Here is a 57,671-nt window from a genome sequence, read left to right as displayed (position 1 = left end):
ACCGGCCAGTCCCGCCACAACGAGAACACCTCCACCCCCGTCTCCAACACCCGGCCGAGTTGCGCGGGCTCGTCCGCGCGGGCGAGCGGGGCGGTGGGCGTGACGACGGGAACGAGGGTCAGGACGATCAGCGATACCGCGCCGAGGACGAGACGACGGAGGCCGAGGCGGCATGGTCTACCCACGTGAGGTCCGTCGGCAGCCGGGCAGGACCTCCTGAGGCCGTTCACCCGTGCAGGTCACGTCCGGCTCCCTCCAGGGTCCGGGGGCCGGCCGGCAGAGGACCAGCCCTCGCACCCGGCCGCTCACCGGTGCGGATGACTAGGGTCTGATCACGTTGACGCCGCGGGAACTGCGGGTAGGGCCGTCGCCGACGACGGAGGGTCACGGGTCGAGGGAGACCAGGGACACGGCCGATCCGCTGCCCCGCACCCGACGTCGTCCGCCCGGGAGCACCGGACCACCGCTCCCCGGACGGCCCCACGCACGGCCGACCTCGAGGAGTTCCGCCCGACATGACCCAGGCTGACGACACGAAGAGCACGGAGTCCGAGGCCCCCGCCGAGGCCGCGACCGACTCCCCCACCGGTTCGCCCCGGCAGCCGCACCCCACGCTGCCCGAGGACTTCGGCGACCTCGACCGCCGCGCCATCGACACCGCCCGCGTGCTGGCCATGGACGCCGTCCAGAAGGTGGGCAACGGCCACCCCGGCACCGCGATGAGCATGGCGCCCACGGCCTACCTGCTGTTCCACAAGTGGCTGCGGCACGACCCCACGGACCCGAACTGGGTGGCCCGCGACCGCTTCGTCCTCTCGATGGGCCACTCGAGCCTGACGCTGTACGTCCAGCTCTACCTGTCCGGCTACGGGCTGGAGCTCGAGGACCTGCAGGCCCTGCGCACCTTCGGCTCGAGGACCCCCGGCCACCCCGAGGTCAACCACACGCCCGGCGTGGAGACGACGACCGGCCCGCTCGGCCAGGGCGTCGGCAACGCCGTCGGCATGGCCATGGCCGCCCGCCGCGAGCGCGGCCTGCTCGACCCCGACGCCCCCGAGGGCGAGAGCCCGTTCGACCACACCATCTGGTGCTTCGCCTCCGACGGCGACCTGGAGGAGGGCGTCAGCGGCGAGGCGTCGTCGCTGGCCGGCACCCAGCAGCTGGGCAACCTGGTGCTGGTCTACGACGACAACCGGATCTCCATCGAGGACGACACCAACGTCGCCTTCACCGAGGACGTCGGCAAGCGCTACGAGGCCTACGGCTGGCACGTGCAGCACGTCGACGACGGCGAGGACCTGGCCGCGGTCGACGCCGCCTTCGCCGCCGCCAAGGCCGAGACCCGCCGCCCGTCGATCGTCGTGCTGCGGACGATCATCGCCTGGCCCGCGCCGAACAAGCAGAACACCGGTGCGGCGCACGGCTCGGCCCTCGGCGACGACGAGGTCCGCGCCACCAAGGAGGTCCTGGGCTTCGACCCGGACACGACCTTCGAGGTCGACGACGAGGTGCTCGCGCACGCCCGCTCGGTGGTCGACGCCGGCCAGAAGTCCCACGCCGAGTGGCAGGAGCGCTTCGACGCCTGGGCGCGGGAGAACGGCGAGCGCGCCGCCCTGCTCGAGCGGATGCGGGAGCGCCGGCTGCCCGAGGGCTTCGCCGACGGCCTGCCGACCTTCGACGCCGACCCCAAGGGCGTGGCCACCCGCAAGGCGTCGGGCAAGGTCCTCGCCGCCCTCTACCCGGCGCTGCCCGAGCTGTGGGGCGGGTCGGCCGACCTCGCGGAGAGCAACAACACCGCGGTCGAGGGCGAACCGTCCTTCCTGCCGGCCGACCGCCAGACGAAGATGTGGAGCGGTGGCCCCTACGGCCGCACGCTGCACTTCGGCGTCCGCGAGCACGGCATGGGCGCGGTCATGAACGGCATCGCGCTGCACGGCGGCACCCGCGTCTACGGCGGCACGTTCCTCACGTTCTCCGACTACATGCGCGGGGCGGTCCGGCTGGCCGCGCTCATGCAGCTGCCGGTGACCTACGTGTGGACGCACGACTCGATCGGCCTGGGCGAGGACGGCCCCACGCACCAGCCGATCGAGCACTTCGCCGCGCTGCGGGCCATCCCCGGTCTCGACGTCGTCCGCCCGGCCGACGCCAACGAGGTCACCGTCGCCTGGCGCACGATCCTCGAGCACAACGACCGCCCGGCCGGCCTGCTGCTGTCCCGGCAGAACCTGCCGGTGTTCGACCGCTCGGAGTTCGGCTCCGCCGAGGGCGTCGCGCGCGGCGCCTACGTGCTGGCCGACGCCTCGAACGGGCAACCCGAGGTGATCCTGCTGGGCACCGGCTCGGAGGTGCAGATCGCCGTCGCCGCCCGCGAGCGGCTGGAGGCCGACGGCGTCCCGACCCGCGTGGTGTCGGTGCCCTGCGTCGAGTGGTTCGCCGACCAGGACCAGGCCTACAAGGACGAGGTGCTGCCGCCCTCGGTCCGCGCGCGGGTGAGCGTCGAGGCCGGCGTGCCCATGGGCTGGCGCGAGTTCGTCGGCGACGCCGGCCGGATCGTGGGGCTCACCCACTACGGCGCGAGCGCCGCCTACTCGGTGCTCTACGAGGAGTTCGGGCTGACCGACGAGGCCGTCGTCGCCGCCGCCCGCGAGTCGATCGAGGCGGCCGCCGCGGGGAACGCCGTCCCGGCCGGCCCGGTTGCAGCCACCGGGGGCCTCCCCCACCCCACCGGCGACCGCTGAGCCGTCGGACCCACCGGAAGGGACCTGACCATGGCACAGAACGAGAAGCTGGCGGAGCTGTCGCAGGCGGGCGTCGCCGTCTGGCTCGACGACCTGTCGCGGGACCGCATCCGCAGCGGCAACCTGCAGTCGCTGGTCGACGAGCGCTCCGTCGTCGGCGTCACCACCAACCCGACCATCTTCGCCGCGGCGATCAGCGGGTCGGAGTCCTACGACGACCAGCTGCACGCCCTCGCGGTGCGGAAGGTGAGCGTCGAGGAGGCGCTGCGCACCATCACCGCCTCCGACGTGCGCGACGCCTGCGACCTGCTGGCCCCGGTGGCCGAGCGGCAGCCCGGCGACGGCCGGGTGTCGCTGGAGGTCGCGCCGGGCCTGGCGCACGACACCGACGCCACGGCCGCCGAGGCCGCGCACCTGTGGTGGCTGGTGGACCGGCCGAACCTCTACATCAAGATCCCGGCGACCGTGGAGGGCCTGCCGGCCATCACGACGTCGATCGCCCGCGGGATCAGCGTCAACGTCACCCTGATCTTCAGCCTCGAGCGGTACCGCGCCGTCATGGACGCCTACCTGTCCGGGCTGGAGCAGCGCCTCGAGCAGGACCCCGACGCCGACCTCAGCGGGATCGCCTCCGTCGCCTCGTTCTTCGTGTCCCGCGTGGACACCGAGATCGACAAGCGGCTGGAGAAGGCCGGCGCCGACCAGCTCAAGGGCAAGGCGGCGCTGGCCAACGCGCAGCTGGCCTACCAGGCCTACGAGGAGGTCTTCTCCTCCGACCGCTGGAAGGCGCTGGAGGCCAAGGGCGCCAGGCCGCAGCGGCCGCTGTGGGCCTCGACCGGGGTGAAGAACCCCGAGTACTCCGACACCCTCTACGTCAGCGAGCTCATCGCCCCCGGCACCGTGAACACGATGCCGGAGAAGACGCTGCAGGCCTACGCCGACCACGGCGCGGCGGGCACCCCGGTGCAGAAGACCTACGACGACGCCGCGGCGACCATGCAGGCCATCACCGACGCCGGCGTCGACCTCGACGACGTGTTCCGCGTCCTCGAGGAGGAGGGCGTGCAGAAGTTCGTCGACTCGTGGGACGAGCTCACCGACTCCGTGCGCGGCCAGCTCGAGGACAAGGCATGACCCTGGAGTTCTCCTGCTCTGGCCTCGACGTCCCGGAGGTGGTCCGCACCCAGCTCGCCGACGACGACGTCGCCGCGCGGCTGGTGGCCAAGGACGCCACCCTCTGGGGCCCCGAGGCCGAGAGCGAGGCCTCGATCCGGCTCGGCTGGCTGGACCTGCCCGCGTCCTCGCGCGAGCTGGTGTCCCGGCTGGCCGAGCTGCGGGCCGAGCTCGCCGGCGAGGGGATCGACCGCGTCGTCCTGTGCGGCATGGGCGGCTCCTCGCTGGCGCCGGAGGTCATCTGCCGCACCGCGGGCGCGCCGCTGGTGGTCCTCGACACCACCGACCCCGGCCAGGTCCTCGCGGCGATGACCGACCTCGACCGCACCGTGGTCGTGGTCAGCTCCAAGTCCGGCGGCACGATCGAGACCGACAGCCACCGGCGGGCCTTCGTCGCCGCGTTCGCCGAGGCCGGGCTGGACGAGAAGGAGGTCGGCCGGCGGTTCGTCGTCGTCACCGACCCCGGCTCGCCGCTGGCCGACACCGCCGCCGCGATGGGCGCCCGCGCGGTGTTCCTCGCCGACCCCAACGTCGGCGGCCGCTACAGCGCCCTGTCGGCGTTCGGGCTGGTGCCCGCGGCGCTGGCCGGGGTGGACGTCGGTGCGCTGCTGGACGAGGCCACCGACCTCGCCGAGCACCTGGCCGAGCCGGGCAACCCCGCGCTGGAGCTCGGGGTCGCCATGGGCGCGGGCTTCCGCACCGGCCGGGACAAGGTCGCCCTCGCCGAGGGCACCGGCGGCAGCGGCCCGCGCATCGAGGGCTTCGGCGACTGGGCCGAGCAGCTCATCGCCGAGTCCACCGGCAAGGAGGGCCGCGGGCTGCTGCCCGTGGTCCTGGAGTCGGTGGACGCGCCCGGCTCCCAGGCGCCGGACGCGCTGCTGGCCGTCGTCGACGGCGACCCGGTCGACGGCCGGCCCTCGGTCGGCGTCACCGGCCCGCTGGGCGCGCAGTTCCTCGGCTGGGAGTACGCGACCGCGGTGGCCGGGCGGGTGCTGGGGATCAACCCCTTCGACCAGCCCAACGTCACCGAGTCCAAGCAGAACACCTCGCGGATCCTCGAGTCCGGCCTGCCCGACGAGCGGCCGGTGGCCACGATCGGCGCGGTGGAGGTGTACGCCTCCGGCGGCGTGCTCGACGGCGTCGACCTCGCGCAGTCCGACGGGCTGCGGCTGGCGCTGGACGCGCTGCTGGGCGCCGTCCCGCCGCGCGGCTACCTCGCCGTCATGGCCTACCTCGACCGCGAGGCCGACGCCCGGGCGGGTGAGCTGCGCGCGGCGCTGGCCGGCCGCACGGAGCACGCGGTGACCTTCGGGTGGGGCCCGCGCTTCCTGCACTCGACCGGCCAGTACCACAAGGGCGGTCCGCAGGTCGGGGCGTATCTGCAGCTCACCGGCGCGGTGGCGCAGGACCTCCCGGTGCCCGACCGGCCGTACTCCTTCGGCGCGCTGCAGGCCGCCCAGGCCGCCGGTGACCGGCAGGCGCTGGCCGACCGGCAGCGGCCGCTGCTGCACCTGCACCTGACCGACCGGTCCGCCGGCATCGGTCAGGTCCTCGCTGCCCTCGACTGACCCCGCACCCCTCGAGGAGGGCACGTGATCCCCAACCCGCTGCGCGACCCGCGGGACCGGCGGCTGCCGCGGGTCCCCGAGCCCTGCGCCCTGGTCGTCTTCGGCATCACCGGCGACCTGGCCCGCAAGAAGCTGCTGCCGGCCGTGTACGACCTGGCCAACCGCGGGCTGCTGCCGACCAACTTCGCGCTGCTGGGCTTCGCCCGGCGGGACTGGGGGGACCAGGACTTCGCCGAGCTGGCCCGGGACGCGGCCCGCAACGCCGCCCGCACGCCGTGGCGGGAGGAGGTGTGGGAGCGGCTGGCCAACAGCGTCCGGTTCGTCCAGGGCTCCTTCGACGACGACAACGCCTTCGACGAGCTCGCCCACGCCCTCGCCGACCTGGAGAGCAGCCACGGCATCGGCGGCAACGCCGCGTTCTACCTGTCGATCCCGCCGGCGATGTTCCCCGTCGTGCTCAAGCAGATGCAGCGCACCGGCATGGCCGAGAGCACGCCGGACCGGTGGCGGCGGGTCGTCGTCGAGAAGCCCTTCGGCACCGACCTCGCCTCCAGCCGGGAGCTCAACGAGCTGGTCGACTCGGTGTTCAGCGCCGAGGACGTCTTCCGCATCGACCACTACCTGGGCAAGGAGACCGTCCAGAACCTCATGGCGCTGCGGTTCGCCAACGAGCTGTTCGAGCCGGTCTGGAACGGCCACCACGTGGACTCGGTGCAGATCACCATGGCCGAGGACGTCGGCATCGGCGGCCGGGCGGGCTTCTACGAGAAGACCGGCGCGGCCCGCGACGTGCTGCAGAACCACCTGCTGCAGCTGCTCGCGCTCACCGCGATGGAGGAGCCGGTCGAGTTCTCGGCCGACGAGATCCGCACCGAGAAGCTCAAGGTGCTGCGCGCGGTCTCGCTGCCCGAGGACCTGCCCACCTTCGCCGTCCGGGGCCAGTACGAGCAGGGCTGGCTGGCCGGCCAGCGGGCCAAGGGCTACCGGCAGGAGGAGGGCGTCGACGCGCACTCGACGACCGAGACCTTCGCCGCCGTCCGGCTCGGGGTGGAGACCCGCCGCTGGGCCGGCGTGCCGTTCTACCTGCGCACCGGCAAGCGGCTGCCCCGGCGGGTCACCGAGATCGCGCTGGTGTTCAAGCGGGCGCCGCACCTGCCCTTCGCCGACACCGACACCGAGGAGCTGGGCAACAACCAGCTGGTGGTGCGCGTGCAGCCCGACGAGGGGGTCACCCTCAAGTTCGGGTCGAAGGTGCCCGGCAGCGTCATGGAGGTCCGGGACGTGTCCATGGACTTCCTGTACGGCGAGCAGTTCACCGAGGCCAGCCCCGAGGCCTACGAGCGGCTGCTGCTGGACGTGCTGCTCGGCGACGCCACGCTGTTCCCGCGCAACGCCGAGGTCGAGGCCTCCTGGGCGGTCATCGACCCGCTCGAGGAGTTCTGGGCGGGCAGCACGCCGCACCCCTACCGGGCCGGCGAGTGGGGGCCGCGCGCGGCCGACGAGATGCTGGCCGCCGAGGGCCGCCGGTGGCGGCGTCCGTGAGGCGCCCCCGCGGAGAGGAGACGCGATGACGACGCTCTGGGACACCACCGGCTCGGCCGTGGTCAAGGAGCTCGCCGCCCAGCGGCGGACCGGCGGCGCCGTGCTGTCGGGGGTGGCGCTGACCCTGGTGGTCGTCGCCGACGAGGGCCGGGTCGCCGAGGCCGAGGAGGCCGCGACGACGGCCGCCGAGCAGCACCCCTGCCGGATCCTCGTCGTCGTCCGCCGGCAGATCGAGGCCCCGGTGCCGCGGCTGGACGCCGAGGTGTCCATCGGCGGGCGGCTGGGCCCCGGCGAGGCGGTCGTCATGCGCATGTACGGACGGCTGGCGCTGCACGCGGAGTCGGTCGTGCTGCCGCTGCTGGCCGCCGACGCGCCCGTGGTCACCTGGTGGCACACCGAGCCGCCGCGGCAGCTGAGCACCGACGCCCTCGCGGTCATCGCCGACCGGCGGATCACCGACAGCACGTCGGCGTCGGACCAGCTGGCCTCGCTGCGGACCCGGGCGCACGACTACTCCCCCGGCGACACCGACCTGGCCTGGACCCGCGCCACCGGCTGGCGCGCGACGCTCACCTCCGCGCTGGACTCGGTGTCCGGCCGCCGCGGCGACGCGGTGAAGGTGCTCGGCGCCCGCGTCGAGGGCGACCCCGGGGCGGCCACCGCCCAGCTGCTGCGCGGCTGGCTCGCGTCCCGCACCGGCAGCGCGGTCGAGGTCGTGCAGGCCACCCGGCACCCCGGGCCCAGCGGCATCGACTCGGTGCACCTGGTCCTGGACCAGGACGAGGAGGTGCGGGTGCACGCCGACCGCCGCGGCGGCGCGGTGATCAGCCAGCCGTACCGGCCCGACGCCACGATGGCGCTGCCCGACCGGTCGCTCGGTGACCTGCTCGGCGAGGAGCTGCGCCGGCTGGACCCCGACGAGCCCTACGCGGAGGCGCTGGAGGTCACCACCGGGGTCAGCGGCCTGGCCGGCCGGGCACCGGTGCGCGCGCACGTGTGGGTCGACCCGGCCGAGCAGGCCGGCGCGCCGTTCGCGAAGGACGACGTCGGCGCGGGCAGCCCGCACGGCGAGGCGCCGACGGTGCCGCCGGACTCCGAGGGCGCCGACGAGGTGGCCGAGCACGGCGAGCACGACACCCCGGACCCGACGGCGCCCGAGGCCGTCCGGTGACGCTGCCGCCCGGGGACCGGATCGCCGAGGCGCTGGCGGAGCGGATCGAGGGCCCGACGCCCGAGATCGTGGTCGAGCCCGACGCCGAGCTGCTGGCGCGGGCGGTGGCGGCCGCGCTGGTCGCGCGGCTGGCCGCCGCCCAGGCGGTGCACGGGACGGCGTCTGTGGTGCTCACCGGCGGCGGGATCGGGACGGCGGTGCTGCGGCACGTCGCGGAGCTGGCCGGGGAGCCGGCCCCCGGTCAGGCGGTCGACTGGACTGCGGTCGACGTCTGGTGGGGCGACGAGCGCTTCGTCCCCGCCGACGACGACGAGCGCAACGAGAAGGGCGCCCGCGAGGCGCTGCTGGACCGGGTCGGGGCGCCGCCGGAGCGGGTGCACCCGGTGCCGGCGTCCGACGCCGGCTTCGACACCCCGGAGGAGGCCGCGGACTGGTACGCCGGGGCCCTCGCCGACGCCGCCGGTGACGGCCCGCTCCCCCGCTTCGACGTCCTGCTGCTCGGGATGGGGCCCGAGGGGCACGTGGCGTCGATCTTCCCGGACTCCCCCGCGGTCTCCGACGAGCGGACCGTGGTGCCGGTGCGGGACTGCCCGAAGCCGCCGCCGACGCGGGTGAGCCTGGGCTTCCCCGCGATCACCGCCGCCGAGGAGGTCTGGCTGCTGGTGTCCGGGGAGGGCAAGGCCGAGGCCGTGGCGCGGGCGCTGGGCGGCGCCGACCGCACCGAGGTCCCGGCCGCCGGGGCCCGCGGCCGGCGCGCGACCCGCTGGCTGCTCGACGCCGCCGCCGCGAGCCGGCTGCCCGGGGCGGAGTGACCGCCGTCGACGGCTGCATGCTGTGCGCCGTCGCGGAGGCCGACTCGTTCTTCTCCCGCACGCGGGTGTGGGAGGACGACCTGTGGCGGCTGTCGGTCGTGCTCCGCGGGGCGCTGCCGGGGTTCTGCCACCTGGAGACCCGGCGGCACGTCCCCGCCGTGACCGACCTCGACGGCGAGGAGGCGGCGACGTTCGGTCCCGTGCTGGCGCGCAGCACGCGCGCGGTGCGGGACGCGACGGGCGCGGACCGGGTGTACGCCTACGTCTTCGGCGACCGCGTCCCGCACTTCCACGTCAACCTGGCGCCGCACCGCGAGGGCGGGCCGCTGGTCGGGGGCCGCGGCCTGCTGGCGCCCGGCACGCCGGACGCCCCGGCGGAGGCCCACGAGGCCGCCGCCGGGGCGATCAGGGAGTCGTTCTAGGCGCCGCGGCGGGCCCGGAGCTTGGCGAGGGCCTCTTCGAGGAGGGCGTCGCCGTCGGCGTCGCTGCGCCGCTCGCGGACGTAGGCGAGGTGGGTCTTGTACGGCTCGGTCCGCGGCGCCGGCGGGGGGGCCTGCGGGTCCTGGCCGGCCGGCAGGCCGCAGCGCGGGCAGTCCCAGGTCTCGGGGACCTCCGCGTCGGTGGCGAAGGCCACCCGCGTCTCGTGTCCCGAGCTGCACCAGTAGCCGACCCGGTGCCGCGGGGCCGCCTCTCCACGCTCGGCCTCACCCATCGGACCCGCGCCGACCCGGGTCCCCCGGATCGCGTTGCCACCAGCCACGAGCGCCCCCTCGTTCCGACCTGCCTGCTGGATCGTCACGGCGCGTGGTCGCGCCGCCCGCGCAGTCTAGGGCCTGAGGGTGTCTCCCCGGTCACGATTTCGCCCCCCAGCACGGGGACGTGCTGGCACGGCCACTCCAGGGTCCCTCCGCCTGCGCCTGCGAGGCGGGGAGGAGGGGGAAGGGTGGTCCTCCTCCTACACCTTGAGCAGGATGCCGAGCGCCACGATGCACACCGTCCAGATCAGGCCGGTGAACACGGTGAGCCGGTTGAGGTTCTTCTCGACGACGGAGGAGCCGGACAGCTGGGAGGAGACCGCGCCGCCGAACATCGAGGACAGGCCACCGCCCTTGCCCCGGTGCAGCAGGATCAGCACCACGAGCAGCACGCTGGTCAGCACCAGCAGCACGTTGAGGACGAGCTCGACCATGGCTCCAGGGTAACCGGTGCCCGCAGGCGTCCCCGTCAGCGCACGCCCGCGGTGGCCAGGTCGTGCCCCGCGTAGGGCTCCATGACTAGTCCGTTGCGCAGCCGCTGCCCGGCCAGGAGCTGCACCCGCGTCTCCACCAGCGGCACGTAGGCGCCGGTCCCGCCGGCCGCCGTCGCGACCTCCCGCCAGGCGCCGCGCGCGGCCTCCGGGTCCGCGGCGGTCCGGGCGGCGTCGACCAGCCCGGAGATCGCGGGGTCGGTGAGCCGGGCGTAGTTGGTGTTGCCGACCGGGCTCACCGAGCGGCCGTCGACCAGGGGCACGAGGAACGAGCCCGGCGTCGGGAAGTCGGCGGTCCAGGTGGCCAGGACGATGCCGACGCCGCTGCGCGCCACGTTGTCGGGGCTGCCGACGTCGGTGGCGTAGAAGCTGGTGGCCGGCAGCGGGCGCACCTCCGCGGTGATCCCGACGCCGGCGAGCTGGCCGGCCACCTCCTCGGCCACCGCGACGCTCGCCTGGGCGTCGGGCACGGCGAGCACCGTGCTGAACCCGTCGGGCTGCCCGCAGGCGGCCAGCGCCTCCCGGGCGGCGCCGGGATCGGGGCCCGGGTCGGGGTCCTCGGGTCCGCCGCCGAGGGACCGCGGCCACAGCTGCGAGGTGCGGACGGCGTTGTCCGGGCCGCCGACGACCTCCTGGACGGCGCCGCGGTCGATCGCGGCGGCCACCGCGGCCCGGCAGTTCGGGTCGGTCATCGGCGCGACGTCGGTGGGCAGCGCGAGCAGCCGCACCGCGCCGGTGGTGAGGTCGTCGACCCGGTCGGACAGCGGCACGTCGCCCCCGGCGCCCTCGGCCAGCCGCGCCGCGGTGGCCGCGTGCAGGCCGGTGCCGGAGACGTCGACGTCGGCGGAGCCGGCGAGCAGCTGCTGGTCGCGCTCCAGGGTGGTCAGCCCGGTGCGGACGACGACGCGGTCGGGCAGCGCGGTCCGGACGTCGTCGGTGGCCGGGTCCCACTGCGGGTTGCGGTCGAGGACGATGCCGGTCGCGGCGTCGACGGTGGTGACCGCGTAGGGGCCGGAGGAGACCGGGTCGGTGCCGTAGCCGGCGCCGGTGTCGTTCTCGACCGGCACCGGGCTGCTGGAGGGCAACGCCAGCACGTAGGGGAAGTCGGGCTGGGCCGAGCGCAGCCGGAAGGTGATGGTGGCGTCGTCGGGCGTCTCGATGGCGGCCAGCCCGAGCTTGTCCGGCGCCTCGTCCTGGTAGGGCCCGGCGTAGGGGTTCTCGGGGTCGTCGAGCAGGTCGACGACGTAGGTGGGCCCGCCGACGACGACGTCGGAGGCGAAGGACCGCTCGATGCCGTACTTGACGTCGCGCGAGGTGATCGCCCGGCCGTTCTCGAACCGCACGCCCTGCTTGAGGGTGAACGTCCAGCTCAGGCCGCCGTCGGGGGTGGTGCCGAGGTCGGTGGCGAGGTCGGGCACCAGCTCGCCGGTGCGGCCGGGCTCGCCGGCGTAGGTGACCAGCGTGCGGGTGTAGAGCCGCATGAGGTTCCACACGCCGGGCTGGTAGGACCGCTGCGGGTCGAGGCTGTCGACCTCGCTGGTGACCACGCGCAGCGTGCCGCCGGTCGCGTCCGAGGGGGCGCGGACGCCGTCGACGCCCGCGTTCGGCCCGTCCCCGAGCACCGGGACGCCGCTGTCGCCGTCCCCGCCGCCGCTGCAGCCAACGGCCACCACGACGACCAGCAGGACGACGAGGGCGAGCCCGAGCACGCGGCCGGGGGTGCCGCGCAGCCACCCGGGCAGGCGGCGGCCCCGGGAGCGGGTGGGTCCCTGCAGCGTGCTGTCCACCCACCCGCTCCCGTGCGGCCGCGGGCTAGCTGCCGCCTGCGGCGATCCGACAGATCTGCGCGAACTCGTCGGCGTCCAGGCTCGCGCCACCGACCAGTGCACCGTCGACGTCCGGCCCGGCCAGGATCCCGGCCGTGTTCGCGGCCTTCACCGACCCGCCGTAGAGGATACGGACCGCCGCGGCCGTCTCCGGGCCGAAACGCCCGTCGAGGCGGGACCGGAGTGCGCCGCACACCTCCTGGGCGTCCTCAGGAGTGGCCACCTCGCCGGTGCCGATCGCCCACACCGGCTCGTAGGCCAGCACGACCGCGCGCACCTGGTCGGCCGACAGGCCCTCGAGGGCGGCGTCGAGCTGGTCGGTGCAGTGCCCGACGTGCTGCCCGGCGCGGCGGACGTCGAGGCCCTCCCCCACGCACAGGATCGGCGTGATGCCGTGCCGCAGTGCCGCCTGGACCTTGGCGGCCACCGTGGCGTCGTCCTCGCCGTGCAGCGCGCGCCGCTCGGAGTGGCCGACGACGACGAAGCCGCAGGCCAGCGCGGCGAGCATCGCGCCGCTGACCTCGCCGGTGTAGGCGCCGGAGTCGTGCGCCGACAGGTCCTGCGCGCCGTAGCCGACCGGCAGCTTGTCGCCGGCCACCAGCGTCTGCACGCTGCGCAGCGCGGTGAACGGCGGGAGCACGACGACCTCGGCGTCGTCGAGCTCGCGCTCCTTGAGGCTGAAGACGAGCTTCTGCACCAGGCCGATGGCCTCCAGGTGCGTCATGTGCATCTTCCAGTTGCCCGCGATCAGCGGGCGGCGGCCCTCGCGCGGGGCGCGCGGCGCGGTGCGGGCCATCAGGGCGCACCCCCGTCCGCGAGCACCGCGAGGCCCGGCAGCTCGCGGCCCTCGAGGAACTCCAGCGACGCGCCGCCGCCGGTGCTGACGTGCCCGTAGGCGGCCTCGTCGAGGCCGAGCTGCCGGACCGCGGCCGCGGAGTCGCCGCCGCCGACCACCGACAGCCCGTCGACGGCGGCCACGGCCTCGGCCACGCCGCGGGTGCCGGCCTGGAACGGCGCGAGCTCGAACACGCCCATCGGGCCGTTCCAGAACACCGTGCGGGCGCCGGCCAGCTCGCGGCCGAACGCCTCGACGGTGCGCGGGCCGACGTCGAGGCCCATCTGCCCGTCGGGGATCTGCTCGGCCGCGACGACGGCGGTGTCCACGTCGGCGCTGAACTCCGGCGCGACGACGACGTCGACCGGCAGCACGATCCGCTCCCCCGCCTCGGCCAGCAGCCGGCGGCAGGTGTCGACCTGGTCGGCCTCCAGCAGGGACGTCCCGACGCCGTGGCCCTGCGCGGCGAGGAAGGTGAAGCACATGCCGCCGCCGACCAGCAGCCGGTCGACCTTGGGCAGCAGCGCCTCGATGACGGCGAGCTTGTCGCTGACCTTCGAGCCGCCGAGCACCACGACGTAGGGCCGGTCGGGGTCGGTGGTCAGCCGCTGCAGCACGTCGAGCTCGGTGGCCACCAGCCGGCCGGCCACGTGCGGCAGCCGCTGCGCGACGTCGAACACCGACGCGTGCTTGCGGTGGACGGCGCCGAACGCGTCGTCGACGTAGACGTCGGCCAGCGCGGCGAGCCGGTCGGCCAGCCCGCCGCGCTCGGCGTCGTCCTTGCTGGTCTCGGCGGCCTCGAAGCGGACGTTCTCCAGCAGCAGCACGTCGCCGTCACCGAGCGCGTCCGCCTTGGCGCGGGCGTCGTCGCCCGCGACGTCGGCGGCCAGCGGGACCTCGGCGCCGAGCAGCTCGCCGAGCCGCGCGGCGACCGGGGCCAGCGAGTACTGCGGGTCGGGCGCGCCCTTGGGCCGGCCCAGGTGCGCGGCGACGACGACGCGGGCGCCGGCGTCCCGCAGCGCCGCGATCGTCGGGAGGCTGGCCCGGATCCGGCCGTCGTCGGTGATGGCCCCGGTCTGCTTGTCGAGGGGGACGTTCAGGTCGGCGCGCAGGAGCACGCGCCGGCCCGACACCCCCTCGGCGAGCAGGTCGTCGAGGGACCGCATCAGAGCGAGTTGCCGACGAGCTCGACGGAGTCGACCAGCCGGTTGGAGTAGCCCCACTCGTTGTCGTACCAGCCGAGGACCTTGGCCATCGGGCCGAAGACCTTGGTCAGCTTGGCGTCGTAGATGCACGAGGCCGGGTCGGTGACGATGTCGGAGGAGACGATCGGCGCCGACGTGTACTTGAGGATCCCGGCCAGCGGGCCGGACCCGGCGGCCTCGCGGTAGGCGGCGTCGATGTCGTCGGCCGAGGCCTCGCGGGTCAGCTGGACGGTGAGGTCGGTGGCCGAGCCGGTGGGCACCGGGACGCGGACGGCGTAGCCGTCGAGCTTGCCCTGCAGCTCCGGCAGCACCAGGCCGATCGCCTTGGCGGCGCCGGTCGAGGTGGGGACCATGTTGAGCGCGGCGGCGCGGGCGCGGCGCAGGTCCTTGTGCGGGCCGTCCTGCAGGTTCTGGTCGGCGGTGTAGGCGTGGATCGTCGTCATCAGGCCGCGCTCGATGCCGAAGGCGTCGTTGAGCACCTTGGCCAGCGGGGCCAGGCAGTTCGTGGTGCAGGACGCGTTGCTGATGATCGTCTGGGTGCCGTCGTACCGCTCGTGGTTGACGCCCATGACGATGGTGAGGTCGTCGCCGGTGGCCGGCGCCGAGATGACGACCTTCTTCGCGCCGCCCTTGTCCACGTGCTTGCGCGCGTCGTCGGCCTTGGTGAAGAAGCCGGTGGACTCGACGACGACGTCGACGCCCAGGTCGCCCCACGGCAGCGCGGCGGGGTCGCGCTCGGACAGGACCTGCATCGTCTTGCCGTTGATGTCGATGCCGCCGTCGGAGGCGGCGACCTCCTCCCCCAGCACCCCCAGGATGCTGTCGTACTTGAGCAGGTGGGCCAGGACCTCGGGGCTGGTCAGGTCGTTGACCGCCACGATCTCGATGTCCTTGCCACTGGCCGCGGCGGCACGCCAGAAGTTGCGCCCGATCCGGCCGAACCCGTTGATGCCCACGCGTACGGTCACGACTGACCTCCATGTGTCCCCGGCGACGCCCGTCGCCCCGGTCGGCCGCACGGCGCGCGGCCTCGATCGGCGACGACCCTATCGGCCGCGGCGGTGCCCGTCCGGATGAGGTCAGGCCCCGGCCACGAGCTCCGGGAGGTCCCCCGGCGGGGCCGGGACGGGCAGCACCGGGCCGGCGGCCGGCTCGGCGGCGACCACGCGGTCGCGGCCGGTCGCCTTGGCGGTGTAGAGGGCGCGGTCGGCGACCTCGAGCAGCGCGGCCGCGGAGGTGCCGTCGGCCGGGCAGACGGCGACGCCGATGCTCACGGTGACGGCGACGTCCTCGCCGTCGAGCAGGTGGCGGGTGGCGGCGACCTCGCGGCGGACCTGCTCGGCGCGGGCCAGCGCCTGGTCCCGCCCGGCGCCGGGCAGGACCACGACGAACTCCTCGCCGCCCAGCCGCGCGGCCGTGTCACCCTCGCGGACGGCGGCGGCCAGGGTGCCGGCGACGCCGAGGAGCACCCGGTCGCCGGAGGCGTGGCCGAAGCGGTCGTTGACGGCCTTGAAGTGGTCGACGTCGACGACGAGCAGGGACAGCTGCCCGGTGCGCGGGCGGCGGGCCAGGTCGGTCTCCAGCGCGCGGTCGAGGTGCCGGCGGTTGTGCAGCCCGGTCAGCGGGTCGCGGACGGCCTCCTCGGCGAGGACCGCGCGCAGCCGCTCGATGACCTCGACCTGCTCGGCCAGCTGCCGGTTGAGCCGCTCGACGGCGAGCTGCCGCTGCTGCTGCTCGCTCACGTCGCGGACGACGAGGATGCGGCCCAGCGCGCGGCCGCGGGGGTCGGCGACGGCGGAGTCGCGCACGTCGAGCCACACGCCGGGGCGGACCTCGGCGACGCGGTGGCCGTCGCGGCGCTCCGTGTTGAGCAGCACCCCGACCGCCCGGGGACCGGCGACGTCGTGGAGCGGCCGGCCGACGAGGTCGCCGTCGAGGTGGGGGCGCAGCTCCCGCAGCATCCGGGTGGCGGCGGGGTTGCAGTCGATGAGGACGCCGTCGGGGTCGACGACCAGCACGGCGTCGGGGACGGTCTCGACGACCTGCTCCCGGGCGACCGGCACCAGCCGCAGCAGGCCGCCGCGGAAGATGGCCCAGCAGTCGACGAGCCCGGTGAGCAGGAAGAACAGCGGGGTGACGTCGGTGCCGTGCCCGTCGAGCTGGCCGCCCACGGCGACCACGTTGCCGACCGTGGACAGGCACGCCGAGCCGAGCAGGATCCCGATCTGGCGGCGGAAGACGCCGGCGACGCGCAGCCAGCGGCGCGCGAGGACGGCGTAGGCCACCCCGATCAGTACGTACGAGTAGGCGGTGTGGGCGAGGAACAGCGGCCCGAAGGTGACCTGGGACTCCGCGCCGGCCGTGCCGGAGACCATGTCGGTCATCACGAGGTGGCGGGTCGCCGGGAGCCCCCCGGTCAGGACCAGCAGGACCGGCTCGACCGCCAGCAGCGCCGCGGCGCGGGGCGAGAGCCGCCACGAGGGGTCGGCCACGGTGCGGGCCAGCACCCAGGTGCCCACGACCACCAGCCCGACGGCGGCCATGAGCAGCGGGACGTAGACGCGCTGGACCGCCTCGCTGCCGGCCAGGTAGACGACCCCGTCGGCCGCCGACCAGGTGGCGACGCCGGCCATGGTGACCGCGAGCGCGGTGGCGGCCGGGGTGCGCCGCCGCCGGCGCCAGGCCAGGACGGCGGTGCCGACGGCAACCAGCGTGGCGCAGCCGAAGACGACGGCCCAGCTCCCCGCGGTCATGCCGCCTCCGCTCCGCGCCGGCGGGCCCGGACGGCCGCCTCTGTCCCGCCCATCGGCGGCCTCACGTGCGGCCTGCAGCGGCCCGGCCGGGCGCTCACCCCCACGGGTGACGACGACGGGGCGCCCCCCGCCGCAGCGGAGGGCGCCCCGTCGTCGTCCGTTCCGTGGCGCTACTGAGCGAGCATGTCGTCGGTGACCACCGACTCGGTGTCGGGGATGCCGAGGTCCTTGGCCCGCTTGTCGGCCATCGCCAGGAGACGCCTTATCCGGCCGGCCACGGCGTCCTTGGTCATCGGCGGGTCGGCACGCTGGCCGAGCTCCTCCAGCGAGGCCTGGCCGTGCTCCAGGCGCAGCCGGCCGGCGACCAGCAGGTGCTCGGGGGCGTCGCCGGCGAGGATCTCCAGCGCCCGCTCGACCCGCGCGCTGGCCGCGACCGCGGCGCGCGCGGACCGGCGCAGGTTGGCGTCGTCAAAGTTGGCCAGGCGGTTGGCGGTGGCCCGGACCTCGCGGCGCATCCGCCGCTCCTCCCAGGCCAGGACCGCGTCGTGGGCGCCCATGCGGGTGAGCAGCGCGCTGATCGCGTCGCCGTCGCGGACGACGACCCGGTCGGCGCCGCGGACCTCGCGGGCCTTGGCGGCGATGCCCAGCCGGCGGGCGGCGCCGACCAGGGCCATGGCCGCCTCCGGCCCCGGGCAGGTGACCTCGAGGGAGGAGGAGCGGCCGGGCTCGGTGAGCGAGCCGTGCGCGAGGAAGGCGCCCCGCCAGGCGGCCTCGGCGTCGTTGATGCTGCCGGAGACCACCGACGGCGGCAGGCCGCGCACGGGGCGCCCGCGCTGGTCGACCAGCCCGGTCTGGCGGGCCAGGCCCTCACCGTGCTTGGCGATCCGGACGAGGTAGCGCACGCCGCGGCGGATGTTGCCGCCGGCGAGCACGCTGACCCCGCTCGTGTAGCCGTAGACCTCGCTGATGTCCCGGCGCAGCCGGCGCGCGACCGATCCGGTGTCCAGCTCGGCCTCGATGACCACCCGGCCGCCCACGATGTGCAGGCCGCCGGAGAAGCGCAGGAGCGCCGTCACCTCGGCCTTGCGCTCGGAGGTGCGCGTGCACTCCACCCGCGACAGCTCGTCCTTGACCATGGCCGTCATCGCCACGACGACCACCCCCTGCTCTGCTGCGGCGCCATCCTCGGCGTCACCTCTCCCCCTCGTACCGTCCGGGCACCCCCGCTCCCGGTGCTCCGGCTGGGACCGTTCCCGCTCACCGCGCCCCGACCACCGAGCTCAGTGCGGCCGCCAGCCGCGCGGGGTCGTGGCGTGGTGATCCGTCGGGCGCGGCGACCGGAGCCAGGACCAACTCGGCGCCGCACTCGCGCACCGCTGACAGGAGACCACAGCGGTCAACCACCGATTCCGCATCCGCGACCACGGTGTGCAGCGCCACACCGCCCAGGTGCGCCTGCAGCACCCGCAGGTGCTCCTCCGGCGAGAAGCCGTCGGTCTCCCCCGGCTGCGGCTCCAGGTTGAGGACGACGACCACCCGGGCGCGGGTGGCGGCCAGCGCGGCGCGCAGCCGCGGCACCAGCAGGTGCGGCAGCACCGACGTGTACCAGGACCCGGGCCCCAGCGACACGACGTCGGCCGAGGCGATCGCCTCGAGGACGTCGGGGTGCACCGGCGGGTCCGACGGCGACACGAGGATGTCGCGCACCCGCCCCGGGGTCGACGCGATCGCGACCTGCCCGCGGATGGTGCGGGTGCGCGCGGGGTCGTCGGGGTCGGTCGTCTCCACCCGGGCGACGAGGTCCAGCGGCACGTCGGCCATCGGCAGCACCCGGCCGCAGGCGCCGACCAGCTCGCAGACCGCGTCGAGGGCGCGGACGGTGTCGCCACCGTGCAGCTCGACCAGCCCGGTGAGCAGCAGGTTGCCCACGGGGTGCCCGGCCAGCACGCCGGTGCCGCCGAGGCGGTGCTGCAGAAGCCGGGCCATCTCCTGCCGGCCGTGGTCCTCGCCGGCCAGCGCGGCCAGCGCCATCCGCAGGTCCCCGGGCGGCAGCACCGGCATCTCCCGCCGGATGCGGCCGGACGAGCCGCCGTCGTCGGCGACCGTGACGACCGCGGTGAGGTCGGGCGTGATCAGCCGCCAGGCGCCCAGCGCCGCTGCCAGCCCGTGGCCGCCGCCGAGGGCGACGACCCGCTGCGTGCCGCCCACTACTCGCGGCCCAGGTCGCGGTGGCGCGCGACCGCGTCGGTGCCCTCGGCGCGCAGCCGGCGGGCGAACTCCTCGGCGATGGCGACGCTGCGGTGCTTGCCGCCGGTGCAGCCGACCGCGAGCGTCAGGTAGCGCTTGCCCTCCCGCCGGTAGCCGGGGACGAGCAGCCGCAGGACCTCGGTGTAGCGGTCGAGGAACGGCCCGGCGTCGGCCTGGCCGAGCACGTAGTCGCGCACGTCGGCGTCCTGCCCGGTGTGCGGGCGCAGCTCGGGCAGCCAGTGCGGGTTGGGCAGGAACCGGGCGTCGACGACGAGGTCGGCGTCCAGCGGCAGCCCGTACTTGAAGCCGAAGCTGAGCACGGTCGCCGTCAGCGGCGGCGTGCGGCCCTCCCGGGCGAAGGCGTTCTCCAGCGTGGCGCGCAGCTGGTGCACGTTGAGGTCGCTGGTGTCGACCCACAGGTCGGCCTCGCCGGCGATGCCGGTGAGCAGCGCCCGCTCGGCGGTGATGCCGTCGATGAGCCGCCCGGAGCCCTGCAGCGGGTGCTCCCGCCGGTTGGACTCGTAGCGGCGCACCAGCACCTCGTCGCGGGCGTGCACGAACACCACCCGGGGGCGGTGGCCGGCCTCGGCGAGCACCCGGATGGCCTCCTGCAGGTCGCTGGAGAAGGCCCGGCTGCGGACGTCGACGACGGCGGCGAAACGGCGCACGTCGCCGCGGGCGCCGAGCTCCACCATCGGCAGCAGCAGTGCCGGCGGCAGGTTCTCGACGACGTACCAGCCGAGGTCCTCGAGCACCCGCCCGGCGGTGTTCTTGCCCGCGCCGGACAGCCCGGTGACGACGACGACCTCGACCGGCGGGGTCTCGGTGCTCGCCGGGTCCAGCCCGGCGGGGACGTCGGCGTGCGGGCCGTGCTGGCCGTCCGGGGACGGCACCGGCGCCGTCCCCGCGTCCTGCCCGGCGCTCACGAGGCGACCCGGCCGACCTCGGCGGTCTCCCCGGCCCCGGCGCGGGGGGTGCCCCGCTCCGCCGGCCCGCTGGGTGCCGTGGTGCTCTCCACGACGGTCTCCGCGGCCGCGTCCTCCTCCGCGGGACGGTCGGCGTCGTCCCCGGCGGCGGGCTCGGCGACGGCGGCCACGACCGCCTCCGCCGTCCGGCGGCCGATGCCGGGGACGGCCGTGAGCTCCTCCACCGTGGCCGCGCGCAGCCGCTTGAGGGACCCGAACTGCTTCATCAGCGCCTTCCGCCGCGTCTCCCCGAGACCGGGGACGTCGTCCAACAGGGAGACCAGCATGCTGACCGAACGCTTCTGCCGGTGGTAGGTGATCGCGAACCGGTGGGCCTCGTCCCGCACCCGCTGCAGCAGGTACAGCGCCTCGGAGGTGCGCGGCAGGATCACCGGGTCGCTCTCCCCGGGCAGCCACACCTCCTCCATCCGCTTGGCCAGCCCGCAGACGGCGACGTCGACGATGCCCAGCTCGTCCAGCGACCGGGCGGCGGCCGCCACCTGCGGGGCGCCGCCGTCGACGACCAGCAGGTTCGGCGGGTAGGCGAACCGGCGCGGCCGGCCCTCCTCCGCGGCGACGCCCTGCTCGTCGCGCCGGTCCGCCTCCTCCCTGAGGTGCCGGGCGAAGCGGCGCCGGACCACCTCGGCCATCGCCGCGGTGTCGTCGGTGCCCTCGTGCACGGCGAAGCGCCGGTAGTCGGACTTCTTCGCCAGCCCGTCCTCGAACACCACCATCGAGGCGACGACGTCGGTCTGCTGCACGTGGCTGATGTCGATGCACTCGATGCGCAGCGGCGCGTCGGGCAGCTCGAGCGCCTCCTGCAGCTCGCTGAGGGCGAGGCTGCGCGCGGTGAGGTCGCTGGAGCGCTTGACCCGGTGCCGGGCGAAGGCCTCCTTGGCGTTGCGCTCGACGGTCTCCAGCAGGCTGCGCTTGTCGCCGCGCTGCGGCACGCGCAGCGACACCCGCGACCCGCGCAGCTCGCTGAGCAGCTCCTCGTAGACGTCGGCGTCGTCGGGGAGCTCGGGGACGAGCACCTCCTTGGGCACCGACTCACCCGCCTCGAAGGAGCCGGTCTGCTCGTCGACGCCGCCGTAGACCTGCAGGAGGAACTGCTCCACCAGCTCGCCGGTGCTGACCTCCTCGACCTTGTCGATGATCCAGCCGCGCTGGCCGCGCACCCGCCCGCCGCGGACGTGGAACACCTGGACGGCGGCCTCGAGCTCGTCCTGGGCGAAGGCGACGACGTCGGCGTCGGTGCCGTCGCCGAGGACGACGGCCTGCTTCTCCATCGCGCGCCTGAGCGCTCCAAGGTCGTCGCGCAGCCGCGCGGCCCTCTCGTACTCCATGGCCTCGGCGGCCTCGGCCATCTCCCGCTCGAGCCGCTTGACCATGAGGTCGGTGCGGCCGGCCATGAAGTCGCAGAAGTCGTCGACGATCGCCCGGTGCTCCTCGGCGCTGACCCGGCCCACGCAGGGCGCGGCGCACTTGCCGATGTAGCCGAGCAGGCAGGGCCGGCCGATCTGCCCGGCGCGCTTGAAGACGCCGTTGGAGCAGGTGCGGGCCGGGAAGACGCGGGTGAGCGTGTCGAGGGTCTCGCGGATGGCCCAGGCGTGCGCGTAGGGGCCGAAGTAGCGGACGCCCTTCTTCTTCGGCCCGCGCATCACCTGCAGCCGGGGGTACTCCTCGTTCAGCGTCACGGCGAGCGACGGGTAGCTCTTGTCGTCGCGGTAGCGGACGTTGAACCGCGGGTCGAACTCCTTGATCCAGTTGTACTCGAGCTGGAGGGCCTCGACCTCGGTGCCGACGACGGTCCACTCGACGCTCGCCGCCGTCGTGACCATCTGCCGGGTGCGCGGGTGCAGGCCGGCGACGTCGGCGAAGTAGCTGTTCAGCCGCTGGCGCAGGTTCTTGGCCTTGCCGACGTAGATGACGCGGCCGGAGGGGTCGCGGAACTTGTAGACCCCGGGCGACTCGGGGATGGAGCCGACCGCCGGGCGGTACGTGGACGGGTCGGGCACGCACCCACAGTAGGTGCCGCGGGCGACGATCCGCCCCTCGCGGGGCGTGGACGTGGCCACGGGGACGACACCGGTGTGGTTCCCGGGGGACCTCCGCCTCTGGACCGCCGTCCCGGACCCGGGTCAGCCTCGGTCGGTCAGTCGTCCGCCCCCGGGGGTGCGCCCATGAGCTCGACGCAGGACCCGACGACCCGGGCCCGCACGGCGGCGGTCCCGGAGCCCCGGACGGCGCCGCCGGCCCTGACCGACCCGCTGACCGACCTCGCGACCTTCCCCCTCGTCGAGGCCCTGTTCGGGCGGCGCTCCCGGCGGTTCGCCCTGGGCGACGAGATCCCGGACGGCCCGCTCGCCTACCGGTCACGGCACGAGCCGGTGCCGCTGACCGAGCTCGAGCGGATGCTGGTGCTCACCGCCATGGGCGGGACCACGGGCTGGCACCACTCGATCACGCGCAACGCCCACTACGCGCCCCACCCGGCGAACTACGCGGGCGGCGCGGCCGGGCGCACCTTCCCGTCGGCGGCCGGCTTCCACACGGCCGAGCTGTTCTTCACCGACGACTCCGGCGTGTACTTCTTCCCCACCCGGGACGCCGGCGCCCTGGTCGACCCGGCCACCGAGGAGGTCACCGCCGAGCTGCTGGTGGAGCGGCACCGGGGCCGGGTGCGGCAGCTCTCCGACCGGCGGCTGCACCTGCCACGCGAGGAGCCCCACCTGGAGGGGCACAACACCTGGTGCGTCAACGTGCCGGGCTCGCTCCTGGCCGTCCCGGTCGCCGACGTCGCCCAGCACCTGCTGGCGATCCTCTGCTTCTTCACGCAGAACGGGTACGCGGTCTTCGACGACGTCAACGGGCGCGAGATCCCCGGGCTGGAGCGGTTCCGCCACCTGGTGGACGTCGACGCGCCCTTCCCGCTCACCTTCACCGAGCAGTACGCGCTCACCGAGGCCACCGCGGAGCTGGCCACCAGCTGCTACGCCGGGGTGCTCGTGCTCCAGGCGATGGGGCTGGGCGGGTGGATGTTCGACGGGATCGACCGGTTCTCGGTGCTCGGCGCCTCCGGGGACCCCGACGTCCCGGGGCTGGGCTTCCGCTACGACACCGACGAGCGCTGGGCGGTGCCGAACCCGACCGGGCTGCCGGGCGTCTTCGAGGCGTTCTGCCCGCCGCACCACGCGGACATGGCCGCGGCGGTCGAGGCCTTCGCCGAGCGCAAGTTCGGCGAGGGCGGCCCGTTCAACCCCCGCACGCCCGGCCCGTGGACCGACAGCCCCGGCTTCCGGGGCAGCGCGCAGGTCCACGACGCGGAGTTCAAGGCGTGCGTAACGCTGCAGGCCCAGTACGTGCTGGACACCTTCGGCAAGTTCCCCGGCACCGTGCCGACGGTGTTCGTCCTCAACTACGTGCAGGCGCACCACCTCGACCTGGAGTTCTACGACCGCTTCTTCCGGCCAGGCTCCTACCTGCGGACGCACGCCGAGCACGCGCAGCGGTGGCACCCCTGAGGAGCCCGCCCCGTGAGCGGCCCCCCGGCCGGTGGAGGCAACGGGTCGGGTGGGGTCGGGGTGGGGTCAGCCGCCGATCCGGGAGTCCAGCCAGGCCAGCAGGTCGGCGGTCACCTCGTCCCGGTTGGTCTCGTTGAACACCTCGTGCCGGGCGTCGGGGTAGACGTGCTGCTCCACCGGCAGGCCGCGGTCGCGCAGCAGGCCGGCGAGCGCGGTCACCTGGGCCGCGTCCTCGCCGCCGACCGGGTCGCGCTGCCCGGCCAGCAGCAGCACCGGCAGCCCGTCCGGCAGTCCGGCGACGGCCTCGGGGGTCGCGGCGCGGGCGACGAGGGCGAACATGCCGGCGCCGTAGCGGTGGCTGGGCGGGACGTCGTCGCCGCACAGCGGGTCGGCGAGGTAGGCGTCGACCTCCGCCGGGTCGCGGCTGAGCCAGTCGTAGGGCGTGCGCGCCGGCTCGAACGGCGCGTTGAAGGCACCGAGGGCGTCCATCGGCCGGTCGCCCAGGCCACCGGCCACCGCGGCCTCCAGCTGCTCCGCCGTCGCGGCGAGGTGCGGCGCCACGCCGATCGGGCCGGACAGCACCAGCCCGGCCAGGCCGTCGCCGTCCCGCTCGGCCGAGGCCAGCGCGACCGCCGAGCCGAGCGAGTGGCCGAGCAGGACGTAGGGGACGCCGGGGTGGTCGGCGGTCAGCCGCCGCCCGAGCTCGCGGACGTCGTCGAGGACGTGGTCGCTGCCCGCGCCGTCGCCGAAGCGGCCGGGGCCGGTCGAGCGCGCGGTGAGCCCGTGGCCGCGCTGGTCCTGCGCGGCCACGGCGAACCCGCGGGCGGTGAGCGCGGCGGCCAGGCGGCCGTAGCGGCCGGCGTGCTCGGAGAGCCCGTGCACGACCTGCACGACCGCGCGCACCTCGCCGTCGGGGGTCCAGCGGCGCTCGGCCAGCCGCGTGCCGTCCGCGGCGGGGACGAGGGTGGGGTCGGCGGACAGGGTCATGGAGCTGGCCTCCTCGGACGTCGTCGTCGGAGGCCAGCCTGCCGGTCCGCCCGTCCCGCCGCAGGGCGGGCAGGGGTCAGCCGGCCGGGCGGGAGCGGTGCAGCGCCGGCAGGTGCACCGCCGCGACGGCGCGCCGGCCCAGGCGGACGGCGCGGGCGCCCAGCAGGAGCGTCGCGACCAGCCCGACACCGCCGGCGACGACCGCGACCGCACCGGGGACGGCCTCGCCGGTGACGGCGAGGGCCGCGACGGTCACGAGCGCGACGAGCACCAGCGTGGAGCGGATCCCGTCACTGGGCCGGGGCTGACCGCAGTGCGCCAGGTCGGGATCGCAGTCGGGCGTGAGCGCGCTCATGGGCGACTCCTCCATCGAGGACCCCGTCACGCCGTCCGACGGCGTGACGTCCGTCACACGGACGATAAGCGCTGTGACGCCCGGCGATCAAGCCGACGCCGCGGGCGGGCCCTTCACGGTGAGGATCGGGCAGTCGACGGTGAGCAGGATCCGCTGGGCCGCGCTCCCCATGAGCAGCTTGCCGACGGCGCTGCGCCGGCGCAGGCCGATGACCAGCAGCTCCGCGCCGGACTCGGAGACGGCGTCGGCGAGCTCCTCGGCGACGTCGCGGCCGATCGGCTGGCGCAGCTCGACGGGCAGGCCGGACACGGTGAGCTCGTCCTGCAGCCGGCGCAGCGGGGCGCCCTGCAGGTACTCCTCGTCGACCAGCGCGTCGCCGCGGCTGCTGTTGACCACGACCAGCCGGGCGCCGCGGCGGTGCGCCTCGGCCAGGGCGTGCTCGAGCGCCGCCTGCCCGCGCGGGGTGGGCACGTGCCCGACGACGACCACCGGTTGCCGGCTCACCGCTCCTCCTCCCCGTCGGCGGGCGCGCCGACGCGCTCGTGGTGGCTTTGTTCGGAGTGACGCAGCCCCTCCCCCGCCTGCAGCTCCTCCGGGGTGGAGCGGCGGCCCCGCACCGCCCGCAGCACCACCGGCAGCACGAGCGCCAGCAGCGCCAGGAACAGCACGACCCGGCTGAACCAGGTCTCGACCAGCACGCCGAGGTCGCCGCCGCTGATCGCCAGCGCGCGCCGGAGGTTGGTCTCGGCGACCGGGCCGAGGATCAGCCCGATGACCGCGGGGGCGACCGGCCAGCCGTAACGGCGCATCGCGAACCCCAGCAGGCCGAGGACCAGCAGCAGGGCCAGGTCCAGCGGGTCGGCGTTGACCGCGTAGCAGCCCAGCGAGGCGAACAGCAGGATCCCGGCGTACAGGTAGGGCCGCGGGACGCGCAGCAGCTGCACCCACACCCGGGCCAGCGGCAGGTTGAGCACCAGCAGCATGACGTTGCCGACGAGCAGCGCGGCGATCAGCGTCCACACCAGCGAGGACTCGGTGGACAGCAGCGTCGGGCCGGGCTGGATGCCGTAGCCCTGGAAGGCGGCCAGGATGATCGCCGCGGTGGCGGAGGTGGGCAGCCCGAGGGTGAGCAGCGGGACGAGCACGCCCGCGGCCGCGGCGTTGTTGGCCGCCTCGGGCCCGGCGACGCCCTCGATCGCGCCCCGGCCGAACTCCTCCGGGTGCTTGGTCAGCTTCCGCTCCGCCGCGTAGGACAGGAACGTCGGGATCTCCGCGCCGCCGGCCGGCAGCGCGCCGAGCGGGAAGCCCAGCGCCGTCCCGCGCAGCCACGGGCCGACCGAGCGGCGCAGGTCGCGGCCCGTGAACCAGGGCCCGGAGGCGGCCATCACCTGCACCGGCCCGCGGCGCAGCCGGGAGGCGACGTACAGCGCCTCCCCGACGGCGAACAGCGCGACCGCCACGACGACGACGTCGATTCCGTCGGCCAGCTGCGGGACCCCGAGGGTGAACCGCTCCTGCCCGGTGAGCACGTCGGTGCCGACCAGCCCCAGGTAGAGGCCGATGCCGAGGGAGGCCAGCCCGCGCAGCGGCGAGGCGCCGAGCACCGTGGCCACCGCGACGAAGGCCAGCACGGCGAGGGCGAAGTAGTCGGCCGGGGTGATGCCGATGGCCAGCTCGACGACGGTCGGCGCGACCAGCGCGAGCAGCAGCGTGGCGATCGTGCCGGCGACGAACGACCCGATCGCCGCGGTGGCCAGCGCGGCGGCGCCGCGGCCGGCCTTGGCCATCCGGTTGCCCTCGAGCGCGGTCATGATCGAGCTGGACTCGCCGGGGGTGTTGAGCAGGATCGACGTCGTCGACCCGCCGTACATGCCGCCGTAGTAGATGCCGGCGAACATGATGAACGCCGTCGTCGGCTCCAGGGTGTAGGTGACCGGCAGCAGCAGCGCGACGGTCATCGCCGGGCCGATGCCCGGGAGCACGCCCACCGCGGTGCCGAGCAGCACGCCGAGCAGCGCGAACAGCAGGTTGACCGGGGTGAGCGCGTCGGCGAACCCGGCGGCCAGGTCCGACAGGGCGCCCATCAGAACCAGCTCGTCGCCAGCTCGAGGAGGGTGCCGCCGGGCAGCGCGACGCCGAGACCCTTGACGAACACGGTCCAGACGACGACCGAGAGCACCCCGCCGGCGAGCAGCGGACGCACGATGCCGCGGGCGCCGAGGGCCCAGGCGACGAGCGCGAACATCAGCGTGACCGCCAGCGGCCAGCCGATGACGTTGATGAGCAGCGCGTGGCCGAGGAACGCGACGGCGACGATCCCGACCGCGGCCCACGACGTCGGGGCGTCGGGGTCGACGTCCTCGCTCTCGTCGGAGGGCCCGCGGTCGCCCTTGAGCACGCGGTAGCCCAGCGCCAGCGCGGTGGCCAGGACGACCCCGCCGACCAGGTAGGGGAAGAACCGCGGGCCGATGGTGTTCGCCGAGCCGGGGACGGCGATGTTCGCGGCGTCGAGGACCAGGTAGAGCCCGAGCGCGCCGAGCAGCACCACCATGGCCAGCTCGCCACGGCTGACCCCGGTCCGCGGCGGGGTGGGGTGCCGCGACTCGGCGGCGTCGTGCGTGCCGGTGGCGTCGGCGGTCGACACGTCCGGGTCCGGCGACGCGCCGCTCACTGCACGAGCCCGATCTGCTCGAGGATCGCGCGCACCCGCTCCTCCTCGTCGGCCAGGAACCGGCCGTACTCGTCGCCGGTGAGCAGCAGGTCGTCCCAGCCGTTGGTCTCGACCGCCTCGGCCCACTCGGGGGTGTCGTGGACGTCGACGACGAGCTGCGTGAGGTCCTCGCGCGCCTCCCGCGACATGCCGGGCCGGGCCATGAAGCCGCGCCAGTTGGAGACCTCGACGTCGAAGCCGGACTCGACGAGGGTCGGGACGTCGGGCACCTGCTCGGAGCGCTCGGCCGTGGACACCGCGAGGCCGATCAGGTCGCCGGTGCGGACCTGCTCGCCGTAGTCGGTGGGGCCGGAGATGCCGGCGGCGACCTGGTTGCCGAGCAGCGCGGCGAGCGACTCCCCGCCGCCGGAGAAGGCGATGTAGTTGACCTGCGCGGGGTCGATGCCGGCGGCCTCGGCCAGCAGCCCGGCGAGGATCTGGTCGGTGCCGCCGGCCGACCCGCCGGCGATGGGGGTGCCGGCCGGGTCGGCGGCCCACGCCTCCACGAACCCCTGGACGTCGGTGTAGGGCGCCTCGGCCGGGGCGACGATGAGCTCGGTCTCGCCGATCAGCCGGGCGATCGGGGTGACGTCGGAGAGCCGGGTGGAGGAGTCGTTGGTGTCGACGGCGCCGACCATGACCAGGCCCATCATCATGAGCAGCGCGTCGTCGGTCTCCCGGGCGAGCTGGCCGAGGCCGATCGTGCCGCCGGCGCCCTCGACGTTGAAGACCTGCACGTTGCGGGCCAGGCCGCTGGTCTGGACGACCCGCTGGAAGACGCGCGCGGTGGTGTCCCACCCGCCGCCGGGACTGGCCGGGGCCATGACCCGCAGCCGGGAGAGGTCGCCGGGCTGGACGACCGTGCCGGCGCACCCGGTGAGCGCCCCGGCCGCGGTCGCCAGGGCCGGGGCAGCCAGCGCCCCGGCGAGGAACGACCTCCGGCTGAGCGGCACGGACAACCCCCAGGTGTGACGGCGGTCACGCGGGACGCTAGACCCGGCGCGACTCCCCGGCCACCGCGGGGCCCCCCGACGACACCCTGGCGGCCGGGCCGGGGACCGCGACGCGGTCCTGCCGGGCCCGGCCGGCGGGGTCACGCCGACGGCGGCGGCTTCATCTGCGCGATGCGGACGGAGTTCCCGAACGGGTCGCGGAAGCCGAAGTCGATGCCGTAGGGCTGCACCACGGGCTCCTCCGGCAGGTCGACGCCCTTCTCCTTGAGCGCGGCGTGCGTCTTGTGCGCGTCGTCGGTGGTGAGGAACAGGTGGCCGCCGCCGGCGCCCTTGGTCACCAGGTCGCGCACCGTGTCGGCGATCTCCGGGCTCACCGACGGCGGGGCGGGGCGCTCCAGCAGCACGGCGTGGCCGGGGTCGCTGGGCAGGACGACGGTGAGGAAGCGCATCGGCCCGAACTGCTGGTCGGTCTGGACCTCGAAGCCGAGCTTGCCGACGTAGAAGTCCAGCGCCTGGTCCTGGTCGAGGACGTAGAGGGAGGTGATCGAGATGGAGGTCAACATGCCGACGACGCTAGGGGCGGGCGCCGGCGGCGGGCTTCTCCGGAACTGCTGTCTTCTCGCCCGTCTCGCCGTCCGGCTCCTGGCCCGGCTCCTGGCCCGGCTTCTGGCTGGGGCGCAGCCAGCGCATGCCGAAGCAGGAGGGCACCGGCGCCAGCGGCCCGCGCCTCCGGTAGGCGCTCGGCGGCTCGCCCACGACGTCGGCGAAGACCCGGCTGAACGTGCCGAGGCTGGAGAAGCCGACGGCCATGCAGATGTCGGTGACCGTGCGGTCGGTGCTGCGCAGCAGGAACATCGCCCGCTCCACCCGGCGGCGCTGCAGGTACCGGTGCGGCGTCTCGCCGAAGGTCTCCTTGAAGGTGCGGATGAAGTGCGCCTCGGAGACGTGCGCGACGCGGGCGAGCGCCGGGACGTCCAGCGGCTCCCCGTAGGAGCGGTCCATCTCGTCCCGCGCGCGCAGCATGCGCCGGTTCGAGTCCTCGCTGGCCCGGCTCACCCGGGCAGCATCGCAGGGTCGGAACGGGTTCCTGCGGCGTGACGGCGGCACGTCACTCCCGCGGAGGGTGACCCCCGGCCGGGCCGTGCTGCTGCGTCACGCCGTGAGCTCGCGGCACTGCGGGCACCGGTCGGGAGCGCCCGCCCAGGGCGCGTCGAGCACCTGCACGATCGCCCCGCAGAGCGCGACCTCGTTCTCCCCCGTCAGCTCCTCTGCGCTGCGGTGCACCTCGACGGCGTGCACGAGCCCCGCCTCCCCGCCCGGGCTCATCCGTGGGGGCCAGCAGGACCGCGGCCGGCCGCAGAGGAGGCTCGTGCCGACCGCACTGACTGTTCGGTCAGTAATCACACCCCCAGGGTGCCCCGGATCACATCCGGCCGCGTCTCGGACGGCGGTGTCTCGTTACCGCTTCCGACATTCCCACTGCTCAGCGTCTTGTTCGGTCACCTCGTCGAACGGTGTGGTCGAACACGTGGACGACGTGCTGACCGCTCCGGTGCCCGTGGCGCCGGCGGTCGGGCTGTCGTCCGGGCCGCTGGCCGGCTACTGCGCCGCCACCACCGCGGCAAGCACCAGGCACCGGGCCGGCGCCATGAGCGGGCGCCCGACGGCACGCTCACCGTCACCACTCCCACCGGCCTCACCGCGACGACCACCCCACCGCCCTACTGAGGCGGGACCGGGGCGGAGGCGTGGACGCAAGCCCGAGCGTTGACCGGTCCGGGGCCCGCGGACACGATGACGGGCGCACGTCGCGCACGGCCGCCCTGCCGCGCGCCGGCCCCGGGCGACGGGAGCGACCATGGCGGACACGGAGACGATCACGGTGCCCCACCTCGGCACCTCGACCATCGGCTACCGGTTCGGCCGGCCCTACGACCCCTCGCTCCCGACGCTGGTCCTGGTCAACTCCTTCACCACGTCCGCCGAGCTCCACCGGCCGCAGTTCGCCGACGAGGACCTCGCCGCCACCGCCGACCTGCTCGCCCTGGAGCCCTACGGCCACGGCCGCACGCGTGCCTCGTACGAGCAGTTCACCTACTGGGACTCGGCCATCGCCGACCTGCAGGTCCTCGACGCGCTCGGCATCCCCGAGGTCTTCGTCCTGGGCACGTCGCAGGGCGGGTGGATCGCTGCCCGGATGGCCGTGCTGGCGCCACGCACCGTCAGGGGCATCGTCCCCCTGGGCACCTCGATGGACCACGAGAGGATGGACCACGAGAGCCCGCGCAGCCGCGACCTGGGCTGCTGGGACGGCGTCACCTTCTGCACCCCGGCCATCGACGCGCTCGCCGGGGCGGTCGGCGACGACTGGGCGATCCCGGTGGAACTGGTCGACGCCACGCTCGCCGAGGGCCTCGGGGAGGACGTGTCACCGGCCGAGCGCTCGTTCTGGCACGAGACGCACCAGCGGAACTACACCGGCGACGACGGCCGCCGCCGACTCCGGCTCTCCAGCATCAACCTGCGCGACCGCGACGGCCTGCACGGCCGCCTGGACGACGTGCAGTGCCCGGTCCTGTGGATGCACGGCACCGAGGACCCGGTCCACTCCGTCGCGAACGCCGAGGAGGAGATCCGGCTCTTCACGAACAGCGCCGACGCCGAGCTGCGCGTGGTCGACGGCGGCCGGCACTTCCTGAGCGCCTCGCACCCCGCCGAGGTCGACCGGGCCACGATCGACTTCATCCGACGCTGGACGTAGCGCCGCCCTTTCCGGGGCTCCCGTGCCGACCGTCCGCGGACCCACGACGCCACCCCGCCTGCTCGTCACGGGGCTGCTGGCCCTCGTCCTCGCGCTGGCCGCACCCGGCACCGCGTCGGCGCACCCGCTGCTGCTCGCCACCGAGCCGGTGGCCGACAGCACCGTGATGACGACCCCGCAGGCGGTCACCCTGACCTTCGCGGCCCGGCCCGCGGGCGGCGAGGTCACGGTCACCGGGCCCGACGGCGCGTCCGCCGGCGCCGGGCCGGTGGTGCTCGACGGCGCCGTCCTGGTCGCGCCCGTCGCCCTCACCGCAGCCGGCCGGCACGCCGTCACCTGGTCGGCGGTCTCCGACGACGGCCACCGGCAGCGCGGCGAGTTCGTCTTCTACCACGCACCGGTGGCGCCGCCGTCCGCGCTCGCGCCGGCTGCGAGGACACCGCCGCCTGCCGCCGGGGAAGCCGCCCGCACCGGCACGGCGTCCACCCCGGCCGACGGCGGCGCAGCCGCCCGGGCGCTGCCGGTCCTCCTGGCCGTCGTGCTGGCGGCCGCCCTGGCCGGGCTCCTCGCCCGGCGCGGACGCCGCTGAGGCAGGCGCGTCGAGCTCAGTCCGCCTGCTCCCACCGCCCGCCCGAGCGGGTCACCCGGCCGCGCGCCAGCTGCGGGAAGTGGGCGCCCACGCCGGACGTCCCCTCCTCCCCCAGCACCTGCCACAGCCGCCGGCGGGTGCGGTCGGCCAGGGCGGCGTCGACGTCGCCCATCGAGCGCCAGCCGGGCTCGGCCAGCTGCACCGGGCAGGTGATGGCGTCGCCGAGCAGCACCAGGCGCTCGTCGCCGGAGGTCACCGACACGGCCAGGTGACCCGGCGTGTGCCCGGGCGTCAGCACTGCCTCCACCCCGGGCGTCACGGTGGCGTCCCCGGTGAGCGGCCGCAGCCGTGCGGTGCCGGCCCAGCGGCGGAAGCCGGTGCGGACGTGCCCGGCCATCTCCCCCGGCCCGTCGACGAAGTGCGCCCTGTCGGCCGCGCCGAACCAGATCGTCGCGCCGGGGAACACCGGCTCGCCGCCGGGCCCGAACAGCCACCCGACGTGGTCGGCGTGCAGGTGCGTGCAGACGACGTCGGTCACGTCGTCCGGGTGCACCCCGAGCGCCCGCAGGCCGGTCGGCAGCTGCCCGCCGACGAGCAGCATCCGGTCCGGCAGGCTCTGCGCCTCCGGCCCCATCCCCGCGTCGACGAGCACGACCCGGCCGCCGGTCCGGACGACGAAGCAGCCGATCGGCAGCCACGCCGCGTCGTCCCGGTCGAACAGCTCCGGGTGCGCGCCGGCCGGGACGTCCCCGCCGAAGTAGCTCCGGCGGGCGACGAACGTCCCGTCCGCGACGGCGTCGACCCGCACCGTCCCGACGCGCACCCGGTCCTGCTCAGCTCGCGCGCTTGCGCGTGGCCCGCTTCTTCGGGCCGGCGGCGGCGGCCTCGATCGCACCGGCGTCGAGCAGCGGCACCAGGTACCGGCCGGTGTGCGACTCGGGCACCGACGCGACGAACTCCGGCGGCCCCTCGGCCACGACCGTGCCGCCGCGGAACCCGCCCTCGGGCCCCATGTCGATCAGCCAGTCGGCGCTCTTGATCACGTCGAGGTTGTGCTCGATGACGATGACCGAGTTGCCCTTCTCCACCAGGCCCTGCAGCACCTGCAGCAGCTTGCGGATGTCCTCGAAGTGCAGGCCGGTGGTCGGCTCGTCGAGGACGTACACGCTGCGGCCGTTGGACCGCTTCTGCAGCTCGCTGGCCAGCTTCACCCGCTGCGCCTCGCCGCCGGACAGCGTCGTCGCCGGCTGGCCGAGCCGCACGTACCCGAGGCCGACGTCGGTCAGCGTGCGCAGGTACCGCGAGATCGACGGGATCGCGGCGAAGAAGTCCGCGGCCTCCTCGATCGGCATGTCCAGGACCTCGGCGACCGTCTTGCCCTTGTAGTGCACCTCGAGCGTCTCCCGGTTGAACCGGGCGCCCTTGCACACCTCGCACGGGACGTAGACGTCCGGCAGGAAGTTCATCTCGATCTTGATGGTGCCGTCGCCGGAGCACGCCTCGCAGCGCCCGCCCTTGACGTTGAAGGAGAACCGCCCCGGCTGGTAGCCGCGGATCTTCGCCTCCGACGTCTGCGCGAACAGCTTGCGGACCTGGTCCCAGACGCCGGTGTAGGTGGCCGGGTTGGACCGCGGGGTCCGCCCGATCGGCGACTGGTCGACGTGCACGACCTTGTCCAGGTGCTCCAGGCCGGTGACCGTGCGGTGCCGGCCCGGCACCATCCGCGCCCGGTTGAGCTGGTTGGCCAGGACCGTGTAGAGGATGTCGTTGACCAGGCTGGACTTGCCCGACCCGGACACCCCGGTGACGCCGACCAGCAGGCCCAGCGGGAACGTGACGTCGACGCCCTTGAGGTTGTGCTCCCGGGCGCCCTTGACCACCAGCTCGCGCCCGGGCTGCGGCTGCCGCCGCACCTTCGGCACGGTGATCTCCTTGCGGCCCGACAGGTACTGCCCGGTCAGCGACCGCTCGCTGGCCAGCAGCTCCGACACCGGCCCGCTGACGATCACCTCGCCGCCGTGCTCGCCGGCGCCCGGGCCGATGTCGACCACCCAGTCGGCGGTCTTGATCGTGTCCTCGTCGTGCTCGACGACGATGAGCGTGTTGCCCATGTCCCGCAGCCGGACCAGCGTCTCGATCAGCCGGGTGTTGTCCCGCTGGTGCAGTCCGATCGACGGCTCGTCGAGCACGTACAGGACGCCGACCAGCCCGGAGCCGATCTGCGTGGCCAGCCGGATCCGCTGCGCCTCGCCGCCGGCCAGCGTCGCCGCCGGCCGGTCGAGGGACAGGTAGTCCAGGCCGACGTCGACGAGGAACGACAGCCGCGCCTGGATCTCCTTGAGCACGCGGTCGGCGATCGCCCGCTCGCGCTCGCCCAGCTCCAGGGCGCCCAGCCAGTCGGCGGCCTCGCCGATCGACAGGCCGGTCACCTCGGCGATCGAGCGGCCGGTGAGCTTGACCGCGAGGATCTCCGGCTTGAGCCGGGTGCCGTGGCAGACGGGACAGGGCACGTCGCGCATGTAGCCCTCGTACTTGTCCCGCATGTAGTCGCTGTCGGTGTCCTCGTGCCGGCGCTCGAGGAACGGCAGCACGCCCTCGAACGCGGCGTAGTAGCTGCGCTCGCGGCCGTAGCGGTTCTTGTACCGGACGTGCACCTGGTCCGGGGAGCCGTGCAGGACGGCCTTCTGCACCCTGGCCGGGAGCTTCTCCCAGGGGGTGTCCATGGAGAAGCCCAGCTGGTCGGCCAGCCCGGACAGCAGCCGCTGGAAGTACTCGTTGCTCATCGAGCCGGCCCACGGGGCGATCGCGCCCTGCGCCAGGCTCTTCTCCGGGTCGGGGACGACGAGGTCGGGGTCGACCTCCTTGCGCGTCCCGATGCCGGTGCACTCCGGACAGGCGCCGAACGGCGAGTTGAACGAGAACGAGCGCGGCTCGAGCGCCTCGAACGACAGGCCGTCGTCGACGCAGGCCAGGTGCTCGGAGAAGGTCCGCTCCCGCACCGGGTCGTCCTCGGGCAGGTCGACGAAGTCGAGGACGACGAGGCCGCCGGCGAGGCCGAGCGCGGTCTCGACCGAGTCGGTGAGGCGGCGCTTGGCGCTCTCCTTCACCGTCAGCCGGTCGACGATCACCTCGATCGTGTGCTTCTCCTGCTTCTTGAGCTTCGGCGGCTCGGTCAGCGGGTGCACCACGCCGTCGACCCGGACGCGGGAGAAGCCCTGCGTCTGCAGCGAGCTGAACAGGTCCACGTACTCGCCCTTGCGCGCCCGCACGACCGGGGCGAGCACCTGGAAGCGGGTGCCCTCCTCCATGGCGAGCACCTGGTCGACGATCTGCTGCGGCGTCTGCCGGGCGATCGGCTTGCCGCAGTTGGGGCAGTGCGGCTGGCCGGCGCGGGCGTAGAGCAGCCGGAGGTAGTCGTAGACCTCGGTGATGGTGCCGACGGTCGACCGCGGGTTGCGGTTGGTCGACTTCTGGTCGATCGACACCGCGGGCGACAGGCCCTCGATGAAGTCGACGTCGGGCTTGTCCATCTGGCCGAGGAACTGGCGGGCGTAGGCCGACAGCGACTCGACGTAGCGCCGCTGGCCCTCGGCGAAGATGGTGTCGAAGGCCAGGCTCGACTTGCCCGACCCGGACAGCCCGGTGAAGACGATCAGGGCGTCGCGGGGCAGGTCGATGTGGACGTCCTTGAGGTTGTGCTCACGGGCGCCGCGGACGACGAGACGGTCCAAAGTGATCCCTGTCGGTCAGCCGGGCCGGCCGGTCTCGCCGGGCCGCGGTCAGTGTGTCGAGATGTCGATACGGGCAACGCCGTCACTGCCCGCGCGCAATCCGTGACGACGGCGACGTTGCCGCCGGGTGCGGGTGCTCAGACGGAGGCCGGGGACGGCGCTCCGGCGGGGTCGAACACCGGGGCGTGACGGCGCCAGGGCGCGCGTCGCTCCAGCTCTCCGGCCAGCCAGAGTAGTCGCGTCTCGCTGCCCGGGGGGCCGACCAGCTGGACCGCCAGCGGCACCCCCTCCTCGCGCGTCCCGACGGGCAGCACGACCGCCGGGACACCGGCCAGGTTCCACGGCGAGGCCCACGGCGCCCACCGCGCGTTGGCGGTGACGTTGGCCAGGAACCCGCGCTCGTGCCACGGCCGCGCCGGCAGCGGCGGGCCGTTGGTGATCGGGGTCAGCAGCACGTCGAGGTCGTCCTCGGCGAAGAACGCCGCCGTCCGCTCGCGGAACCGCTCGGCGGTCGCCGGGCGCACGAGACCGGCCCGCCGGGCCAGCCGGCCGAGCCGGGCGTGGGCGCGGCTGCGCGGCTGTAGCGCCGCCCGGTCCAGCCCGAGTGCGGCGGCGTCGTCCTCCGCGCCGGCCAGCCAGCGGGCGATCGCGCCGACCGCGGCGCCGGTCGGGATCACCGGGTCGCGCTCGACGACGACGTGCCCCGCGCCGCGCAGCAGCCGCGCCGTCCGCTCGACCGCCGCCCGCGCCGGTCCGTCCGGCCGCGAGCCGGCCACCGGGGAGCGCCGGCCGACGGCGATCCGCAGCGGGCGGCCCGGGTCCGGCGCCGACCAGCCCAGGCCGGCGTCCTCCCCCGCCAGGACGGCGGTGCCCAGCGCGACGTCCTCGACCGTGGTGGCCAGCACGCCGTTGACCGCCATGCCCGACCAGTCGTCGGCGCCGATGCCGCCGGGCAGCACGCCGCGCCCGGGCTTGAGGGTGACCAGGCCGCACGCGGCGGCCGGCAGCCGCAGCGAGCCCATCCCGTCGTTGCCGTGCGCCAGCGGCACCGCGCCCGCGGCGACCGCGGCCGCGCTGCCGCCGGAGCTCCCGGCCGGGGAGAGCGCGGTGTCCCAGGGGTTGCGGGTGACCGTGCCCGGCCCGTCGGTGGCGGCGTAGAGGCACAGCTCGGGGACCCGGGTGACCCCGACGACGACGGCGCCCGCGGCGCGCAGCCGGGCGACCACCTCGTGGTCGGCGTCCGCGGTGGTCGAGTGGGCGGCGCAGCCGTCGGTCACCGTCTCCCCGGCGACGCCGACGTTGTCCTTCACCGCGACCGGGACGCCGGCCAGCGGCAGCACGGCCCGGCGCGGGTCGGCGTCCACCGCGGCCGCCTCGGCCAGCGCCTCCTCGGCCCGCACCACGCGGAACGCGCCGATCCGGGGCTCGACCTCGGCGAGGTGGGCCAGGTGCGCGCGCACGACCTCGACCGCGGACACCTCGCCCGCGCGCACGCGCGCGGCGAGGACGGAGGCGGGCAGGCCGACGAGCCGGGCGCCGCCCGGAGCTCCGCTAGCGTCCATGCGGGCGACCGTAACCGCGGTCGCCGACACTTCTCGAACGGAGGCCCGATGACCTACACCGGCGACGTCGAGGTGGGCGGACCGGCCGACGTGCGGGAGCTGCCCGGGCTCACCATCAGCAAGGTCGCCGTCAGCGAGATGGCCAACAACGCCTACCTGCTGCGGGACACCGCGACGGGGCAGGCGCTGCTCGTCGACGCGGCCGCCGAACCGGAGACGCTGCGCGCCCTGATCGGCGGCGCCGACCTGCGCACCGTCGTCACCACGCACGGGCACTGGGACCACCACCGCGCGCTGCCCGACGTCGTCGCGGCCACCGGGGCGCGGACGGTGGCGCACGCCGCCGACGCCGGCGACCTGCCCGTCCCCGTCGACCGGACGGTCGCGCACGGCGACACCGTCGAGGTCGGCGAGCAGGTGCTGGAGGTGGTGCACCTGCGCGGGCACACGCCGGGCAGCGTCGCGCTGGTCTGGCGGGGGCCGGAGGGCGCCGGCACGCACGTCTTCACCGGCGACAGCCTCTTCCCGGGCGGCGTCGGCAACACGCAGCAGGACCCGGAGCGGTTCGCCAGCCTCATCGACGACGTCGAGCAGCGGCTGTTCGCCGTCCTCCCGGACGACACGTGGGTCTATCCCGGCCACGGGAGGGACACGACGCTGGGCGCCGAGCGCCCGTCGCTGCCGGAGTGGCGCGCCCGCGGCTGGTGACCTGCGGCGGAGGGCCTCCCGGTGCGACCATCCGTGCAGGCCAGGACGGCTGGCTGCAGGTCACGAGGAGGCCTCCGATGCACTCCCAGGCGAAGCAAGAGGCGCAGGAAGCGCTGTTCACCGCGATCAGGGACCAGGCGGAGAAGAACATGCGCTCCGCGATGCGGCCCGCGGAGAAGGCCGCGCTCCTGCGCCGGCTGGCGGAGGCCTACCGGCTCACCGCCGGCGGCCCGATGCCCGAGATCCCCTCGCGCCGCGCAGCGCCCGCGCCGCGGAAGGCCGCGGACGACGGGGCGCCATCGCGGACACGCACCGCCTGATCGGTGCCGGCCCGGCGGGTCACCTGCGGCCGGGGGTCCAGTCCGTGCCCCGGCCGTGGGTGCGGTCGAGCACGTCCTGACCGCCGGGCGCCCAGCGCGTCCGTCGGTCGGACCACGCGCTGCCCGCCCCCAGCGGGCCGGTCCGCAGGCACGGACCCGCCTACGGCGTGGACGCCTCCCTCCCCGAGGACCCGGGGAGCACCGCCGGGGTCGAGGCGCCGGGCGGGTGTCCGGCAGCGCGGGTCCTCCACGCACGTGCCGCCAGCACCACGACCAGTGTCAGAGCGCCGGCACCCGTCCCCCACGCACCCGCCTCGGCCTGCGGGTGGACGGCCAGCAGGGCGGCGGTCACGCCCACCGACGTCACCGCGGCGGCCACTGCGCCGGCACACAGCCACCGCTCCTGTCCCTCGGCCAGCAGCACGAACCACAGCAGGTAGCCGAGCAGGATGAGCGGCGTGATGGCCACGAGCACACGCACCGCCGGGACGGCCGACTGCCACTGGTCACCGAAGACACCCCGGGTCACGGGACCGGCCACGGCCACCCCGAGGACCGCGAAGGGTATGGACACCCCCACCGCCCCGACGAGATAGCGCCGGGCCTGAGCGCGCGCTGCCGCGGGCGCCTCGGCCGCGAGGGCCGCGATCCCCGGGAACAGACCGATGCCCAGTGTGTGCGCGAGCGTGACGCTGGCGTCCAGCAACCGCGTGGCCACGACGTAGTCCGCGAGGGCACGTGCGGGCGCCAGGCCGCTCACCAGCAGGGTGCCCTGCCGCCACAGGAGCACGAGGGCGGTTCCCGCGATCGCCAGCCACGCGCTGCGGCGCAGCAGCGCTCCGAAGGTCAACCCGCCGTCCCTCCTGGCGCTCGGCCGCAACCAGACGGCCGCGACGGCGAGGACGACGAGTTCCTTGCCCGCGACGATCCACAGCAACGGGACGATCCCCGCGCCCGCCAGGACCGCCAGGGAGCCGGTCGTGACGAGCAGCAGCGCGCTGACTCCCTGCAGGACGCCCTCGAGGACGACCTTGCCGGCGCCCCGCAGCACCTCGCCCCACAGGTTGAACACCGAGTTGGCCACGACGAACACCGAGCAGGGGACGAGCACGGCCGCGTCCACGCCCGCCGGGCCGGCCAGGACCGCCACGCCGCAGGTCAGGACCACGGCTGCGGCGGTGGACAGGGCCTGGGGACCCAGGGCCGAGCGGAGGGCCGCGGGCGCCGTGGCGACCCGTGCCGCGACGTCCCTGCCCGCGAGACTGGCCACCCCCAGGTCGGTGAGGCTGGCCATCAGCGTCACGGTGCCCAGCAGGAAGCCGTAGAGCGCGACGGTGACGGGGTCGGCCACGCGCGCCAGCACCACCACCAGGACGACGCCGACGAGCCGCCCGAAGATCCGCGAGACCAACGCCGCGGCGACGCCGATGCGGACGAGCCTGCCCTTCGAGAGGACGTCGTCGGGCTCGAGTGCTGTCACGTGGCTGGCTCCGTCCTCGGGAGTCGTGTCCGATCGCGCCCCACCGTGACGGCGGCCCCCGTCGCGACACCCAGCAGGTAGAAGGTCGTGAAGCCGGTGGGGTAGCTGCCCAGGGTGGTCCGCGAGACCCAGTCGACGACCGACACGGCGAGGACGGCCAGGCCCAGCCAGGCCGCGGCGCTGCCACGCCGCGCCGGCTCGCTGAGCCACACCGCGTAGGCGATCACGGCGCACAGCAGGGCGATCACCCCGACGAGCCCCACGTCGGACAGGACCTGGGCCCACGACGAGTCCAGGAACGAGGGGTCACCCGCGAAGAACGCCGTGCTCTCGCGATCCGGGTCGTACGCGGGCGCCGCTGAGACCAGGCCGGCCTCGGCCCGCGTCGAGCCGGCACCGAGCATTCCGACCCCGTTGCCCCGCACCAGGGTCGAGACGTCCCGGTAGGCGACCGCCCACGCGTCGAAGCGCCCGTTGAGGGTGAACAGCAGCGGGCGGACCGGTCCCCCGGGGACGGTGGCCGACACGAGGTAGACGCCGGCGACGAGGACCGCCCCGGAGACGGCTCCCACGACGCCGACCACGGCCGCACGGATCTTGCCCTGTCGGAGCAGGACCAGGATCGCGAGGACGGCCAGCTGCAGGACCGCGGTGCGGACCTGGGTGGCGCCGAGGATGGCCGCGACGGAGATCCACAGGACCACCGCCTGCCGTCGGGACGCGACCGTGAGAGCCAGGCAGGCACCGAGGACGGCGAAGGCGGCGAGGGAGAAGGACTCCTCGAAGGTGCCGGGACTGCGCAGCCCTCCACCGGAGGTGAGCCGCACCTGCGAGCCGAACGCGTAACCCCACTGGTACACCAGCGCGTCCGGGCCGACCGCCTGCTGGATCCAGGCGAGGACCGCTTGGGCCAGGAGGAAGACGGTCATCGCGCGCACGAGGTGACGCAGCGCGGCATCGGGTCGTGGGGTGGTCAACCCGACGACCAGCAGGAGCAGTGGCTCCACCAGCAGGCGTGTCCCGAAGAGCCAACCGCCGCCGTGGTCGCCGCCGAGATCGAGCAGGTAGAGAGCGAGGAGCACGGTCAGGGGGAACCCCACGGAGAGCGGCGGCAGCCGCGCCGCCAGGGACGTGCGCCCCCGGAGCACCGCTGCCACCGTCACGGCGAGCAGCAGGACGACGAGCGCGTCCTTGGCGACACCGAAGGTGTCCGAGAGCCGGAGACGCAGCTCCGCGGTCGTGCCGAACAGGAACACGACAGCCCACGGCGCCAGCCAGGGCCGGCATGCCAGGAGCCAGGCCGCGCCGAGCACAGCACCCAGCCCGAGGACGGCGAGGACGCCCGACATCAGACGACGTCCCGGGCGTGCCCGCCGGTGACACCGGACCTCCCGCCCACCGTCACCCCATCACGAGGACGGCGTCCGCCGGACGCTCCCACTGCTGGCTGAGGCGCTGCACGGTCCGGACCTCCCGCAACGGAGCGCCCACCTCCACTGCGAGCACGATCGCCGTGGCCTCCCTCAGGGCCGGGGCGACCACGGCCGTCGTCGGGTCGGCCGTGACCCGGACCCGGTTGACTCCCGGTCCCGACTCGACGACCGTCCCGCCGTCCGCCACCGCGACGTGTTCCCCGACGGGTCGGTCCACCGGGATGGTGTCCCGGAGCACCGCGGCGACCTCCTGCGCGGCCGCCACCGAGGCGGCACCGGCGGGAACGACGACCAGCCGGTGTGTGGTCCCGTGCCCACCGAGTCCCTGCAGGTCCTCGACCAGCCGCTCGGATCCGGGGACGACCTGGCCGGCGCGGATGACGCCCACGGGGAGACCGAACACCTCGCCGACGTCCCGCAGGGAGGTCACACGGGACGGCCGGGCGGAACGGACCGCGAGGAACGCAGCGGCGACGACCAGGCCCAGGACCGCGCCCGTCGCGGCGTCCCGCGGGACGGCCGGTGACGTCTGGACGGCCGGGGTGGTACTGAGGACCCGCACCGGGTTCGCGGTCCGGGCGAGGACCTCCGCCCGGGCGCGCAGGTCCTCGGAGGCTCCCCCGTCGGACCCCGTCGGATCGTCCGCAGCAGCGGCCGCTGCTGCGTTCGCCGTGTCCACCGCCTGCTGTCGCGCGACGTCGGCGAAGGAGGTGACCACGGCATCGAGCCGCGCCGCGGCGTCCTCGGCCCCGGGCCCGGTGACGGACACGGAGATGACGCCGGAGCTGGGGCTCGGGGTCACCGTGACCACGTCCCGGAGGTCCGTCCAGCTCTCGCCCGTGCCGAGCCGGTCGGCTGCCGGGGCGAGGACGGCCTCGGACGCGGCCAGCGCGGCAGCACCGGCCAGCTCGCGGTCGGCCGACGCCGGGTTGCCGCCGGGGAAGACCACCGGGTCCTGGGAGAGCGGGGTGTACACCACCGTCGACTCCGCCTCCCACTGCGCACCACCGGCCAGGCTCACCGCGACACCGGCCACGGCTCCGAGCACGGCCAGGACCAGCGGCAGCCGGAGCAGCCGCCACAGACGCGCGGCGCCCCTGCGTTCGTCCAGCGCGTGCCGGCCTCCGGTCCCCCGGGGCGACCCGACACTGCCGGACGTCACGCCGACCTCCCCGGCACGGTGGACCACGTGTCGTACAGGTCGTTGACCTCGGACACCCACCGGTCGAACGGGAACACCTCGGCCAGGCGGCGTCGCCCACCGGCACCCAACTCGGCGGCGCGCGCGGGCGAACCGAGGACCTCGACCAGCGCCCGACCCAGCGCCTGCGGCGCCCGGGGGGGTACCAGGAGCCCGGTCACTCCGTGGTCGACCATCTCCGCGAGCCCGCCGGTGGCCGTCGCCACGACCGGGACGGCGCCGGCCATGGCCTCGAGCACCGCGTACGGGAAGCACTCGATGTTGTAGGACGCCAGCACGAAGACGTCGGCACCGGCCGCGAGGAGCGGAGCGTCGACCCGCGCACCGAGGAGGTGCACCCGCTCCATCCCGGGCTGTGCCGCGACCTGCTCCAGTGCCGCCCGCTCGGGCCCGTCCCCGACCACGACGAGGGAGGCGCCGGGCACCTTCCGGGCCACGTCTCGCCACGCCTCGAGCAGGTCACGGTGGCCCTTGTCCGCCCGCAGCGCGCCGACGACGACGGCGACCGGCCCGGGCAGTCCCCCCGGGACGGCGGCTGCGAGTGCCGCTCGGCCGTCCCCCACGCTCGTCGCGGGCAGGCTGTTCTGGACGACCTCCATCCGCTGGGCGGGGAGACCCAGCTGGCCGCGGAGGTAGGTGACCTGCGTGTAGCACACGGCGGCGTAGCCGGTGACCAGCCGGCCGAGCCCCGACTCGACGACGCGCTCACGGGTCCCGCGGTGGCCGACGTGGCCGTAGGTGTGCTTCCAGACGACGTAGGGCATCGGACCACCGGCCATCACCCGGTGCTGCAGCAGCGCGAGACGGACCGGGAGGTCGGCCGCGAAGTGTTGGGCGGTGACGACCGCGGGGCGGTGCCGGCGCAGCAGTCCGCGGATCCCTGCCGCCGTGCGCAGGACGCCGCCCGCTCCCTCCGGTTCGGGCACCAGGTCGACCGGGATCCCGGACGCCCGCAGTTCGTCACCGTAAGGGCCGTCACGGAAGGTGACTACGCGTGACCGCCAACGCTGCTCGTCCAGGTGCTGTGCCAGCAGCACCACGTGCCGCTCGGCCCCGCCCAACTGGAGGCCGGGCAGCACGAACAACGCGGTTCGAGGGGTCGACTCGCTCATGCACTTCCTCTGGGCACGCTCACGACGCCGTCCCGCTGCCACCGCCGGCCCCGAATCCGGACGTCAGGAGCACACCCTCCCCACGCTCCGTGCCCGGCGCAACGTGGGGTGGCCCCAAGGGAGGAGTGCGAACGGGTCCGGAACCGCCACGCGGTCGCGCGTCACGGCCCCGCGTCCCCGGCCCGTCCCGTCGCCGCCCCTCGGAGGTCGGCGAGGTGGTCGTTGGCGGCGCGGAGGGCCGCCAGTGCCGGTTTGGGTGTCCCGTCCAGGCGGGTCAGCCCGAAGTTGTTCTCGTAGGCGTTCCAGTCATCCCGGTCCCGGACGGTGAACACGAACGCGTGGGTCACGTACCGGTACTGCTGCTGCACCAGGTCGATCGCCCGCGCCAGGTAGTCGGCCTGGGTCGCCTCGTCCACCCCGGCGAACCACCCCTCCCCGCCGCCGGTGCTCCACCCGAACTCGGTGAACCACACCGGCACCTCCGCGTCCCCGGCTCCGACCATCACCTGCCGCACCCGCTCCACGTTGGCGATCCGGTACGGGTGCTCGGCCGGCGGCGCCTCCGGCGGCTCGGCCGCCGGCCCCTGGTAGGGATGCAGGCCCAGCGCGTCGAACCACCCCCCGCCCCCGGCCGCGTACAGGCCCGCCACCCACGCGGCGTTCACCCCGCTGGTCCCGCCCGAGACCACCACCGCCGCCGGATCCCCCGCCTTGATCCCGCGGTAGCCGGCCTGCAGCACCGGCACGTACACCTCCGGAGCGGTCGCTCCGCACCCGGTCCCGGCCGAGCAGTCCGGCTCGTTCCAGATCTCCCACGCCGCGATCCGCCCCGCGTACCGCCCGGCCAGCCACGCCGCCACCCGCCCGAACTCCCCCACCCGCCCGGCCGGCGGCAACACCGTCAACGAGTCGCTGCCACTGAGCCACCCCGGCGTGCAGCCCAGCGTGGCCAGCACCTGCAACCCCCGCGCCGCCGCCGCGGCCACCGTGGCGTCCAACCGCTGCAGGTACCACTCCGACACCACCCCCGGCCCGGCCTCCTCCAGCGAGCACCAGCCCACCCCCACCCGCACCCAGCCCGACCCGGACTCCACCACCCGGTCCAGCACCAGCTCGTTCACCGGCCAGTCCCGCCACAACGAGAACACCTCCACCCCCGTCTCCAACACCCGGCCGAGTTGCGCGGGCTCGTCCGCGCGGGCGAGCGGGGCGGTGGACGAGACGAGCACGGCGGCGACCACGGCGACCGTGACGAGGGCCCGGCGAGCGAGTCGTCGCAGCGGAGGGAGCTCCGGTGGCGCCGGGTCAGCCGGCGGGGTCATGGCTGCTGGTCGACGACGCGCCCCCCCGAGCGCGAGCGCCGAGCACGTCGCGGTAGACGGCGAGGACCGAGTCGGTGCTGCGACGGACGTCGTGGTGCTGCACCACGTGGCGACGGGCGAGCTCGCCCTCGCGGTCTGCCGACTCCCGGTCCCCCAGGCGGGCGACCAGGGCCGCTGCGAGGGCGGCTGCGTCCTCCGGCGGGACGATCGCCGAGGCGGCCTCGTCGGGGACCGCCTCCCGAGCTCCGGCGACGTCGGTGACGACCACGCTCCGGCCACACGCCGCCGCCTCCAGGGGCACCAGCGCCATCCCCTCCCACCGCGAGGGGAGGACCACCACGTCCGCTGCCGTGTACCAGTCCCGGGGCTCGGCCCGTCCGGCGAACCGGACCCCGTCCGGCGCCCGTGCTGCCAGTTCCTCCCGATCCGGACCATCACCGACGAGCACCAGGGTGGCGCCCGGAACGGCGTCCTGGACACCCGGCCAGGACTCGATCAGCACGTCCTGGCCCTTCTGGCGGCTCAGCCGGCCGACGCAGACGGCGAGGGGGCCGGGCCCGATGCCGAGCCGAGCCCGCGCCACGGCGCGCTCCCGGGGCGTGAAGTGCTCCGTGTCGACCCCGTTGGGGACCACGACGGTCCTGCCCTCCAGGCGGAGGCCGGCGCGGAGTCCGTCCTCGCACTCGGCGAGGCTCACGCAGACCACACGGTCGGTCCACCCGAGCGCCCACCGCTCCCACTGCAGCGAGGCCGAGCGGACCGGCCCCTGGACAGCCAGGAAGGACCAGGCGTGCGGCTGGTAGACGGTGGGGATCCTGCCCCGGAGAGCCAGCCGCCCGGCCAGCCCGGCCTTGGCGCTGTGGAGGTGCACGAGGTCGGGAGCCACCTCGCGGGCCAGCCGACCGAGCCGCACGGTCTCCGACGGGACGGTCGGCCCGGGAGCGCGGGACGCCACCCAGGTGCGGACCTCGGCTCCCGCTGCCGCCGCACGCACCGGCAGATCGCCTTCCGGGGGGCAGGCGACGGTGACCTCCCACCCCTGTGCCACCTGGTGCACCACCAGGTCGACGACGCAGCGCGCGACGCCCTCGGTGGTCGGCTGTGACACGTGCAGCACACGCGGGACCCCGTCAGCCATGTCCCCTCCCCCCTGGACCTGCGAGTCCGCCTCGTGGCCACGCCCCTGCGGCCGTCCGGACCCCGAGGACGGGCCGGGACGGACGACTCCCATCCTCGGGCCTCCGGACCACTGCCGCGCGCCTGGGCTGCACGGACCTGGGGCCAGCCTCCCGGCGTGCGCAGGAGCGCGGGGATCGGGAAAGCTCCGGTGGGTGAGATCCGTCCCCTCGTCCCCGGCCGGCGCGGTGCCCGGGCACTCGCGGCCGGGCGCGCCGCTGCGGGTGCTCGTCATCCCGGCCTCACCCTCGGCACCCGGTGACGCCGGGGAGCCGGAGGACGACCGGGTCCTCCGCCTCGTCGCCGCCACCGATCGGCTCCGCCCCACCGTGCACCGGCTCGGAGACGGGCCGCGACGGGTGCTGGCCGGCACGGGCCGGCTCGTCGCGGTCCTGCGCTCCCTCGATCCGGACGTGGTGCTGGCCCACGGTGCGACGGCAGCCGCCGTCGCCGTCGTCGCGGGGACGCTCACGGGTCATCGCGTCGTCGTCCTCGACGACGGCCACGTCCCGCCCGGACGCGTGACGCGTCGGGCCGCCGCCGTGCTCCTGTCCTCACCAGGGGCGGGCGACGGTGACGACGCGGGCCGGCTGGACCTGCCACCGTCCGCCCTCGGAGACGACGGCCCCCCGTCGCGCGAGGTCGCCCACCGCCTGGCGGGAGTGCTGGCGGAGGCCGTCGGACGACCCGGGGCGGGCATCGACCCGGCGACCGCTCCGCCCGTGAGCGTCGTGGTCCCGGTCTACCGCGAGGGAGCGCTCGTCGACGACCTCGTCCAGACGCTCCTGCCCCAGCTGCGGCAGGACGACGAGCTGGTCGTCGTCGACGACGGCAGTCCTGACGACACCGGCGAGCGGGCGGAGCGCGCAGCGACGCGCGACCCCCGCGTCCGCGTGGTGCGCCTGCAGCGGAACGCCGGCGCGGGTGCGGCCCGCAACGCCGGCGTGGCGGTGTCCCGGCACGCCCACGTCGCGTTCACCGACGCCGGCTGTCACTGGGGCGAGGGCTGGCTCGACGGGATGCGGACACCGTTCGCCGAGACGCCCCCACCGGACCTCGTCGCAGGGGCCTACCGGGTGAGTCGGCGCTCGGTGTTCGAGACGGCGTCCGCCGTGGGGTGCTACCCGGACGTCGCGGAGGTCCGCCGAGCCGGTCCGGTGACCACCGCCTGGTCGGTGTTGTTCGGGCGCCGCTTCGACCCGACGCGCCCCGCCGGACGGTCCCTCGCCGTGACGCGGTCCGCACTCGAGGCCGTCGGTGGTTGGCCCGAGCACATCCGAGTGCACGAGGACCTCGACCTGAGCCGGTCGATCGCCGAGCGCGGGCTGCGGTGCGTGCTCACCACCGACGCCGACCTGGTCTGGGACCAGGCAGGGGTGCGCGGCACCGCGCGGATGTACGTCCGCTACGGACGGGGTGATGCCGAGGCGACCGACCGTCAGGCCCTCGCGCGGGACCTCGGCCGGGCCCTGGCCTACCTCGTCGGACTCGTGGGGCTCGGCATCGGCGGCCCCCGGTTGCGCGCCGTGCTCGCCGCGGGTGGCGTCGCCTACGTGTGGGTTCCCCTCGCCCGCGCCCGGCACGAGGAACGGCCGCTGGCCACCGCCGCCCTCACACCGGTGGTCATCGTGGCGAAGGACCTCGCCAAGGTGTGGGGCGCGGTGCAGGTCCTGGCGAGCAGGGCTGCCCGACGTGGGCAGGGACCGGGCCGTACGGCGCCCGACCCGGCGGACGACGGACGGCGGCCTACGCCGTGACCTCCGGTCCGGGGAGCCGGTAGACCGCCCAGTCGGGACCCCGCTCGTGCACCTCCAGCGAGGGGTACTCGTCGAAGACGTCGGCGTGGACCGGGTTGAAGTAGACGACGACCACGTCTCCCCGCCCGTGGCGCGCCACCACCTGGTCGAGGACGCGGCGCAGCGTCTCGGCGCCGAAGGGGTTGGCCATGAAGACAACGAGCGGACCGTCGGGCAGCGGGTAGGTGGCTGCGTCCGCGTGCACCACGGTCATGGCGAGGCCGGGATCCCGGCGACTCCACCTGCGCGCGTTCCGTTCAGCGGTCCTCACGAGCGCGGGGTCGAGCTCCACCCCGACGATCCGCCGGAAACCCATCCGCGCCGCCAGGACCAGCGGCCTCCCGCGACCGGTCCCCAGGTCGACGAAGGTCGCGTCAGGGTGGACCGGCGGGAGCGCCGACATGGCACGACGCCACCAGTCCGCGTGCACCGGCTCGTACGCGTGGGGGTCCCGCCCGAACGTCTGGGGTGCCAGAGATGCCTCGTTGTCGGCGAGTCCACGGGTGCGGACGCCCAGCCGCAGGTCGAGCGCGAGATCGGAGAGGTACATCCGCCCTCTCCGCACGCCGGCGCCCACGGTCCTGCACGACTCGTGGACGACTCCCGTCAGCCCCCTCCCCCGGAGCCTCCGTCCGATCACGAGGCGGACCCTCCTCAAGCCGGCGGTCATCCCGTTCACCCGTGTCACGTTCCCCTCGTGTCCGGGGCGTCGCCCCACCCCCGTGCCCGTGTCGGTGACCGGGCGTCCCCCGCGCCGACCGGGTCGTACGGCGACATCGAACCTCACGCTTCCGGGTCACCGCCTCGGCGGTCCGACGTGAGCATCCCCAGGTCATGCCGCAGGATCGGGCCGTGGGCTCTCGAGAACCGCGTGGTCGTGACGGCACCGGGGCACACGCGAGCCCGCAGGACGGGGACGTCCCCCGGGGCCGGCTCTCCGGGATCCCCGGGGCGGACGACCCAGCGGGCCGGTGGCGCCGACTGCGGGTCCGGCTGGGGACGTGCACCTCGGAGTCGGCGCTCGCCCGGTACTACTCGGACTTCCGTCGCTCCGGGCGATCACTGGCGTCCTTCGTCGTACGGCACCCGCTGGCGAGCCTCCTGGCCCTCGTCGCGACGGCTCGGCTCCCCTCAGCGAGGGCCCGGTTCTCGACCGGTCCCGGGGGCACGGCCCTGTACGAGGCGTTGTCACGCCCCGTCTTCGTCGGCGCGACGCTCGGGGCCACCGGGGTGTCCGTCCTGCGGGTCCCGGCGGATCCGGGAGGGTACGTGCACGGGCGCGCCAAGCAGACCCTCCGTCGGCGGCTCCGTGCAGCGCAGCGCCGCGGCATCACCTGTCGACCCGTCGACGACCCCGCCGAGCGGCGCGCACTGGTCCTGCTGGCCGACGAGACCGAGAGGTCCCATCCCGATCCGCGCTACCGCATCGACGTCCCCGAGAACGAGGACCTCCTGCAGCACGACCTCTGGCTGGCGGCCTACTCCCCCCAGGGGCATCCGCTGCTGCTCTCGGTGACACCGGTCGACGGCGAGTGGGCTCTGCTCCGCTACTTCCGCACCCTCGGCCACGGTCCCGAGCACAGCGACAGCCGGTACCTGATGTGCGTGGTCCTGGTCGAGGCACTGGCCCGACGCGGTGTCCGGTACCTCGTCGACACCTGGCACCCGGGCGGGATCCCCGAGGGTCTGCGCCAGTTCCAGCGCTCCGTGGGGTACCGCCTGATGCGCGTGAGGTCCCGACGACCGCGCCGGACGAACGACCCCGACGAACCCGCCGCGCCGTGCCAGGAGTCGCGCCGGGCCCTCGCCTGACACCTCCGGTGAGGACGGCCGCCACCGCGCCTGCACGGCGACGGCCGACGCTCAGCCCCTCCCGGCCGGCCCTCGACGCGCAGCGGCCAACCGGTCGCGACCCTGTTTGGCGACCCGGTAGGCCCGGCGGACCTGCCGCCAGACCGGCGCGTGCGTCCGGGTGGCCACGAGATAGGGCGTCGGCTCGGCGCCGAAGGCACGCTTGAACTGACTGACGCCCTCGTCGACCGCCCCGACCTCGTCGAGGTGCTGGTAGCCGTGCTCGAGTGCCCAGAGGATCTCGTGGACGTAGAGGGCCGTGCCCGGGTTGTCGGCTCGGCGCGACCGGAAGCCACCGCCCGCCCAGGAGTAGAGGGTCTGCCCGTGCCCGAAGGCGAGGGACAGCCCGCCCGGCTCCTCGCCGACCCACGCGGAGAGCATGCAGACCCCCTCCCGGTCCCCGTACCGCTCCCACACCGCTTCTCCGATGTCGGAGGGGTACGGCGAGGGCAGACCTCGTGCGCCGTACGCCTCCTCGAGGAAGACGGGGAGCCATCGGCACACCTCCGTCTTGCCGCTCGGCCGGACGACGACCCCGCGCCGCTCTGCGCTGCGGAGGGTGCGCCGCACCGAACGCCGGGTGCTGCGCCAGAACTCCTCCACCGACCCGTGGGACAGGTCGACCACCCAGGTGAGGTCCTCGTGCACGTCCCACCGGGCCCGGGGTGCCGCCTGAGCCGGGTGGGTCAGCCCCGGGGCGAACTCCGCACGCGAGGACACCACCCGGTGCTCCCGGGCCCATGCGTCCAGCGCGAGGAGTGTCCCGCTCAGGTGCTCCGGTGGGACGACCGGCCCCACGTAGGGGAACGGGACCCGCGCCTCCATGAGCAGGCGGCGCCGGGACAGCAGCAGCGGAGCCACGCCCACCGGACGGGCGTCCACGTGGACGACCAGCGGCTCGAGACGCCAGCCGTGCACCCGGGTCTGCAGCTCCAGCCAGTCCCAGGTGTGGAAGGCGGTCGAGCCGGCCACGTCTCGGAGCAGCCCGTCCCACCGGCCCCCGTCCCGGCAGTGTTCGAGCGTGATCCGCGGAGGTTCACGGCCTGGCGACGTACCTGCACGCCCCTTCCGCCCGTCGACCGCCATGGCGCCAGCGAATCAGATCGGGGGTGTCGCAGCCACGGGGCGGCGTGATCGCCGCCCCCGAGGGCCGGGACCCCGGTGCCGTGAACGCGTCGACGGCACCGGGGTCCGGTTCACTTGCGGCCGGGCGTCCAGTCCATGCCCCAGCCGTAGGTGCGGTCGAGCACGTCCTGGCCGCCGTGCACGTAGCGCACCTCGCGGTTGACGACGAGCTCCCCGCCCCGGTTCTCCAGCATCGCGATCGCGCAGATGCGGGCGCGCGGGTCGTGCTCGTCCAGGCGCACCTCGATCTGCGGCCCGTTGGCCGGGAACATCGTGACGACGGCGTCGGCCTGGCCCCAGTTCGGCACGCCCTCGTAGATGAGCGCGAACACGAGGATCCGGCGGATCAGCTGCGTGTGCTGCAGGTTCACCATCAGGTTCTCGCCGCCGCTGTTGGCACCCGAGCGGTCGTCGCCGTCGAGCCACACGATCGACTCGCCGTTGCCCAGCGTGTGCTGCCCGCGGAAGGCGTTGCCGAGCGCCTGGATGACGCCCTTGGAGCCGTCGGCGTACTCGTAGAGGCAGCCGAGGTCCAGGTCGATCGCGCCGCCGCCCGCGGCCGCGGCCAGCCGCTTGAGGAAGCCGCCACCGCCGCCTCCACCACCACCACCGGGCCGGGCGTTCCAGTTCAGGTTCACCCGCAGGACGCCGGTGGTGCCGGCGGTCTTCGTCAGCGAGACCGACGGCGCCGACTTGGTCAGCGAGACCTTGTCCATGTTGACGCCGCCCTGCTGCGGCGGGGCCGGCGGCTGCTGCCCGTACCCCTGCTGGCCGTACGGGTCCTGCTGCGGCGGCTGGCCGTAGGGGGGCTGCCCCTGCGGCGGGTACGGGGGCTGCCCCTGGTACGGCGGCTGCCCGTAGGGCTGCCCCGGCGGCGGGTAGGGCGGCTGCCCGGGCGGCGGGTACTGGCCGGGCGCTGGGTACGGGGGCTGCCCCTGGTACGGCGGCTGCCCGTACGGCTGACCCGGCGGCGGGGGCTGGTGCGGCGGCGGCTGCGGCGGTGCCGGAGGCGTCTCCGGCTGCGGCGGCGGGGACTTCGGGCGCTTCGTGTAGTCGACCAAGGGAGGCCTCCCCGCAGGTCGCCCACCCGGGCCGACCTGCGCTCTGAGCGGCGGACACGTCCCCCCGACCCTATGGGGCGCCGCTACCCTCCGGCCCATGCCGCGCGGTGCCCCCTCCCCTGCCGTGTACGGGATCGACCTGGGCACCACGTACAGCTGCCTGGCGCAGGTCGACGGGTCCGGCACCGCGCAGGTCGTCCCGCTCCTCGACGGCGCCCCGACGCTGCCCAGCGTGGTGCTGTTCGTCGGCCCCGACGACTACGTCACCGGCGAGCGTGCCCGCGTGCTGGCCCGCGCACAGCCCGACGACGTCTGCACGCTGGTCAAGCGGCGCATGGGCGACAGCACGTGGCGCTTCGTCAGCCACGGCCGGTCCTGGTCGGCGCCCGCGGTGAGCAGCCTGGTGCTCAAGGCACTGGTCAGCGAGACGGGCTTCTCCACGCAGAGCCCGGTGCAGGACGTCGTCATCACCGTGCCCGCCTACTTCGGCGACGAGGAGCGGCGGGCCACCCGGCTGGCCGGCGAGTACGCGGGCCTGACCGTCCTCGACGTCATCAACGAGCCGACGGCGGCCGCGCTGGCCTACGGCTTCGCCCGCCTCGACGGCGGCGGCCCGGCCGGGCACCTCGAGGAGGTCGCGCTCGTCTACGACCTCGGCGGCGGCACCGTCGACGTCGCGGTCGTGGAGCTGGCCGACCGGCGGCTGGCCGTCGTCGCCACCGACGGCGACCACGAGCTCGGCGGCGCCGACTGGGACGAGAAGCTCGCCGTCCACCTGTCGCACGCCTTCCTCGCCGCCCACCCCGACGCCGAGGACCCGCTCGACGACGGCGCCGGCGGCCAGGCGCTGGTGCTCGCCGCCGAACGGGCCAAGCGCGAGCTCAGCGTCCGCGAGTCCGTCGTCGTGCCGGTCGAGCACGACGGCCGCCGGGTGGACGTGCCGGTGACCCGCGCGGAGTTCGAGCGGCTCACCGCGGGGCTGCTCGACCGCACGGTGGAGCTGACCCGCGCCGCGGTCGCGGCGGCCCGCGCCCGCGGCGTCGACCGCATCGACCGGGTGCTGCTGGTCGGCGGCTCGACCCGCATGCCCGCCGTCGCGCGGCGGCTCACCGCCGAGCTCGGCGTGCCGGCCGAGGTGCACGACCCCGACCTCGCCGTCGCCAAGGGCGCCGCCGTCCACGGCCGCAAGAAGCAGCTGGAGCGGCTGCTCACCGCCGACCTGGTCACCCGCGGCGCGCTCGGCCCGGGCACGCCGCTGGAGTACGCCGCCGAGGCCGACGTCGACGCCGCCTGCGCCCGCCTCGGCGACGCCGTGGGCCTGACCGCGGCGCAGGTGCGGCGCACCGTGGAGATCCAGGTCCTCAACACCGTCTCCCGCGGCTTCGGCGTCCTGGCGCTGGACCGGTTCGGCGAGCCGTCGGCGGTCTTCCTCGTGCACCGCGACGACCGGCTGCCGGTGGCCGTGCGCCGCTCGTTCGGCACCGTCCACGACGACCAGCGGGTGGTCACCATCCGCGTGGTCGAGCAGGGCGGCGGCGCCGAGTCCGCCCGGCCCGAGGACGCCAAGCTGCTCGCCGAGGCCTCCATCGAGGACATCCCGCCCGGCCACCCCGCCGGCACCGAGATCCAGGTCGTGCTGCGGATGGGCTTCGACGGCATCCTCGAGCTCACCGCGCTGCACGAGGGGCTGGCCGACCGCCCGCTGACCGTGCGCGTGGAGACCGGCGCGGCGCTGAGCCAGGCCGACGTCGCCCGCGAGCGCGCGCAGGTCGGCCGGGTCCGCCGCCGGCAGGACTGACCCGGTGACGCTGCCGCCGTTCGACGGCACCGGCTACCGCAAGCGGGTCCTCGCCGCCATCGAGCGCCGCGGCGGCCCTGACACGACCGACCCCTTCGAGGTCTACGACCTCCCGCTGGAGGCCGCGGGGTCGCTGACAGACGACGAGGTCGCCCGCCGGGTCGACGAGGTCTGGGCGTTCTGGCAGAAGCAGCGCGACCACCCCAAGTACCGCGGGCTGGTGACCGCGCTGCTGCAGTCGCACGACGCCCTCGCCGCGCAGCTGCGCACCCCCGGCGGGCGGCAGTGGCTGGCCGGGCAGACCCGCGCCGAGCGGGACCGGCGGGAGGCCGCCCGGTTCGCGGAGCTCGACGCCGCGCTGGAGCGGCTGGCCGAGCGCTTCGGCGGCGTGCCGGCGGACAAGGTCGACGGGCTGCGCGGCCTGGCCGCCGCCGCGGGCATCGACGACGCCGCGTTCGCCGAGCGCCTGCGCCGGCACCGGCAGCTCGGCGCCGCCCCGGTCGCCGACGACGCCGTCCTGCGGCAGGTCCGCGACGGGCTCGAGGAGCTCGGCCGCATCGAGGGCGCCCCGGTGGCGGGCCTGCACGCCTTCCTCGAGCTGCCCCCGACGGCGGACCGCGACACGGTGCGCCGCCGCCGCGACGCGCTGCTCGTCCTCAACCGGCAGCGCCGCCCCGACCGGCGGAGGGCGCTCGTCGACGACCTGCTGGCCGCCGTGGGCGCGCTCCTGGTCGACGGCGACCCGGGCCGCTACCTCGACGCGCTGGCCGCCGACGTCCGCGAGGCGCTGCGCCCGCGGGTGGCCGCCGCGGTGCTCGTCGAGGACCGGCTGACCCCTGCCGACGCCCACCTGCTGGTGCAGGAGGCGATGGCCGCCGGCCTCGACCCGCGGCGCGCCGCCGCCGTGGTCACCGAGCTGGCCGCCGCGGCCGGCACCGCCGTCGAGCTCGCCCCGCCGCCGCCCGGGCCCGGCCGGGGCGACTGGCGGGCGGAGGTGTCCGCGGCGCGGGCGGCGCTGCGGGCCGGGCGGCCGCGTGCCGCGCGCCGGCACGCCGACGCGGCGACGGCCGCGGCGGACGGGATGCACCCGCCGATCCGGGCCGTCCGCGACGAGGTCACCGAGGCCGAGGCCCGCGCCGTCGCCGCCTGGCGCGGCGTGGGTCCCGCCGTCGCCGCCCGGCGGCACGCGGCCGCGGCCGCCGCGCTCGAGCAGCTGGTCGCCACGGCCGCCGACGTCCCCGGCCCGGGCGGGGAGGACGCCGCCGAGCTGCTCCGGCGGTCGCGGGAGGCCCTCGCGCGGGCCGACGCGGTCCTCGCCCCGCCCCGGACCGGCCGGGACCGGGAGGTGGCGCTGCTGGCCGCCCTCGACGCGGTCGCCGACCACCCCGCCGCCCGGGCCGAGCTCGCGGCGCTGGGCGTCGCGCCGGCCACCGACGTCGTCGTCACCCCCGCCCCGGGAGGCGCCCGCGAGGTGCGCTGGACGGCGTCGGCCTCCGCCGGCCCGGTCGAGTACCGGGTGCTGCGGGTGCGCCCGGACGGCACCCGTCAGGTGGTGGGCTCGACCTCGGTCACCGCCCTGGAGGACGGCGGGTACGGCGAGGTCGCCGGCTACGTCGTCGTCGCCTCGCGGCTGGGCGTCGCGGCCCCCGAGGCGCACGGCGGGGACGCCCGGCCGCGGCCCCCCGCCGTCTCCCTGCCGCCGGTCACCGGCGTCGTGCTGCGGGGCGGCCGGCTGCGCTGGGACTGGCCGCCGGGCTGCACCGAGGTGGTCGTCGTGCTGCGGCCGGACGCGCCGCCGGTCGGCCCCGACGACCCGGCCGGCACCCGCCGCAAGGTCACCAACTCGCGCTACGAGATCGACGGCGGGCTGCCGGTCCCGGTGGCCCCCGGCCACGTCGCGGTGTTCCCGGCGACCCGGGTGGACGGCCGGCTGGTGGTGTCCGCCGAGGGCGCGCGGCTGCGGCCCGCCTGAGCGGCGACCGGCAGCCAGCGGTCCCACCAGGCGAGCAGGTGCTCGAAGCGGGCCAGCCGGTGCCGGGGGCGGCCGGAGCGGGACAGCTCGTGGCCCTCGCCGGGGAACAGCAGCAGCGCGCTGGGCACACCCTGCCGCTGCAGCGCGACGAACAGCCGCCGGCCCTGCTCGACCGGGCAGCGCTCGTCCTGCTCGGAGTGGACGACGAGGGTCGGCGTGCGGATGGACGACGCCTGCGCCAGCGGGCTCACCGCGTCGGCGCCCAGGTACGCATCGGCGTACCACCAGCCGATGTCGCTGGAGCCGGCGAACGACGCCGGGTCGGTCACCGCCCGCTCCACGACGGCCGCGGCGAACCGGTCGGTGCGGGTGAGCAGCAGCGCGGTGAGGAAGCCGCCGTAGGAGCCGCCGTGGACCCCGACCCGCTCCGCGTCCAGCGCCGGGTCGGCCAGCGCGGCGTCGAGGAAGGCCAGCACGTCGGCGGCGTCCCGGTCGCCCCACGCCCGGACGACGGCGCGGGCGTGCTCCTCCCCGTAGCCGGAGGAGCCGCGCGGGTTGCACTGGACCACCGCGTACCCCGCCGACGCGTACACCTGCGCCTCGTCCAGCAGCGACCAGCCGTACTGGGTGAACGGCCCGCCGTGCACCAGCAGCAGCACCGGGTGCGGGCCCGGGCCCTCCGGCACGGTGACCCAGCCGTGCACCGGCGCGCCGTCGGGGGCCGTGGCGGTGCGCTCGGTGCTGCGGTGCAGCCGGCCGGTGGCGCCGAGCGCGGCGCCGAAGCCGGTGAGCAGCCGGCGCCGTCCGGGCGTGATCGCCACCAGCTCCCCCGCCGACCGGTCGTGCGCGACGGCGGCGACGACCACCCCGCCCCCGGCCGCGACCCCGCGCACGGTGAACGGCCCCTCGACCAGCGTCTCGGGGGCGCTGCCGTCGAGGGGCACCCGCAGCAGCGCCACCGCGCCGCGCCGCTCGACGCCGACCAGCGCCGCGCCGCCGTGCAGCACCGTCGCCGGCGTCTCGTCGCCGCGGTGGGTGTCGCGCGGGTCGAGCACGGGCTCCAGCGGGCCGCCGGCGGCCGGCACCCGGCACAGCGTCAGCCCGCGCCCGGCGACGTCGAGCCCGTCGGGGCCGAGGTCGGGGCGGGCGGTCACGTAGATCCAGGTCCCGGCCGGGTCGAACGCCGGCAGCCGGCACTCGCCGCGGCCGCGGGTGACCCGGCGCGGCTCCCCGCCGGTCCCCGGGACCAGCCACACGTCGCGGACGCAGTCGCGGTCGGCGCGGGCGTGCCGGGCGGAGACGAACGCCAGCGTGCGCCCGTCGGGTGACCAGGCGACGTCGGTGTCCTCGCCGCGGCCGTCGGTGAGCTGCCGCGCCTCGGGCGGGTCACCGGTGTCGTCGAGCGGGTCCTCGGGCAGGTCGAGGACGAACACGCAGCTGGGGCGGTCGGCGGTGTACCCGACGTCGTCGACCCGGTGCCGCAGCCGGGTGACCAGCCGCGGGGGCTCGGCCTCCGGCGGCACGTCCTCGGCGGTGCCGTAGCGGCCCTCCTCGGGCACACGGGCCACCCAGGCCAGCCGGCGGGAGTCCGGCGACCACGCGGGGGCCCCGGCGCCCAGCGGCGCGTCGGTGAGCCGGCGCGGCGCGCCGCCCGCGGTGGGCAGCAGGTGCAGCTGCGGGTGCCCGCCGGGCGCGGCCGACAGGTAGGCCAGCCAGCGGCCGTCCGGGGAGAACGCCGGGGCGGAGTCGCGGGCGCCGGAGGTCAGCGGGCGGGCCGGCGCCGAGCCGTCGGTGGGGACGGCCCACAGCTGGGCGCGGTAGGCGTCGTCGTCGAGGTCGGGCCGGCTGACCGCGACCACGGCCATGCGCCCGTCCGGCGAGACCGCCGGCGTCCCCGGCGTCCGCAGCAGGGCGAGGTCGGCGGGCCGCATGGCCCACCGAGCGTAGTGCAGTCGTCACCCCCGGGGGGGGGGGGGGGGGGGGGGGCGGGCGGGGGGGGGGGGGGGGGGGGGGGGGGGGGGGGGGGGGGGGGGGGGGGGGGGGGGGGGGGGGGGGGGGGG

At 75.5% G+C, this 57,671-nt stretch carries 50 protein-coding genes (1 of these 50 running past the window's edge); 15 read left to right on the top strand and 35 right to left on the bottom strand.

The genetic code is table 11. The features are described from left to right. Window positions 1-35, bottom strand: the 5' end (the start) of a protein-coding gene (locus ACI798_RS13295; RefSeq protein ID WP_457048119.1) for a DNRLRE domain-containing protein. It extends 1,414 nt beyond the left edge of the window; the window shows 35 of its 1,449 coding nt (coding positions 1-35); it begins with the start codon at window positions 33-35; its stop codon lies beyond the left edge, outside the window. 480 nt (window positions 36-515) lie between these two features. On the opposite strand from ACI798_RS13295, the gene tkt reads away from it, so the two are divergent. Genes tkt through ACI798_RS13260 form a run of 7 tightly spaced genes read left to right on the top strand, consistent with a single transcriptional unit; the run spans window position 516 to window position 9,429 of the window. Beyond that, window positions 516-2,741 carry a transketolase gene (gene tkt / locus ACI798_RS13290; RefSeq protein ID WP_457048118.1) on the top strand — a complete coding sequence of 742 codons (2,226 nt, stop codon included), beginning with the start codon at window positions 516-518 and terminating at the stop codon, window positions 2,739-2,741. 30 nt (window positions 2,742-2,771) lie between these two features. After that, window positions 2,772-3,875 (top strand): transaldolase, encoded by a 1,104-nt coding sequence (gene tal / locus ACI798_RS13285; protein ID WP_456943138.1) that lies wholly within the window; start codon window positions 2,772-2,774, stop codon window positions 3,873-3,875. Further along, window positions 3,872-5,482, top strand: coding sequence for a glucose-6-phosphate isomerase (locus ACI798_RS13280; RefSeq protein WP_456943137.1), 1,611 nt, complete (start codon window positions 3,872-3,874; stop codon window positions 5,480-5,482). The genes tal and ACI798_RS13280 overlap by 4 nt, the downstream gene beginning before the upstream one ends. Window positions 5,483-5,506: 24 nt before the next feature. Then, entirely contained in the window at window positions 5,507-7,024 is a 1,518-nt protein-coding gene (gene zwf, locus ACI798_RS13275; protein WP_456943136.1) for a glucose-6-phosphate dehydrogenase, read from the top strand. A 25-nt stretch (window positions 7,025-7,049) separates the two neighbouring features. Then, window positions 7,050-8,195, top strand: a complete 1,146-nt coding sequence (locus ACI798_RS13270) for a glucose-6-phosphate dehydrogenase assembly protein OpcA (protein ID WP_456943135.1) — start codon at window positions 7,050-7,052, stop codon at window positions 8,193-8,195. After that, on the top strand, window positions 8,192-9,007 hold the full coding sequence (gene pgl / locus ACI798_RS13265) for a 6-phosphogluconolactonase (protein WP_456943134.1): 816 nt from the start codon (window positions 8,192-8,194) through the stop codon (window positions 9,005-9,007). The genes ACI798_RS13270 and pgl overlap by 4 nt, the downstream gene beginning before the upstream one ends. Beyond that, window positions 9,004-9,429, top strand: a complete 426-nt coding sequence (locus tag ACI798_RS13260; protein WP_457048117.1) for an HIT family protein — start codon at window positions 9,004-9,006, stop codon at window positions 9,427-9,429. The genes pgl and ACI798_RS13260 overlap by 4 nt, the downstream gene beginning before the upstream one ends. On the opposite strand, the gene ACI798_RS13255 is transcribed toward ACI798_RS13260, so the two are convergent. The 11 genes from ACI798_RS13255 to uvrC form a co-directional block, all read right to left on the bottom strand. Beyond that, window positions 9,426-9,767 carry an RNA polymerase-binding protein RbpA gene (locus tag ACI798_RS13255; RefSeq protein WP_387993047.1) on the bottom strand — a complete coding sequence of 114 codons (342 nt, stop codon included), beginning with the start codon at window positions 9,765-9,767 and terminating at the stop codon, window positions 9,426-9,428. The genes ACI798_RS13260 and ACI798_RS13255 overlap by 4 nt on opposite strands. Window positions 9,768-9,962: 195 nt before the next feature. Further along, window positions 9,963-10,196 carry a preprotein translocase subunit SecG gene (gene secG, locus ACI798_RS13250; protein ID WP_387992967.1) on the bottom strand — a complete coding sequence of 78 codons (234 nt, stop codon included), beginning with the start codon at window positions 10,194-10,196 and terminating at the stop codon, window positions 9,963-9,965. 35 nt (window positions 10,197-10,231) lie between these two features. Next, window positions 10,232-12,040: an ABC transporter substrate-binding protein gene (locus ACI798_RS13245; RefSeq protein WP_457048116.1), complete on the bottom strand. Its 1,809-nt coding sequence runs from the start codon at window positions 12,038-12,040 to the stop codon at window positions 10,232-10,234. 25 nt (window positions 12,041-12,065) lie between these two features. After that, window positions 12,066-12,875 (bottom strand): triose-phosphate isomerase, encoded by an 810-nt coding sequence (gene tpiA / locus ACI798_RS13240; RefSeq protein WP_457048115.1) that lies wholly within the window; start codon window positions 12,873-12,875, stop codon window positions 12,066-12,068. After that, complete coding sequence (locus ACI798_RS13235; RefSeq protein WP_456943130.1) at window positions 12,875-14,080, bottom strand: phosphoglycerate kinase; 1,206 nt, start codon at window positions 14,078-14,080, stop codon at window positions 12,875-12,877. Before ACI798_RS13235 ends, tpiA begins: the two co-directional genes overlap by 1 nt. After that, on the bottom strand, window positions 14,080-15,087 hold the full coding sequence (gene gap, locus ACI798_RS13230; protein WP_456943129.1) for a type I glyceraldehyde-3-phosphate dehydrogenase: 1,008 nt from the start codon (window positions 15,085-15,087) through the stop codon (window positions 14,080-14,082). The genes ACI798_RS13235 and gap overlap by 1 nt, the downstream gene beginning before the upstream one ends. Before the next feature lie 111 nt (window positions 15,088-15,198). Beyond that, window positions 15,199-16,872 (bottom strand): histidine kinase N-terminal 7TM domain-containing diguanylate cyclase, encoded by a 1,674-nt coding sequence (locus ACI798_RS13225; protein ID WP_457048114.1) that lies wholly within the window; start codon window positions 16,870-16,872, stop codon window positions 15,199-15,201. 170 nt (window positions 16,873-17,042) lie between these two features. Next, window positions 17,043-18,017 (bottom strand): DNA-binding protein WhiA, encoded by a 975-nt coding sequence (gene whiA, locus ACI798_RS13220; RefSeq protein WP_425283686.1) that lies wholly within the window; start codon window positions 18,015-18,017, stop codon window positions 17,043-17,045. Between the two features lie 112 nt (window positions 18,018-18,129). Beyond that, complete coding sequence (locus ACI798_RS13215; protein WP_456943127.1) at window positions 18,130-19,080, bottom strand: gluconeogenesis factor YvcK family protein; 951 nt, start codon at window positions 19,078-19,080, stop codon at window positions 18,130-18,132. After that, window positions 19,080-20,045, bottom strand: a complete 966-nt coding sequence (gene rapZ / locus ACI798_RS13210; protein WP_456943126.1) for an RNase adapter RapZ — start codon at window positions 20,043-20,045, stop codon at window positions 19,080-19,082. Before rapZ ends, ACI798_RS13215 begins: the two co-directional genes overlap by 1 nt. After that, window positions 20,042-22,102: an excinuclease ABC subunit UvrC gene (gene uvrC, locus ACI798_RS13205; protein WP_456943125.1), complete on the bottom strand. Its 2,061-nt coding sequence runs from the start codon at window positions 22,100-22,102 to the stop codon at window positions 20,042-20,044. Before uvrC ends, rapZ begins: the two co-directional genes overlap by 4 nt. A 165-nt stretch (window positions 22,103-22,267) precedes the next feature. Between uvrC and ACI798_RS13200 the strand changes: the two genes are divergently transcribed. Then, window positions 22,268-23,608 (top strand): hypothetical protein, encoded by a 1,341-nt coding sequence (locus tag ACI798_RS13200; protein ID WP_456943124.1) that lies wholly within the window; start codon window positions 22,268-22,270, stop codon window positions 23,606-23,608. 66 nt (window positions 23,609-23,674) lie between these two features. Here the strand turns inward: ACI798_RS13200 and ACI798_RS13195 are convergent, their stop codons facing one another. The 9 genes from ACI798_RS13195 to ACI798_RS13155 all read right to left on the bottom strand — a co-directional run bounded on the left by ACI798_RS13195 (window position 23,675) and on the right by ACI798_RS13155 (window position 29,912). Further along, a complete protein-coding gene (locus ACI798_RS13195) occupies window positions 23,675-24,595 on the bottom strand; it encodes an alpha/beta fold hydrolase (protein WP_456943123.1) in 921 nt (306 codons plus the stop codon). A 76-nt stretch (window positions 24,596-24,671) separates the two neighbouring features. Further along, a complete protein-coding gene (locus tag ACI798_RS13190; RefSeq protein WP_457048113.1) occupies window positions 24,672-24,950 on the bottom strand; it encodes a hypothetical protein in 279 nt (92 codons plus the stop codon). Window positions 24,951-25,037: 87 nt separating this feature from the next. Beyond that, entirely contained in the window at window positions 25,038-25,454 is a 417-nt protein-coding gene (locus ACI798_RS13185) for a universal stress protein (protein WP_456943121.1), read from the bottom strand. Further along, window positions 25,451-27,034: a tripartite tricarboxylate transporter permease gene (locus ACI798_RS13180; protein WP_456943120.1), complete on the bottom strand. Its 1,584-nt coding sequence runs from the start codon at window positions 27,032-27,034 to the stop codon at window positions 25,451-25,453. Before ACI798_RS13180 ends, ACI798_RS13185 begins: the two co-directional genes overlap by 4 nt. Further along, window positions 27,034-27,594, bottom strand: a complete 561-nt coding sequence (locus tag ACI798_RS13175; RefSeq protein ID WP_456943119.1) for a tripartite tricarboxylate transporter TctB family protein — start codon at window positions 27,592-27,594, stop codon at window positions 27,034-27,036. The genes ACI798_RS13180 and ACI798_RS13175 overlap by 1 nt, the downstream gene beginning before the upstream one ends. A gap of 23 nt (window positions 27,595-27,617) precedes the next feature. Next, window positions 27,618-28,613: a Bug family tripartite tricarboxylate transporter substrate binding protein gene (locus ACI798_RS13170; RefSeq protein ID WP_457048112.1), complete on the bottom strand. Its 996-nt coding sequence runs from the start codon at window positions 28,611-28,613 to the stop codon at window positions 27,618-27,620. Window positions 28,614-28,753: 140 nt separating this feature from the next. Then, entirely contained in the window at window positions 28,754-29,176 is a 423-nt protein-coding gene (locus tag ACI798_RS13165) for a VOC family protein (RefSeq protein ID WP_457048111.1), read from the bottom strand. A 10-nt stretch (window positions 29,177-29,186) separates the two neighbouring features. Beyond that, the gene (locus ACI798_RS13160; RefSeq protein WP_456943116.1) at window positions 29,187-29,669 is read right to left on the bottom strand and encodes a helix-turn-helix domain-containing protein; all 483 of its coding nucleotides are present in this window, start codon (window positions 29,667-29,669) and stop codon (window positions 29,187-29,189) included. Between the two features lie 96 nt (window positions 29,670-29,765). Continuing rightward, window positions 29,766-29,912: a hypothetical protein gene (locus ACI798_RS13155; RefSeq protein WP_456929803.1), complete on the bottom strand. Its 147-nt coding sequence runs from the start codon at window positions 29,910-29,912 to the stop codon at window positions 29,766-29,768. A 559-nt stretch (window positions 29,913-30,471) separates the two neighbouring features. On the opposite strand from ACI798_RS13155, the gene ACI798_RS13150 reads away from it, so the two are divergent. Both ACI798_RS13150 and ACI798_RS13145 read left to right on the top strand, forming a co-directional pair. Beyond that, complete coding sequence (locus ACI798_RS13150) at window positions 30,472-31,374, top strand: alpha/beta fold hydrolase (protein WP_457048110.1); 903 nt, start codon at window positions 30,472-30,474, stop codon at window positions 31,372-31,374. Between the two features lie 22 nt (window positions 31,375-31,396). Then, window positions 31,397-31,963 carry a copper resistance CopC family protein gene (locus ACI798_RS13145; RefSeq protein ID WP_457048109.1) on the top strand — a complete coding sequence of 189 codons (567 nt, stop codon included), beginning with the start codon at window positions 31,397-31,399 and terminating at the stop codon, window positions 31,961-31,963. 16 nt (window positions 31,964-31,979) lie between these two features. On the opposite strand, the gene ACI798_RS13140 is transcribed toward ACI798_RS13145, so the two are convergent. The 3 genes from ACI798_RS13140 to ACI798_RS13130 form a co-directional block, all read right to left on the bottom strand. Beyond that, window positions 31,980-32,786, bottom strand: coding sequence for an MBL fold metallo-hydrolase (locus ACI798_RS13140; RefSeq protein WP_457048108.1), 807 nt, complete (start codon window positions 32,784-32,786; stop codon window positions 31,980-31,982). Between the two features lie 10 nt (window positions 32,787-32,796). Next, window positions 32,797-35,694, bottom strand: a complete 2,898-nt coding sequence (uvrA, locus tag ACI798_RS13135) for an excinuclease ABC subunit UvrA (RefSeq protein WP_456943111.1) — start codon at window positions 35,692-35,694, stop codon at window positions 32,797-32,799. Between the two features lie 137 nt (window positions 35,695-35,831). Next, window positions 35,832-37,256 (bottom strand): amidase, encoded by a 1,425-nt coding sequence (locus ACI798_RS13130; RefSeq protein WP_456943110.1) that lies wholly within the window; start codon window positions 37,254-37,256, stop codon window positions 35,832-35,834. Between the two features lie 48 nt (window positions 37,257-37,304). On the opposite strand from ACI798_RS13130, the gene ACI798_RS13125 reads away from it, so the two are divergent. Together ACI798_RS13125 and ACI798_RS13120 are read left to right on the top strand one after the other, a co-directional pair. After that, on the top strand, window positions 37,305-37,964 hold the full coding sequence (locus tag ACI798_RS13125; protein WP_457048107.1) for an MBL fold metallo-hydrolase: 660 nt from the start codon (window positions 37,305-37,307) through the stop codon (window positions 37,962-37,964). 77 nt (window positions 37,965-38,041) lie between these two features. Next, on the top strand, window positions 38,042-38,284 hold the full coding sequence (locus ACI798_RS13120; protein WP_456943108.1) for a hypothetical protein: 243 nt from the start codon (window positions 38,042-38,044) through the stop codon (window positions 38,282-38,284). Window positions 38,285-38,444: 160 nt separating this feature from the next. On the opposite strand, the gene ACI798_RS13115 is transcribed toward ACI798_RS13120, so the two are convergent. From ACI798_RS13115 to ACI798_RS13085, 7 genes are all read right to left on the bottom strand, one after another. Next, window positions 38,445-39,764 carry a lipopolysaccharide biosynthesis protein gene (locus ACI798_RS13115; RefSeq protein WP_457048106.1) on the bottom strand — a complete coding sequence of 440 codons (1,320 nt, stop codon included), beginning with the start codon at window positions 39,762-39,764 and terminating at the stop codon, window positions 38,445-38,447. After that, window positions 39,761-41,113 carry a hypothetical protein gene (locus ACI798_RS13110; RefSeq protein ID WP_457048105.1) on the bottom strand — a complete coding sequence of 451 codons (1,353 nt, stop codon included), beginning with the start codon at window positions 41,111-41,113 and terminating at the stop codon, window positions 39,761-39,763. The genes ACI798_RS13115 and ACI798_RS13110 overlap by 4 nt, the downstream gene beginning before the upstream one ends. A 52-nt stretch (window positions 41,114-41,165) precedes the next feature. After that, entirely contained in the window at window positions 41,166-42,359 is a 1,194-nt protein-coding gene (locus ACI798_RS13105; protein ID WP_456943105.1) for a hypothetical protein, read from the bottom strand. Further along, window positions 42,356-43,510 (bottom strand): glycosyltransferase family 4 protein, encoded by a 1,155-nt coding sequence (locus ACI798_RS13100; RefSeq protein ID WP_457048104.1) that lies wholly within the window; start codon window positions 43,508-43,510, stop codon window positions 42,356-42,358. The genes ACI798_RS13105 and ACI798_RS13100 overlap by 4 nt, the downstream gene beginning before the upstream one ends. Before the next feature lie 161 nt (window positions 43,511-43,671). Next, a complete protein-coding gene (locus tag ACI798_RS13095; protein ID WP_457048103.1) occupies window positions 43,672-44,751 on the bottom strand; it encodes a cellulase family glycosylhydrolase in 1,080 nt (359 codons plus the stop codon). A gap of 64 nt (window positions 44,752-44,815) precedes the next feature. Then, window positions 44,816-45,970 carry a glycosyltransferase gene (locus tag ACI798_RS13090; RefSeq protein WP_457048102.1) on the bottom strand — a complete coding sequence of 385 codons (1,155 nt, stop codon included), beginning with the start codon at window positions 45,968-45,970 and terminating at the stop codon, window positions 44,816-44,818. A gap of 280 nt (window positions 45,971-46,250) precedes the next feature. Further along, complete coding sequence (locus ACI798_RS13085) at window positions 46,251-46,514, bottom strand: hypothetical protein (RefSeq protein ID WP_457048101.1); 264 nt, start codon at window positions 46,512-46,514, stop codon at window positions 46,251-46,253. A 216-nt stretch (window positions 46,515-46,730) separates the two neighbouring features. Here ACI798_RS13085 and ACI798_RS13080 point away from each other — a divergent pair, with 216 nt between their 5' ends. Continuing rightward, window positions 46,731-47,765, top strand: a complete 1,035-nt coding sequence (locus tag ACI798_RS13080; protein ID WP_456943472.1) for a glycosyltransferase — start codon at window positions 46,731-46,733, stop codon at window positions 47,763-47,765. Here the strand turns inward: ACI798_RS13080 and ACI798_RS13075 are convergent. After that, entirely contained in the window at window positions 47,755-48,474 is a 720-nt protein-coding gene (locus ACI798_RS13075; RefSeq protein ID WP_457048161.1) for a methyltransferase domain-containing protein, read from the bottom strand. The two genes, ACI798_RS13080 and ACI798_RS13075, sit on opposite strands and share 11 nt — an antisense overlap. Before the next feature lie 599 nt (window positions 48,475-49,073). On the opposite strand from ACI798_RS13075, the gene ACI798_RS13070 reads away from it, so the two are divergent. Then, complete coding sequence (locus ACI798_RS13070; RefSeq protein WP_457048100.1) at window positions 49,074-49,616, top strand: hypothetical protein; 543 nt, start codon at window positions 49,074-49,076, stop codon at window positions 49,614-49,616. A 51-nt stretch (window positions 49,617-49,667) separates the two neighbouring features. On the opposite strand, the gene ACI798_RS13065 is transcribed toward ACI798_RS13070, so the two are convergent. Together ACI798_RS13065 and ACI798_RS13060 are read right to left on the bottom strand one after the other, a co-directional pair. Next, window positions 49,668-50,627 (bottom strand): GNAT family N-acetyltransferase, encoded by a 960-nt coding sequence (locus ACI798_RS13065; RefSeq protein WP_457048099.1) that lies wholly within the window; start codon window positions 50,625-50,627, stop codon window positions 49,668-49,670. Window positions 50,628-50,851: 224 nt separating this feature from the next. Then, on the bottom strand, window positions 50,852-51,841 hold the full coding sequence (locus tag ACI798_RS13060) for a TerD family protein (RefSeq protein ID WP_457048098.1): 990 nt from the start codon (window positions 51,839-51,841) through the stop codon (window positions 50,852-50,854). 97 nt (window positions 51,842-51,938) lie between these two features. Here ACI798_RS13060 and ACI798_RS13055 point away from each other — a divergent pair, with 97 nt between their 5' ends. Next, window positions 51,939-53,639 (top strand): Hsp70 family protein, encoded by a 1,701-nt coding sequence (locus ACI798_RS13055; RefSeq protein WP_457048097.1) that lies wholly within the window; start codon window positions 51,939-51,941, stop codon window positions 53,637-53,639. 1,848 nt (window positions 53,640-55,487) lie between these two features. Here ACI798_RS13055 and ACI798_RS13050 read toward each other — a convergent pair. Further along, window positions 55,488-57,542 carry a prolyl oligopeptidase family serine peptidase gene (locus tag ACI798_RS13050; RefSeq protein ID WP_457048096.1) on the bottom strand — a complete coding sequence of 685 codons (2,055 nt, stop codon included), beginning with the start codon at window positions 57,540-57,542 and terminating at the stop codon, window positions 55,488-55,490. Window positions 57,543-57,671: the final 129 nt, after the last annotated feature.

Source organism: Geodermatophilus sp. SYSU D01045 (genome assembly GCF_054050295.1).
The sequence above is the reverse complement of the archived record's forward strand: the minus strand, read 5'-3'. Positions and strand labels throughout refer to the sequence as shown.

Bases quoted from the DNA above. Each gene is read 5' to 3' on its own strand.
- ACI798_RS13130 (WP_456943110.1), bottom strand. From the start codon at position 37,256: ATGGACGCTAGCGGAGCTCCGGGCGGCGCCCGGCTCGTCGGCCTGCCC.
- ACI798_RS13200 (WP_456943124.1), top strand. From the start codon at position 22,268: ATGAGCTCGACGCAGGACCCGACGACCCGGGCCCGCACGGCGGCGGTC.
- ACI798_RS13100 (WP_457048104.1), bottom strand. From the start codon at position 43,510: ATGAGCGAGTCGACCCCTCGAACCGCGTTGTTCGTGCTGCCCGGCCTC.
- whiA (WP_425283686.1), bottom strand. From the start codon at position 18,017: ATGACGGCCATGGTCAAGGACGAGCTGTCGCGGGTGGAGTGCACGCGC.
- ACI798_RS13165 (WP_457048111.1), bottom strand. From the start codon at position 29,176: ATGTTGACCTCCATCTCGATCACCTCCCTCTACGTCCTCGACCAGGAC.
- ACI798_RS13090 (WP_457048102.1), bottom strand. From the start codon at position 45,970: ATGGCTGACGGGGTCCCGCGTGTGCTGCACGTGTCACAGCCGACCACC.
- ACI798_RS13150 (WP_457048110.1), top strand. From the start codon at position 30,472: ATGGCGGACACGGAGACGATCACGGTGCCCCACCTCGGCACCTCGACC.
- tpiA (WP_457048115.1), bottom strand. From the start codon at position 12,875: ATGGCCCGCACCGCGCCGCGCGCCCCGCGCGAGGGCCGCCGCCCGCTG.
- tal (WP_456943138.1), top strand. From the start codon at position 2,772: ATGGCACAGAACGAGAAGCTGGCGGAGCTGTCGCAGGCGGGCGTCGCC.
- ACI798_RS13270 (WP_456943135.1), top strand. From the start codon at position 7,050: ATGACGACGCTCTGGGACACCACCGGCTCGGCCGTGGTCAAGGAGCTC.
- ACI798_RS13110 (WP_457048105.1), bottom strand. From the start codon at position 41,113: ATGTCGGGCGTCCTCGCCGTCCTCGGGCTGGGTGCTGTGCTCGGCGCG.
- ACI798_RS13180 (WP_456943120.1), bottom strand. From the start codon at position 27,034: ATGGGCGCCCTGTCGGACCTGGCCGCCGGGTTCGCCGACGCGCTCACC.
- ACI798_RS13235 (WP_456943130.1), bottom strand. From the start codon at position 14,080: ATGCGGTCCCTCGACGACCTGCTCGCCGAGGGGGTGTCGGGCCGGCGC.
- ACI798_RS13195 (WP_456943123.1), bottom strand. From the start codon at position 24,595: ATGACCCTGTCCGCCGACCCCACCCTCGTCCCCGCCGCGGACGGCACG.
- ACI798_RS13280 (WP_456943137.1), top strand. From the start codon at position 3,872: ATGACCCTGGAGTTCTCCTGCTCTGGCCTCGACGTCCCGGAGGTGGTC.
- ACI798_RS13120 (WP_456943108.1), top strand. From the start codon at position 38,042: ATGCACTCCCAGGCGAAGCAAGAGGCGCAGGAAGCGCTGTTCACCGCG.
- ACI798_RS13190 (WP_457048113.1), bottom strand. From the start codon at position 24,950: ATGAGCGCGCTCACGCCCGACTGCGATCCCGACCTGGCGCACTGCGGT.
- ACI798_RS13050 (WP_457048096.1), bottom strand. From the start codon at position 57,542: ATGCGGCCCGCCGACCTCGCCCTGCTGCGGACGCCGGGGACGCCGGCG.
- secG (WP_387992967.1), bottom strand. From the start codon at position 10,196: ATGGTCGAGCTCGTCCTCAACGTGCTGCTGGTGCTGACCAGCGTGCTG.
- ACI798_RS13075 (WP_457048161.1), bottom strand. From the start codon at position 48,474: ATGACCGCCGGCTTGAGGAGGGTCCGCCTCGTGATCGGACGGAGGCTC.
- tkt (WP_457048118.1), top strand. From the start codon at position 516: ATGACCCAGGCTGACGACACGAAGAGCACGGAGTCCGAGGCCCCCGCC.
- ACI798_RS13125 (WP_457048107.1), top strand. From the start codon at position 37,305: ATGACCTACACCGGCGACGTCGAGGTGGGCGGACCGGCCGACGTGCGG.
- ACI798_RS13225 (WP_457048114.1), bottom strand. From the start codon at position 16,872: ATGACCGCGGGGAGCTGGGCCGTCGTCTTCGGCTGCGCCACGCTGGTT.
- ACI798_RS13055 (WP_457048097.1), top strand. From the start codon at position 51,939: ATGCCGCGCGGTGCCCCCTCCCCTGCCGTGTACGGGATCGACCTGGGC.